Genomic DNA, 56,301 nt, shown 5'->3' with positions numbered 1-56,301 from the left:
TGAACGAGAGCACCGTGTCGAAGGCGGGCTCGGTCGAGAAGTGCCGGCGCAGGACGGTCACGAGCAGCGCGACGACGACGCCGATCGCCGCGCCGCCCACGGACGCCCACGCGAAGTCGAGCACGACGCCGCCGAAGCTGACGCCGCCGGCGGCGACCCCGGAGGCCAGTCCCGCCGCGGCGAGCGCCGTGCGCAGGGAGACGAGGGCGGTCGCGTCGTTGACGAGCGACTCCCCCTCGAGGATCGTGACGAGCCTGCGGGGCAAGCCGATCCGTCGGCCGACCGCGGTCGCGGCGACCGCGTCCGGTGGCGCGACGACGGCGCCGATGGCGAAGGCGAGGGCGAAGTCGATCCCGAGCACCCACCGGAGGAAGAGCGCGACCCCGAGCGCCGTGAAGAGCACGAGCCCGACCGACAGCCCGAGGATGACGCCCCGGTTGTTGCGGAAGTCGACGAGCGAGGTCTGGATCGCGGCGGCATACAGGAGCGGGGGCAGGATGCCGAGCAGCACGACGTCGGGGCTGAGGGCCACCTCCGGCACGAACGGCAGGTACGACCCGAGGATGCCGACGACGATGAGCACGAGCGGGGGCGGCAGGTCGAAGCGGTCGGCGAGCCACGACCCACCGAGGACGGTGGCCGCGATCGCGAGCAGCCCGATGGCGATCTCCACGACGCCATCCTGCCCTACCGGCTCAGCCGAAGAACCCCCGCACCGCGTCGACGACGCGCTGCTGGTCCGCCTCGGTGAGGTCGGTCGCGCACGGGAGCGAGACGCCGCGCGCGAAGAGCCCGTCACCGACCGCCCCGCCGAGCACCGGCGCGGTGAGGAAGGGCGGCTGCGCGTGGAGCGGGCGCCACAGCGCGCGAGCCCCCACGCCGAGGTCGCCGACGTGCGCGAGCAGCTCGTCGCGGCCCCGGCCGTCCGTCTCCGGCACGAGCACCGAGTAGAGCCAGTACGTCGCGTCGAGCCCCTCGACGCGCGGCGGGCGCACGAGGGGCAGGTCGGCGAACGCCTCGTCGTAGCGGGCGGCGATGCGGTGCTTGGCTGCGACGAACTCGTCGAGCCGCTCGAGCTGGGCGAGGCCCAGGCCGGCGGCGAGGTTCGTCAGGCGGTAGTTGTAGCCGACCTCGTCGTGCAGGTAGCCGACGTCGGGCACCTTGGCCTGCGTCGTCAGGTGGCGGGCACGGGCAGCGAGGTCGTCGTCGTCGGTGACGATCATGCCGCCACCGCCGGTGGTCGCGATCTTGTTGCCGTTGAAGGAGAAGCAGCCGATGCGGCCGACGGTGCCGGTGTGCCGGCCAGCGTAGCGACCGCCGGTCCACGACGCGCCCAGCGACTCGGCGGCGTCCTCGAGCACGGGTATGCCGTACCGGTCGCAGGCGTCCACGATCGGTTCCAGGTCGGCGGGCTGCCCCAGCACGTGGACGACCTCGACGGCCTTCGGCTGGGCCTCCCCCGCCGCCGCGCGCCGGTCGAGCTCGGCCGCGAGCAGCGCCGGGTCGAGGTTCCAGGTCGTCGTCTCGGCGTCGACGAGCACGGGCCGGGCGCCGCAGTAGGCGATCGGGTTGACCGAGCCGACGAAAGTGAAGTCGGAGCAGAAGACGTCGTCGTCGCGTCCCACCCCGAGCAGCACCAGCCCGACGTGGATGGCCGCGGTGCCGGTCGAGCAGGCGATCGCGTGCTTCGAGCCCACCCGCTCGGCGAAGCGCTGCTCGAACTCCGAGACGAAGGGTCCGACCGACGAGACGAAGCCGGACTCGACGGCCTCGAGCACGTAGCGCCGCTCCAGCTCCCCGATGTTGGGCACCGCGAGCGGGATCGTGCCCTCCGGCCCGCGAGCGCCCGGCGCGTGCGCCTCCCCGGCCGCGGTCACCGGTGGTACCGCCCGGCGGTCTCGGGGTCGACGCGCGGTCGGAGCCACTCGGCTGTGGCCGCGAGGCCGTCCTCGAGCGACACCGTCGGCGCCCAGCCGAGCACCTCGTTGGCGCGGGACGGGTCGGAGAGCAGAATCTGCACCTCGGAGCCCTCCGGCCGGATGCGGTCGCTCTCGGTGACGATCTCGGCGTCGCTGCCGGTGACCTTGCGGCACAGCTCGACGACGTCGCCGACCGAGACCGTGCGTCCGGTGCCGAGCTGGATCGTCGTGCCCGGGGCGACGTCGGCGAGCGCCGCGCGGACGAACCCGTCGGCCGTGTCGGCGACGAACGTGAAGTCGCGCTTCGGCGAGAGGTCGCCGAGCCTCAGCTGGCTCGCCCCGGCGAGCAGCTGCGAGAGCACCGTCGGGATCACCGCGCGGGTCGACTGACGGGGCCCGAAGGTGTTGAAGGGCCGCAGGGTCGTCACGGGCGTCTCGAAGGAGAGCGCGTACGACTCGCACATCTTGTCGGCCGAGATCTTCGTCGCGGAGTAGGGCGACTGGCCGCGGAGCGGGTGCGCCTCGGTGATGGGCACCTCCTCCGGCGTGCCGTAGACCTCCGACGTCGACGTGTTGACCATCCGCGGCGTGCCGTGGCGGCGCACGGCCTCGAGCACGTTGAGGGTGCCGATGACGTTGGTCTCGACGTAGGAGCGGGGAGCCACGTAGGAGAAGGGGATCGCGATGAGCGCGGCGAGGTGGAGCACGACGTCGACGCCCTCGGTCGAGGCCATGACGTGCTCCGGGTCGCGGATGTCGCCGAGCACCACCTCGGCCTGACCGTCCCGCACGGCCGCGCGGAACGCGTCGGACTCGTCGAGCCACCCCGTCGAGCCGTTCGAGTTGTAGAGGCAGAAGGCCTTGACCCGTGCGCCGTCGGCGAGCAGCCGCTCCACGACGTGCGAGCCGATGAAGCCGTCGGAGCCGGTGACGAGCACGGTCTGCCCGGCGACCGAGCCCTCGACCGGACGTGCGGTCATCTCGACCGACCGGGTGTCGTCGCTGCTGGCGGGAAGTGTTGTCACAGTTGCCTTTTCGTCGTGGAGGTTCGCTCGTATGCCGTCGACCACGCTGGGTGGTCGGGCGTCGTCCCGCTCGTCGCTCATGCCTCTCCCTTCGCCCGGGCGAGGTCCTTCGGGGTACCGACGTCGATCCAGTCGCTCTGGATGGGCCAGGCGGTCACGGGCTCGTCGCGCTCGAGGCAGGTCTCGACGAGACCGGGCATCGTGCTCGCCCGACCAGAGGGCAACCAGGCGAGCGCGCGGGGCTCGACGGCATACACGGCCGCGTTGATGTCGAAGCTCAGCGTCGGCTTCTCCGAGACCCCGGTGACCCGGCCGCCGTCGCTCTCGACGACGCCGAAGGGCACCTCGTGCTGGTAGGTGCGCGTGGCGACCGTGACGGCGGCGCCCGACCGGCGGTGGGCCTCGAGCAGGTCGCTCGCGTCGAACTCGACCATGAGGTCGCCGTTCATGACGAGCACCGGGTCGGTGAGGTCGGGTCGCTCGTCGCGCAGCAGCGTCAGCGAGCCGGCGGTGCCGAGCGGGCGGTCCGGGTCCTCCCGGAGGTAGCGCACGCGGCAGCCCAGGCGCGAGCCGTCGCCGAGGTGCTCCTCGATCTGCTCGGCGAGGTAGTTGACGCTGACGTAGATCTCGCGGATGCCGTCACCGACGAGGCCGAGCACGATCCACTCGAGGATCGAGCGGCCGGCCACGGTCATGAGCGGCTTCGGGGTGTCCTTCGTCAGCTCGCCGAGGCGGGTGCCGCGGCCGCCGGCCATGACGACGGCGACGTTGGGCAGCGGCGCGGCGCCCACGACGTCCGAGAGCGTGTGCAGCCCGACGAGCGTGCGGTCGTCGGCGAGCTCGGGCACGGCCGAGATGCGCAGCGCCTGCATGAGGTCGAGCACGAGCGCCCGCGGCGAGCCGGCGGCGACGAAGTGGGGCGAGCGCGTCGCGTGGTCGAGGGCGAGGTCGTCGAGGCTCGTGCCCTTGAGGAAGGCCCGGCGCAGGTCGCCGTCGGTGAGCAGGCCGGCCAGACGGTCGTCGTCGTCGACGAGGAGGCAGACGAGGTTGCCGCTGCGGTCGACGACCTCCAGGGCGTCGCGGATCGTCGCGGTCGTCGGCGCGCACGCCGCGCGCAGGTCTCGCGCCGTCACCGCTCCTCCTCGCTCGTCAGGTCGACGAAGTGCTTCGCCCGCGGGGCCGACCCCGCCTCCCGAACGATATCGAGGATGCGGCTGCTCGCCTCACCGGCGCCGTAGGGGTTGGCCGCGCCCGCGGACCGCTCCACCCACTGCGGGCTGACGGCGCGCCGGACGGCGGCCTCCACCGCGAACCTCCCCTCGTCCGCGTGCAGCACGTTGGCGCCGCGGAGCCGCCCGCGCTGGCGCTCGCCGACGTCCACGGCCGGCACGTGCAGGGTCGCGGCCTCGATGACGCCCGAGCTGGAGTTGCCGACGACGACGTCGGAGGCCGCGAGCACGCGGGGGTAGTGACGGCCGAGCGCGGCGACGAGGCAGAGCCGCGGCTCGTCGGCGGCGAGCCCGGCGAGCGCCACGAGGATCTCCTCGCGCCCCTCGTCCATGCCCGGGTGGGTGGCGATCACGGTGCCGCACACCGCGAGGGCGGCCTCCGCCGCCTCCCGGGCCCACCGGCCGACGGGGGCCCCGGGCTGGGCCGTGGGCGGGTGGTACGTGAAGAGCGCGAGCGGGTGCTCGACCCGGTCGACGCCGAGCAGCTCGGCGAGGTCGGCGTCGTCGAGCGCGGTGGCGGTCGCCAGCCGGTCGAGGCCGGGGGCGCCGGTGACGTGGATGCGCTCGGCGGGCTCCCCGAGCTGGCGCAGCCGGGCCGCGGCGTCCGGGGACGCCACGCAGTGCTGGTCGGCGAGCTTCGTCACGGCGTGGCGCACGCGCTCGTCGAGGGCGCCCTCGGTGACCTCGCCGCCGTGCAGGTGCACGACGGGCACGCCGAGCAGCACGGCCGGCGGCACGACGTAGAGCAGCTCCCACCGGTCCCCCAGCACGAGGAGCACGTCGACGTCGTCGCGCAGCGCCGTCCCGGCCGCCCGGGCGAGACGGGCGCCCTGCTCGAGCTGGGCGTCGACCGTGACCTCGGCCATCGGCTCGGCGAGCGGCACGACCGCCGCCCGCCACCGCTGCGGCGACACGTGGGCCGGCAGGGCCGCGACGAGGTCGTCGACGGCATACATGACCCCCGTCAGCACGCGGAGGCGCACGTCGGGCGCCTCCTCGAGCGCCTCGAGCACCGGGGTGAGCGGCCCGAGGTCGGCCCGGGTGCCGACGAAGACGGCGACGGTGAAGCGGTCGCTCACGAGCCGCGCCTCAGCCCGCGAGGTCGGCGTCGGTGACGGGGGCACCCGCCGGCACGTCGCGGGCCAGCGTGCGTCCGCGGATGTCGACGGCCGGGCTGATGCCACCCTCGGGGCGCAGCAGCGAGAGGTCGCCGCCCTCCAGCACCGTCCCGGCGCCGAGCGCGCGGGCCGCGTGCCACGAGCGGCGCACGAGTACGGCGTTCTCCTCCTCCGAGGGCATGCGGACCTTGACGCCGTCGCCGAGGGCGACCGCCAGCTGCTTCGTCGCGGACACGTAGTCGGTCAGCGCGCCGGGCTCGAGGCTCGCCAGGTGGTCGGGACCGGGCAGCGTGCGGTCGCTCGTGAAGTGCTTCTCGAGGATCGGCGCCCCGAGCGCGACCGCGCCGAGCGCCGTCGTCAGCCCGGGCGTGTGGTCCGACCAGCCGACCGGGATGCCGTGCAGCTCGGTGAGGCGCGGGATGACGCGCAGGTTGCACTCCTCGACGGGCGCCGGGTAGGCCGACACGCAGTGGAAGAGCACGAGTCCGGGGGCGTCGGCGCAGGCCTCGACCGCGGCCTCGACCTCGTCCTCGGTGCCCATCCCCGTCGAGACGAGCAGCACGACGCCGAGGTGCGACATCTCGCGCAGGTAGGGCAGGTTCGTCAGCTCCCCCGAGCTCACCTTGAGGGCGGGCAGGCCGAGGCCGACGAGCATCTCGGCGCTGTCGAGGTCGAAGGGCGTCGAGAGGAACGTCGTGCCCGCCTCGGTGGCGTGGTCGCGCAGCTCGACCCAGGCCTCCTGCGGCAGCGTCAGCGCCTCGAGCAGGCTGCGCTGGTCGGTCGACCCCCCGCGGTCGCGCTGGTAGGGCGTCGTCGCGGCCGCCGACGAGACCAGCTTCTCGGGCGAGAACGTCTGGAACTTCACGGCATCCGCGCCTGAGGCAGCGGCGATGTCGACGAGCCGGTGGGCGAGGTCGACGTCGCCGTTGTGGTTCACCCCGGCCTCGGCGATGACGAAGACGTCGCCGGGCGACGGGACGAGGGCGTCACCGATCGCGACGGGCGTGACGGCGTTGAGCGGGTCGATCACAGGGGGCCTCCGGCTCCACGGGTGACGGCGGGGACGCCGACGACGGTACGGCCCTCGGGCACGTGGCCGGTGACGACGGCGCCGGCACCGATCGTCGCGCCGGCGCCGACGCCGACGAGCGGCAGGATGCGGGCGCCGCTGCCGACGAGCGTGCCGGACCCGACGGACGCCCCTCCGAGGAGCGTGGCCCCCGGTGCGACGTGGGCCCCGGCGCCGACGCGGCAGTCGTGCTCGACGACGGCGGCGGTGTTGACGACGACGGCGTCGCCGAGGCGACTCGCCGGCCCGACGTGCGCGTGCTCGAGCACGACGGTGCCGGCACCGAGCACGGCCCGCGGCGACACCGTCGCGGTCGCGGCGACGACGGGCGGCACGGAGAGGCCGGCGGTGAGCAGGTCGTGCACGAGCCCCGACCGTGCGGCGTTCGCGCCGATGGCGACGACGGCGTGCAGGCCACGCGCGCGGACGAGCTCGAAGGCCTCCCGGTCGTCGGCGAGCACCTCGACGTGCCAAGGGGTCTCGCCCTCGGCGACGGCGCCGGTGACGGCCACGACCTCACGCCCGAGACGCTCGAGCACGTCGACGACGGAGCGCGCGTGACCGCCGGCGCCGAGGACCACCCACCCCGCGCCGTCGGCCACGTCGGCCACGTCGGCCACGTCGGCCCGGCCGTCAGCCACGTCCGGCCGTCCCGAGCGACGCGGCGGCCTCGGCGAAGGCGCCACCGACCTTGCGGATGTTGTCCGGCTCGAGCACGGCGGGCACGCGGGGCGGGTCGAGCACGAGCCCCTCCCACGAGTTGCGCACGTAGTCGTTGACGAACCAGGCGTCGATGGCCTCCCGGTCGGCGCGCAGCGACTCCCAGCGGCGCTCGGCGACGAACGCGGTGAGGTCGTCGGGGCTGCCGAGGCGGGCCACGTTGCCGAGCGCGCTCCACGGCATCTCGGCCCCGGTGACGACGGGCAGCCCGAGCAGGCCGGCCTCGAGCCCGACGGTGCCGGTGGCCGTGACCGTGAAGACGGCGTCGCGCATGAGCTCGCGCGAGTCGGCGAAGGGGTCGATCGTCGCGATGTTCGGGTGCACGTCGAACTGCGGCCAGTAGTCGGGGTCGCGCCGCCACATGAAGTGCGCGTGCTCCTTGACCGCGACGCCGATGTCGAGCGGTGCGAGGGCCTCGGCGAGCACGCGGGCCGTGTAGGCCTGGTCGCGCCACTCCTGCCCCATGACGTCGACGCTCGACTCGGGCTGCACCTGGAGCGGCAGGAAGACGAACTTCTCGGGCACCGGGTCCCAGCGGCGGTCGCGGTACTCCCGGAGGTTGAGCCGGGCCTTGACGGGGTTGAGCCACGGCAGGCGCGCGTAGTCCGACGGCCGGGGCAGCTGCAGGTTCGCGCCGCGGTCGACGGCGAACTCCTTGACCCGGTCGCTCGCGAGGCGCCAGATCTCCTGGCCCGACTCGACCTGCAGGTTGCGCGCGAAGCCCATCGGGCGGCCCTGCTCGGCCCGCCACGTGTCGACGAACGCCTGGCCCGCCGCCAGCGCCGACGCGTCCTCGACCTCCCGCTCCCACAAGGTGATCCCCTTGGGCGCCCCGATGAGGCCGAAGCGGTCGGAGGGCAGCCGGATGCCGCGCGGCCACGTCGCCAGCCCGCCGTGGTGGGTGACGAGCCCGGCGGTCAGCAGCTCGGACGTCACGGTGAACTCGACGAGCGCGAGCACGGGCCCGCGGCCCTCGATGGCCGACTCGAGCTCCTCGGCCGCGAGGTTGAGGAAGTTCATCGCGGTGTCGACGCGGTTGCGGCGCAGGGCACGCTCCGACACGAGCAGGTCGAGCGGGTCGAGCCCGACCCCGGCGCAGGCCCGCTTGAGGGCGGCGTGCGGCGCGAGACCGCTGACGACGTTGGCCTTGCGGGCGGCGGCGTACGGCAGCCGGACGACGGTGGCGCGCGGCGCGTGGCGGCGGGCCCACGCGAGGTTGGCGTCGGTGCGCACGACGAGGACGAGGTCCTTCGTGTCGAACCCGGCGTGCACGAGGGCCGGCACCAGGAGGTCGTCGTAGCCCAACCCCATGTGGACGAGCGGTGTCACCACGAAAGCGTGTCTCCTGCGTGTCGGTGCGTGCCGGCACGAGGCGGGCCGGGCGAGCGCCCCATCCTATCGGCGCAGCGCACGCAGGACCCGGGGCGCCGCGACCAGCGCGACCGCCGCGACGAGGACGGCGAGCACGAGCCGCGCCCAGACGAGCGGACCCTCGACGGGCAGGGCCGCCCCGGCCAGCGCGAGCGCCACGCCCCCGAGCGCGACGACGACGGCGGGGCGCGGCCAGTGCAGCGGTCCGTCGGTGCGGGCGTACCACGTCGTCACGCCCATGAGCACGACGTAGGCGACGGCCTTGGCCGCGGCAACGCCCGCGATGCCGGCGTCGAGGTTCGTGAGGGCGACCGAGACCGACAGCAGGAACGAGAGGCCGAAGAAGGCCGCCGAGGCGAGGCGCCCGGTGCGCTCGGCGTCGAGCACCGCGAGCGACGACCCCTGGTAGAGCATGTAGGAGACCGACACCGTGCAGACGAGGCCGAGGGCGCGCACCATCGCGGGGTGGTCGAAGCCGGGGTCGGCCATGACCGCCACGAGCCACGGACCGAGCAGGGCGACGCCCGCGGCGCCTGCCGCGACGACCCCGACGAGCGCCGTGCCGGTGCGGGCCGTCCACGCCCAGCGCTCGCCGAGCGGGTGGGAGAGCACGAGCGGGCCCCACGCGTTGAAGAGCGCGACGGCGAGCACGAACGGCATGTTCCCGAGCTGGAGCGCCACCTGGTAGCTGCCGGCACCCGACTCGCCGACGAGCACCCGCGCGAGCAGCACGTCGCCCGAGAGCAGCCCGAGCATCGCCACGGCCTGGGGCAGCAGGGGCGCTGCGAGGCGGATCCCCGCGCGCACCCGCTCGCGCTCGGCCGTGGGCGGCAGCGGTCGCCCCAGCACCACCGCGAGGGCGGCCGCGACGACGACGACGAGGGCGTATGCCGTGAGGTACCTCCCCGAGGTCGCCTCCCCGCGCGCCGCGAGCAGACCCGCCAGCTGCGCGCCGACGGTCGCGAGCACGGCGAGGGCGAGGAACCCCCACGGCTGCAGGCGGGCCCGCATCAGCGTCTGCCCGGCGACGACCGTCGTCAGCGCGACGGCGGCGACGACGAGGGGCAGCCACTGGCCGAGGTCGGCGTGCCCGGTCGCCGACAGCACGAGGGCGAGGGCCACGCCGACGACGCCGAGGGCGAGCGCGAGCAGCATCATCGTGCCGGCCAGGGCCCGCGCCACGCGCGGGCCCTCGGCGCCGCGGTGGTGCTCGCGCAGGAGCACCTGAGGAAGGCCGGCGGCCGCGACCGTGCCGACCATCTGGACGACGACGAGGCCGGTGGCCACCCGGCCGAACTCGACGGCGCCGAGCACGCGGGTCGCGAAGGGCAGCACGAGCAGCACCCCGAGGCCCTGCAGCGCCGTGCCGACGAGGTAGACGACGGCGTGCCCGCCGAGCGAGGCTCCCGGGCGGCCGGCGGGGGCGGCGGGGCTACCGGCTGGGCTCGTCACAGACCCGAAGGTACCGGTGCCCGGCCGCGACCCCCGTCCTCTAGCCTGCAGGGGTGTCCAGCCAGCCCTCCTCCCCGCCGCGCGTCGTCGTGCGCGGCTCCGGCTCGATCGGGCAGCGGCACGCCCGCGTCTTCCGGCAGGAGGGCGCCGACGTCTGGCTGTGGCCGGTGCGCGACCGCGACCTCACCGGCGTCGGCGGCGTCGACGAGGCCACCGGCGCCCACCTGCTCGACGACGCGAGCGGACCGGCGGCCCTGCGCGACGCCTTCGTCGTCGTGGCCACCGACACGTCCCGGCACGTGGCCGACGCCCTCGAGGCGCTCGACGCCGGCGCCGAGAAGGTGCTCGTCGAGAAGCCCGTGGCCCCGAGCGCCGACGCCGTCGCCGCGCTCGACGCCCACCCCCGCCGCTCCGCGGTCTGGGTGGCCGCGCCGCTGCGCGCCCACGAGGGGTTCCGCCACCTACGCCGCCTCGTCGGACGCCTCCACCGGGGCGGCTCGGCGCACGTGTGGTGCCAGTCGTGGCTGCCCGACTGGCGCCCCGAGCGTGACTACCGCGAGTCCTACTCGGCCCGCGCCGACGAGGGCGGGGTGCTGCGCGACCTCGTCCACGAGATCGACCACGCCACCGTGCTCTTCGGGCGCCCGCTGCTGCTCGGGGCCGTCGTCGACAGCGACGGACCGCTCGACGTCGAGTCGGACCAGGCTGCCACCCTGCTGTGGCGCACCCCCGGCGACTTCGCCGTGACGGTGCGCCTCGACTACACGAGTCGTCCCGCGTCCCGCGGCGTCGTCGTGCGGTCGCCCGACGGCACCCTCGAGTGGGACGTCACGCGGGCGACGGTGCGCCACACGTCGGCCGACGGAGAGGTGACGGAGCAGGTCTTCGACCACGACCTCGACCGCGACCTCGTCATGGGAGCCCAGGCCCGGGCCGCGATGAACCTGCGGCCGTCCACCTCGGTCGACGAACGGGTGGCCCGCGGGGCGCCGGCCACGCTGACCGAGGGCATCGACGCCGTCCGCCTGTGCGACGAGGCCCGGGCCGCCGGCGCGCACGTCATCGCCGACCTCGCACACCGGGAGGGCGGGTCATGACCCGTCCGACCGGCCCCACCACCCCACGAGTGCTCGCCGTCATCCCGGCGCGCGGCGGCTCGAAAGGCCTGCCCGGCAAGAACATCCGCCCGCTGCGGGGTCTCCCCCTCATCGCCCACAGCCTGCGCGCGGCGGCCCTGACGCCCGAGGTGACGCGCTGCGTCGTGACGACCGACTCGGCCGAGATCGCCGACGTCGTGCGCGCGCACGGTGGCGACGCACCCTTCCTGCGACCCGCCGACCTCGCGGCCGACGACACCCCGATGGCGCCGGTCGTGCGCCACGCGCTCGCGTGGGTCGAGGCCGAGGAGGGCGAGGCCTACGACGCCGTGCTCCTGCTCGACCCGACGAGCCCGGCGCGCGTTCCGGCCCAGCTCGCCGAGGCCGTGCGGCGGCTCGCGGCCGACGACCGCCTCGACGGCGTCATCAGCGTCTCGGAGCCGACCTTCAACCCGGTCTGGGTGGGCGTGCGCCCCGATCCGGAGGCCGGCGCCCTCGCGCGCTACTTCACCTCCGGCACCGGGGTCACCCGGCGCCAGGACGTCGAGCGCTTCCTGCGGATCAACGGCAACTTCTACCTCTGGCGCGCCGACCTCGTGCGGCGCCTCGAGTCGTCGTGGTTCGACGAGGGCACGCACGCCGGCCTCGAGATCCCCGAGGCGCAGGCCTTCTCCATCGACGACGACTACGAGTTCCGTCTCATCGACGCCCTCGTCGGCGCCGGCCTGCTCACCCTGCCCTGGCTCGACGCCCGGCCCGACCCCGAGGAGACCCCGTGACGAGCAGCCCTGCCGGTCCTCCCGGGCCCACCCACCCCTCCGGGCTCGCCGGCCGCACCGCCGTCGTCACCGGCGGCGCCGGTCCGCTCGGTCGGGTGCTCGCCGACGCGCTCGCCACCGCCGGCGCGCGCGTCGTCGTCGTCGACCTCGACGAGGGCGCGTGCGCCGCGGCGGCCGACGGCCTGCCCGGGGCCGGCCACGTCGCCCTGGGCGCGAACCTCTTCGAACCGCAAGGACTCTCGGACGTCGTCGAGGCGGTCACCGGGCTCGGCGCATGCGACGTGCTCGTCAACAACGCGGCCTTCACCGGAACCTCCGGGGTGCCGGGGTATGCCGTCCCGTTCGACGAGCAGACCGACGAGGCGTTCACGATGGCGCTGGCCCTCAACCTCACGGCGCCGTTCTCGCTGACGCGCCGCCTCGCGCCGCTGCTGCGGGCCGGTGGCCACGGCAGCGTCGTCAACGTGTCGAGCATCTACGGCCTCGTCGGGCCCAACATGGGCCTCTACGCCGGCACCCGCATGGGCAACCCCGCGGCCTACGCGGCGAGCAAGGGCGGGCTCGCCCAGCTGACGCGCTACCTCTCGACGGTCCTCGCGCCCGAGGTCCGGGTCAACGCCTTCGCGCCGGGCGGCATCGCGCGCGGCCAGGACGACGCGTTCGTCGAGCGCTACGAGGCCCTGACCCCGCTGCGCCGGATGGGCACCGAGGACGACTTCCGCGGCGTGGTCACGTGGCTCGCCTCGGACGCCTCGGCCTACGTCACCGGCCAGGTCGTCGCCGTCGACGGGGGCTGGACGGCCTGGTGACCGTCTCTCCCGGTCCGCATCGATGTGTTCCACGGTCAGGGGTGACCGTGAAACACATCGAACCGCGGGTGGGTCGGTGGCCCGTCAGTTCTTGAGCTCGGGCGCGACCGTCTGCTCGAAGAGCTCGATGCCGGAGCGGTCGTAGGCGGCCTCGGCGAAGTACGTGATGGCATACGCCATGCCGCGAGCCTCCATGTCCTTGAACATCGAGACGATCTTGTCGGGCGTGCCGACCGCGGGCTGCTTGCGCAGGTCCTCGACGGCCCCGGCGGCCTTGTCGTCGGCGACGCCGCCCTTGCGCAGGAGCTCGCCGTAGAACTGGAGGCGGTCCTCGACGTCGGCGTCGGTCTCGCCGATGACGACGTTGTAGTTGGCCGAGCGGACGATCTCGCCGAAGTCGCGCCCGAGGGCCTCGCAGTGGCCCTTGAGGATCTCGCTCTTGTGGTCGAAGCCCTCGGCGCTGCCGTCGAAGTTCGTGTAGTCGGCGTACTGCGCCGCGATCTTCAGCGTCACCTTCTCGCCGCCGCCGGCGATCCACATCGGGATGCCGTTGAGGGCGCTGCCCGGGTGGCTCGTGCCCTGGAGCGGGCGCGGGGCGCAGATGGCGCCGTCGACCTGGTAGTACGTCCCGTCGAGGGTGGCCTCGCCCTTCGTCCACATGTCGCGGAAGACCTGCACGCCCTCGCGGAGCGCGCCGAGGCGGTCACCGGCCTTGGGGAAGCCGTAGCCGTAGGCCCGCCACTCGTGCTCGTACCAGCCCGCGCCGATGCCCATCTCGGTGCGGCCGCCGGAGATGACGTCGACGGTCGCGGCCACCTTGGCCAGGTAGGCAGGGTTGCGGTAGGCCATGCACGTGCACATCTGGCCGAGCCGCACGCGGCTCGTGGCGGCGCCGAAGCCGGCCATCAGCGACCACGCCTCGTGGGTCGCCTCGCCCGAGGGCTGCGGCACCGTGTGGAAGTGGTCGTAGACCCAGATCGACTCGAAGACGTCTCCGTCGTCGGCGTGCCGGGCGAGGTTGACCATGGACTCCCACTGCTGGGCGGGCTCGATGCCGACGAGATCCATCCGCCAGCCCTGGGGAACGAACATTCCGAATCGCATCCCGCCATCCAACCACGGCCACCTGCACGTCGGCAGTGCCCGGAGCGGTCGTGTGAGGATGGGCGGCATGACCCCGCACCAGAACAGCCCCGACGTCGTCCGGGACCTGCTCCACACCCCGGCCACGTGGGCCGTCGTCGGCCTCGGCGACAACCCCGACCGCACGGCGTACTCCGTCTCGTCGTGGCTGCACCACGAGCTCGGCATGAAGCTCGTGCCCGTGCACCCGAGCGGCGCGACGGTGCACGGCGCCCAGGGCTACCCGAGCCTCGCCGACATCCCGGACGGCACGGTCGTGCAGGTCGTCGACTGCTTCGTCAACAGCGACCGCGTGGGCGCGGTCGTCGACGAGGCGATCGCGCAGCGCGAGCGGCTCGGCATCGAGGCCCTCTGGCTCCAGCTCGGCGTCGTCGACGAGGACGCCGCCGCGCGGGCCCAGGCCGCTGGCCTGTCGGTCGTCATGGACACCTGCCCGAAGATCGAGTACCCGCGGGTGCAGCCCGGCGACGGTGCCGGGGCGGTCACGGGCTGAGTCCCGTGACCGCCGTCAGCCTGCACGCCCGGGCCTGGGGTGAGCCCGGCGCCCTGTCCCCCGTGCTGCTCGTGCACGCGACCGGCGAGACGTCGGCCGACTGGGACCGGGTCGCCACGCTGCTCGCCCGCGACCGGCTCGTCGTCGCCGTCGACCTGCGCGGTCACGGCGCGAGCCCGTGGCCGGGCAGCTATCCCCTGACCGAGCTGGCCGACGACGTCGAGGCGGTCGCGGCGGCGCTGGCCGCCCGGAACGGCCGCCCGCTCGACCTCGTCGGCCACTCGCTCGGCGGGCTCGTCGCCTGCCTGCTCGCGAGCCGGCGCCCCGACCTCGTGCGCCGCCTCGTGCTCGAGGACGTCCCGGTGCCCCACCCGCGCGAGCCGCGACCGCCCGAGCGCCCCGAGGGCGAGCTGGCCTTCGACTGGGAGGCCGTGCTGCAGGTGCGCGCGCAGGTCGACGACCCGGACCCCGGCTGGCCCGACGTCGTCGCGACCGTGCGCGCCCCGACCCTCGTCGTGTGGGGTGGCCCGAGCAGCCCGATGCCGGCCGAGCACGTCGCGGAGATGGCCGAGACGGTCGCCGACGGGCGCCTCGTGCGCATCGACGCCGGCCACCTCGTGCACGCCGGGCAGCCGGTCGCCTTCTCCGTCGCGGTGCAGGGCTTCCTCGCGTCGTCCGACTGACCCCGGCGACGCCGCGGCGGTGTGCCGAGCGCCGTGTGCCGTCAGGCGGCCGTATGCCGTCAGGCCGGGTCGGTGACGCCCCGGGCCACCTGCTCGCGCAGCGCCGCCCCCTTGGCGTGGGCCTGGTCGCGCAGGTCGGACTGGAAGGCCGCCATCCGCTCGCGCACGTCGACCGACAGCGCGTCGCCGCCGGTGCCGACGATGCGCGCCGCGAGCAGCCCGGCGTTTCGGGCGCCGCCGATCGACACGGTCGCGACCGGCACGCCGGCCGGCATCTGCACGATCGACAGGAGCGAGTCCATGCCGTCGAGGTACTTCAGGGGCACCGGCACGCCGACGACGGGCAGCGGCGTCACGGCGGCGAGCATGCCGGGCAGGTGGGCCGCGCCGCCGGCACCGGCCACGACCACCCGCAGGCCCCGCCCCGCGGCCTGCTGGCCGTAGGCGATCATCTCGTCGGGCATCCGGTGCGCCGACACGACGTCGGCCTCGTAGGGGATGCCGAACTCCTCGAGGGCGCGGGCGGCCTCACGCATGACGGGCCAGTCGCTGTCGCTGCCCATGACGATGCCGACGACGGGAGCGCCTGCGGCAGCTGACGACTCGCTCATTCGGTGATCACTCCTCGGAGGTAGTCGGCGGCGTGCCCGGCGCGCTCGCGCGCGTCGTCGAGGTCTGCGCCGCTGACGTTGACGTGCCCGATCTTGCGGCCGGGACGCACGCCCTTGCCGTAGACGTGCACCTTGGCGCCGGGGTCGCGGGCCATGATGTGCCGGTAGGCCGGGTAGAGGTGCTCGTAGTCGCCGCCGAGCACGTTCGCCATGACGGTCCACGGCGCGCGGGGGCGCGGGTCACCGAGCGGGAGGTCGAGCACGGCGCGCAGGTGCTGCTCGAACTGCCCGGTGACGGCGCCGTCCATCGACCAGTGCCCGCTGTTGTGCGGGCGCATGGCGAGCTCGTTGACCACGTACGCCGGCTCGCCCCCGCCGCCCGACGCGCGGACCTCGAAGAGCTCGACCGCGAGGACTCCCGTGACGCCGAGCTCGCCGGCGATCCGCAGCGCCGCCTCGGTGACGACCGAGGCGAGGTCGGGGTCGAGGCCCGGCGCCGGCGCGAGCACCTCGGTGCAGACGCCGTCGGTCTGGACCGTCTCGACGACGGGCCAGACGGCCGCCTGTCCGGAGGGGCTGCGCGCGAGCAGCACCGCGAGCTCGCGGACGAAGTCGACCTTCTCCTCGAGCAGCAGGCCGTGCTCGAGCGGGCCGGGCTCGCCGATGCGGCCGATCCAGTCGGAGAGCTCGTCGACCGACGACGCGACGGCGACGCCCTTGCCGTCGTAGCCGCCGCGCGGGGTCTTGGCGACGATCGGCCAGCCGACCTCGTCGCCGAAGGCCTGCACGGCCTCGGCGGTCTCGGCGCGCGTCCAGCGGGGGCAGGCCACGCCGAGGGCCGTCAGCCGCTCGCGCATGGCGAGCTTGTCCTGGGCGAAGTTCAGGGCGGCGCGGCTCGGGTGCACGGCGACCCCGTCCGCCTCGAGCGCCTCGAGCAGGTGCGGCGGCACGTGCTCGTGGTCGAACGTCACGACGTCGCAGTGCTCGGCGAAGGCCCGCAGCGCCTCGAGGTCGGTGTGCTCACCGACGGGGGCGCTCGGCACGACGAGGGCGGCGGCGGCCGTGTCGCTCTCGGCCAGGACGGAGAGCTGCACGCCGAGCTCGACGGCGGGGCCCTGCATCATCCGGGCGAGCTGGCCGCCTCCGACGACGCCGACGACGGGGAATCCTCCGGGGGCGCGCTTCGGCTTGCTCACGACGGCCAAGCGTAGTCGGCCTCAGGTCGCGCGGCGCGGCCGGTCCGGCACCGGGGCGTTCGCGGCCTCCTCCTCGGCGAGGGCGGCCTGGGCGTGGCTGGGGTCGGCGAGGTCGGGGTGGTGGCTGCGCACGGCGGCGAAGGTCCACAGCTTGTTGAGCACGAACGAGATCGGCGTGACCACGGCGATGACGATGAGCTGGGCCCAGTAGAGGCGGGTGCGGAAGCCGGTGGAGTCGTCGAGCACCGACGTCGGCAGGTGCACCGGGGAGTCGAGGTGCATGAGCAGCGTCAGCAGGACCAGGCCGACCACCTGGCCGAGCAGGCCGACGACGAGGAAGGGCCAGTACTCGCCCCACCAGCGCGCGTGCCGGGTGGTGCGGAACGTCCACGTGCGGTTGAGCTGGAAGTTCCAGAGGTTGGCGACGAGGAAGGCCACGGTCGAGTAGACGTGGTACCAGCGGACGTTGAACTCGGTGCCCGGGAGCCCGACGAGCGCCGCGTCGAAGCTCGGCCCGAGCTTCTTGACGGCGACGAGCGTCAGCAGGTTGACGAGCACGCCCGACGCGCCCACCACCGCGAACCGGAAGAGGAGCACCCAGTTGTGGCGGTGGCGCACGAACAGGAACTCACGCAGGCGCCTCACGCGGGAACCCTACCGCCGCGAGCAGGATGCTCCCTGCGACGTCAATCGGTCTCGCCCTCGGAGAGGAAGAGCGCGAAGCGCGCGGGCTGGGCCTGCACGAGGTCGAGACGGCCGCCGTTCGACTCGGCGAGGTCGCGGGCCAGGGCGAGGCCGAGGCCCGTGCTGCCTCCTGCGCCGCTGCTCACCGAGCGCTCGAAGATGTGCGGTGCCATGGCGGCCGGCACGCCGTCGCCCTCGTCGCTCACCTCGACGATGACCGAGGGGCCCGAGCGGCGGGCGTGGACGTCGACGGTGCCGCGGCCGTGCACGAGGGAGTTCTCGAGGAGGGTCGAGAGCACCTGCGAGAGCGCCACGGGCGTCGAGCGGACGAAGAGGCCGCGCTCGCCCCGCACGCGCACCGACCGGCGGGCCTGCTCGAAGGCGGGCTGCCACTCGCGCTGCAGGGCGGCGATGACCGAGTCGAGGGAGACGGCCGGCGAGGGCCCGCCCGCCCCCCGGGTGCGCCCGAGGAGGTCGTCGACGACGCGGGTGAGCCGCTCGACCTGGGCGATGGCGATGTTCGCCTCCTCCTTGACCACCTCGGCGTCGTCGGTCTCGGAGATCTCCTCGAGCCGCATGAGCAGGGCGGTCAGTGGAGTGCGCAGCTGGTGCGAGGCGTCGGCGGCGAAGTCGCGCTCGGCCGCGAGCGACTTCGTCATGTCGTGCGCGCGGCGGGTCATGACGCCCGAGACGTGGTCGAGCTCGTCGATGTCGGAACGGAGCGGGGTGAGCCGGGCCTCCCCCGCGGCGAAGCGGGTCGCGAGCTGGACGAGCTCCTTCGAGGACCGCTCGACGTGCTGGCGGGTCTGGAGGGTGGCGAAGTAGGCGACGAGGCCGCTCAGCACCCCGACGCCGAGCATGACCGCGCCGAACCGCGCCACTCCGAGCGACGGGTCGGCGAGCAGCCAGTCGCGCACGGCCTCGGGCCGCTGGAGCACGACCCAAGCCACGACCGCGGTCGAGAGCAGCACGAACAGGCCGGCACAGACCGCCGCGACGACGGAGGTCATCCGGTCGAGCAGCCGCCGCACGGTCAGTCGCCCTGGGGTCGTTCGAAGCGGAAGCCGACGCCGCGCACGGTCGCGATGTACTGCGGCGAGGTGGCGTCGTCACCGAGCTTCCGGCGCAGCACCGAGATGTGCATGTCGAGCGTCTTCGTCGAGCCGAACCACGCGGTGTCCCAGATCTCGCGCATCAGCTGCTCGCGGGAGACGACCTTGCCCTGCTCGCGGACGAGCACGCGCAGCAGGTCGAACTCCTTGGCGGTCAGCTGCAGCTCCTCGCCCTTGAACCAGGCGCGCCGGCCGTCGGAGTCGATGCGCACCAGCTCGCCGGAGGCGACGACCTCGGTGGGCGTGCGCCGCAGCAGGGCCCGCACGCGTGCGAGCAGCTCGGCGAGGCGGAACGGCTTCGTGACGTAGTCGTCGGCGCCCGCGTCGAGCCCGACCACGGTGTCGACCTCGTCGGCGCGGGCCGTGAGGATGAGCACGGGGATGGTGCGGCCCTCGGCCCGGATGCGCCGGCACACCTCGAGGCCGTCGATCTTCGGCAGCCCGAGGTCGAGCAGCACGAGGTCCGGGTTCTCCTTCGCGCCGTCGATGGCGGCCTCGCCGTCCTCGCGCACGTCGACGTCGTAGCCCTCGCGCCGCAGCGCGCGCGCCAGCGGCTCGGAGATGGCGGGGTCGTCCTCCGCCAGGAGCACTCGCGTCATGTCACCGTCCTCGTCCAGAGTCGGCGGGAGGCACCGACCGTCGAGAGCCTATCGACATCGGACCGATCCGCACCCCGACCCCCGCACGACACGACGCAACACGCGCCGCCGCAGGGCTCAGCGTCCGGGCCAGACCGGCGTGCGCTTCTCGGCGAAGGCCGCGACCCCCTCGCGCCGGTCGCCCGAGAAGGCCGTGGCCCGCCAGCACGCGTCCTCGATCTCGAGGCCCGCCGCGAGGTCGACGTCGGCGCCGAGGCGCATGGCGCGCTTGGCGCTGCGCAGCCCGACGGGCGAGTGCGCGGCGATCGTCCGGGCCAGCTCGAGCGCCCGGTCGCGGGCCGTGCCGGCCGGCACGACCTCGTCGACGGCGCCGAGCTCGAGGGCCTCGGCCGCGGTGAACCGGGCGGCCGTGAACACGGCGCGGGCTGCGCGCGACCAGCCGACCCGGCGCACGAGCAGCTGGGTGCCCCCGCCGCCGGGGATGACGCCGACGCCCACCTCCGGCAGCCCGACGAGGGCCCCCTCCCCCGCGACGATGAGGTCGCACGAGAGCGCGAGCTCGAAGCCGCCGCCGAGGGCGAAGCCGTCGACGGCCGCCACGACCGGCACCGGGAGCCCCAGCACCCCGCCGTATGCCGCCCGCGCGACCGGGCGCTGCTCCATGAGGTCGGCGTCCGAGAAGGCGTTGCGCTCCTTGAGGTCGGCGCCCACGCAGAAGGCCCGGTCGTGGCTCGAGCTGAGCACGACGCAGGACACCGTCGGGTCGGCGGCGACGGCCGCCGTCGCGGCCGCGATGTCGCGCGCCATGGCCGTCGAGACGGCGTTCATGGCGGCGGGCCGGTCGAGCACGATCTCCGCGACGTGCGCGAGGGCCGGGTGCTCGGTGGCGTCGAAGCGCTCGACCCGCACGAGACCCCCGTGCGGGGTGGCGTCGGCGGGGGCGGGTGACGGCACGGACGACGGCGTCGGCGCTGACGGCATGCGGACGGCTCCTTCGGGGCTCACGCGTCGCGGTGGCGAGGCGGCTGGTGGGTCGGGCTCGGGTCGGGGGTGGTGGGTCGGGCCGGCTGCTGGGTGACGGAGCGCCGCGCGGCCGAGGTCGCGCGGCGCAGCAGCGACGGGGTCACGGGGCCGACGCCGCGCAGGATGCGACGGCGCTGCCCGGTCAGCTCGAAGCCGGAGAGGCTCGCGAGCTCGCGCGCCATCGTCGCGTCGACGAGCACGGTGCCGGCCCCCGCGACGGCGGTGAGCCGGGAGGCCCGGTTGACCGTCGTGCCGAAGACGTCGCCGAGGCGGGAGATGATCGGGCCGCGGGCCATGCCGCAGCGCACGTCCGGCAGCACGTCGTCGTGCGTCATCGTCTCGACGAGGTCGAGGGCGATGGCGGCGGCGGGCGCGGCCCCGACGGTCGTGAAGAGCACCTCGTCGCCCACCGTCTTGATGAGGCGGCCGCCGTGCGCCGTGATGACGTCGGCCGACAGCGCCTCGAAGCGCGACACGAGCCGAGCCAGGTCGCGCTCCGACAACCGCCGCACGAGGGCGGTGAAGTTGACGAGGTCGGCGAAGCCCACCGAACGCATCTTCGTCAGGCCGTACGACTCCGGGTCGGCGTCGGCGAGCATGCGCGCCACCGTCGCCGACAGGTGCCGGCGCCAGGCGTAGACGAGGAGGGGCTCGAGCCGGTCGGTGAGCACCGCGAGCCGGCGGGCGGTCTCGGCCGCGGTCTCGATGCCGGGCACCGAGCGCGACTCGTGCGCGTCGTCGTCGCCCTCGTCGGCGAGCGCGGCGCTCATGTGCGTCTCGACGGCCTCGGCGATGAGCTGCGACTGCCACCCTGCTAGGCGGTCGGCCGAGCGGGCGAACGCCCGGGTCATGGCCAGGGCGGTCGTCTCGTCGAGCAGGCCGTCGCGCACGATGCCGGCGACGGCCGCGAGCGCCTTCTGGTCGGCCTCGGTGAAGAGCTCGTCGTCGGTGTCGACGACGGGGAAGCCGAGGGCGTGCCAGAACTTGCGCGCCGACAGGAGCGAGACCTCGGCCGCACGGCTGACGTCGCGGCGGCGCAGCTCGAGCGGGCGCCCGAGCAGCTGCTCGGTGAAGTCCTCGCTCGGTCGCGCGCCGCCGGGCTCGGCGCCCGTGCTGCCCGTGCTGCCCGGCTCGGTCATGCGCCGATCATGCCAGCCCGGCTCCGGGCGGCCGCACGTGGACGACGTCGCCCGCCGCGAAGGTGCGGCTGCCGCCCGGCGTGCGCACGACGAGCGAGCCGTGGTCGTCGACGGTTACCGCGGTGCCCGACACGAGCCCGCCCTGGGGCAGGTGGACCTGCACCTGCGCCCCGATCGTCGCGCAGGCCGCGCGGTACGCGTCGCGCGCGGGCGCGAGGTCGGCGTCGGCCGACAGCGCGGGGGCGAGGAGGGCGGCGAGGTGGTCGAGGTAGGCGACGACGAGCTCCTCGCGGCGCACGTCCGCCCCGGCCAGGGCGAGCGACGTGGCAGTCGGCACGGGCAGCTCCGCGCGCGTCTGGTCGACGTTGACGCCGGTGCCGACGACGACTACCTGCGCGGGGCGGGAGGTGCCGGCGCCGGTCGTCACGAGCTCGCAGAGGATGCCGCTCAGCTTGCGGTCGCCGTCGTCGGCGAGGAGCACGTCGTTGGGCCACTTGAGCCGCGCCGTGAGCTCGTGGCCCGCGGCGCGCGTCACCTCGCGCACCGCGCGGGTGAGGGCGAGACCGGCGAGCAGCGGCATCCAGCCGACGTGGGCCGCGTCCGTGACGGGCACGGCGGCGCTGACGGCGAGCGAGGCGCGGTCGGGCACCGTCCAGGCCCGGCCGAGGCGCCCACGACCGCCGGTCTGGTGGTCGGTGAGGACGACCCACCAGAGGCCGGGCGCACCACCTGCGGCACCACCTGCGGCACCACCGGCGGGACCGTCGGCGGCCCGCTCGGCCGCGCCGACGGCATACGGCCCCGTCGGCGTCGCGGCCCCGGTGAGGAGGTCACGCAGCCGCGTGTTGGTCGAGCCGAGGGCAGGGTGGAACTCGACCCCGCGCCACGGCCGGTCGGACGTGACCAAGGCCGCACCGACAGTCTCCGAGTCGAGCGAATCGCGCACGTCCACAAGGCTAGAGTGCCGAGCATGGCAACCGAGAACGCCGTGGCGCAGCAGTCGTCCAGCCCGCCGGCCGAGAGCGCCGGACCCGACCTCACGACGACCGCGGGCAAGCTCGCGGACCTCAAGCGGCGGGTCGCGGAGGTGGCCAACGCGGGGTCCGAGCGGGCCGTCGAGAAGCAGCACGCGCGCGGCAAGAAGACCGCCCGCGAGCGCATCGAGATGCTGCTCGACGAGGGCACGTTCATCGAGATGGACAAGTACGCCCGGCACCGCAGCAACAACTTCGGGCAGGAGAGGAACCGCCCGTACGGCGACGGCGTCGTCACCGGCTACGGCATGGTCGACGGCCGCCAGGTCGCCGTCTTCGCCCAGGACTTCACCGTCTTCGGCGGCTCCCTCGGCGAGGTCTTCGGCGAGAAGATCGTCAAGGTCATGGACTTCGCCATGAAGATCGGCTGCCCCGTCATCGGGCTCAACGACTCGGGTGGCGCCCGCATCCAGGAGGGCGTCGTCTCGCTCGGGCTCTACGGCGAGATCTTCTTCCGCAACGTGCGCGCCTCGGGCGTCGTGCCGCAGATCTCCCTCGTCATGGGGCCGTGCGCGGGCGGCGCCGTCTACTCCCCCGCCATCACCGACTTCACCGTCATGGTCGACCAGACCTCGCACATGTTCATCACGGGTCCCGACGTCATCAAGACCGTGACGGGCGAGGACGTCGGCTTCGAGGAGCTGGGTGGCGCGCAGACCCACAACAGCAAGTCGGGCGTCGCGCACTACATGGGCACCGACGAGCAGGACGCCATCGACTACGTCAAGGCGCTGCTCTCCTACCTGCCGAGCAACAACCTCGAGACGCCGCCGGCCTACGGCGACCAGGACGGCGACCTCACCGTCACCGACGACGACCTGTGGCTCGACACGTGCATCCCGGACTCGCCGAACGTGCCCTACGACATGAAGCACGTCATCGAGCACGTCGTCGACGACGGCGAGTTCCTCGAGGTGCAGCCCCTCTTCGCGCCGAACATCATCACCGGCTTCGCGCGCGTCGACGGCATGTCGGTCGGCGTCGTCGCCAACCAGCCGACCCAGCTGGCCGGCTGCCTCGACATCGACGCGTCCGAGAAGGCCGCCCGGTTCGTGCGCACCTGCGACTGCTTCAACGTGCCGGTGCTGACCCTCGTCGACGTGCCGGGCTTCCTGCCCGGCACCGGGCAGGAGTGGGACGGCATCATCCGCCGCGGCGCGAAGCTCATCTACGCGTACGCCGAGGCGACCGTCCCGAAGATCACCGTCATCACCCGCAAGGCCTACGGCGGCGCGTACGACGTCATGGGCAGCAAGCACCTCGGGGCCGACATCAACCTGTCGTGGCCGACCGGGCAGATCGCCGTGATGGGCGCGCAGGGCGCCGTCAACATCCTCTACCGCAAGGAGCTCGCGCAGGTCGCCGACTCCGGCGGCGACGTCGACGCGCGCCGCGCCGAGCTCGTCGCGCACTACGAGGAGACGCTCGCCAACCCCTACATCGCGGCCGAGCGCGGCTACGTCGACACGGTGATCAGCCCCTCGAACACGCGGATGAACGTCACGCGGGCGCTGCGCGCGCTGCGCAACAAGCGCGAGACGCTGCCGCCCAAGAAGCACGGGAACATCCCGCTGTGAGCGCGCAGCCGACCCCGGAGGACGCCCCGCCCTCGATCCGCGTGACCGGTGCCGCCACCGCCGAGGAGGTGGCGGCGCTCGTCGCCGTGCTCTCCGCCCTCGGGGGCGAGCCGGAGGGTGCGCCCGAGCACCGCACCTCGGCGTGGTCCGACCCGTCGTGGCGCCTGCTCGGACCGGGCCGCTCGGGCGGGTGGCGCGCCAGCGGCCTGCCGCGCTGACCGGGGGGTTCCGGACGCCCGACGCGTGCTGCGCATTGGCCGTATGCCGCCGACTCCCCTAACGTCGTACGCCGTGTCCGTCCCCCCGAGCCCCGTCGTGCGACTCGCGCAGCGCTACCTGCTGCGCGAGCGGATCGCCGTCGGCGGCATGGGTGAGGTGCACCTCGCCACCGACGAGCGGCTCGCCCGACCGGTGGCCGTCAAGGTGCTGGGCCCGCGGTTCGCCGACGACCCCGAGGCCGTCGAGCGCTTCCGCCGGGAGGCGCTGACCGCCGCGCGACTCGACCACCCGGCCGTCGCGCAGGTCTACGACTACGGCGTCGAGAGCTGTGACGACGGCCACGACGACGACGGGCCGGGCACCCACTTCCTCGTCATGGAGCACGTGCCCGGGCCCGACCTCGCCCGGGTGCTGCGCGACAAGGGCCGCCTCGGCGTGGCCGAGGCGGTCGACGTCACCGCGCAGGTCTGCGCGGCGCTCGCCGCCGCGCACGACGCGGGCGTCGTGCACCGCGACGTCAAGCCCGGCAACGTCATGCTCACGGCCGAGGGCCGCGTCAAGGTCACCGACTTCGGCATCGCCCGGGTGCGTGGCCTCGCGACCCTGACCGATGCGGGCGCCGTGCTCGGCACGGCCGCCTACCTCTCCCGGAGCAGGTGCGCGGCGAGGCCGTGACGCCGGCCTCCGACCTCTACGCGCTGGGCATCCTGCTCCACCAGATGCTGACCGGTGTCGTGCCGTTCGAGGGCGACACCCCCGTGGTGGTGGCCCTGCGCCACCTCGAGGAGTCGGTGCCGCCCCCGAGCGAGCGGCTGCCCGGCCTGTCGCCGGCCCTCGACGAGGTCGTGCTGCGCGCCACCGCGAAGGACCCGGCCGACCGCTTCCGCGACGCCCGGGAGATGGCGCGCGCGGTGCGCCGTGCGGGTGCGGCAGCGGTGGCGGTCGGCATCGAGCACCCGGCAGCCACGCGCCCCGACGTCTCGCGCCCCGACGTCTCGCGCCCCGACGTCACCGCGGTCACGCTCCCCGTCGCCGGGCGTCACCGCGCCCCACGCCGCACGCTCGGCTCGGGCGCGCTGCGTCGGCCGCGGCCGGCCGTGCTCGCCACCGCCGGCGCGGTGGTCGCCCTCGTCGTCGCGCTCGTCGTCGCCCTCGTCGTGCTCCCCGGCGCCACCCGGCCGGTGGCCTCGGCCCTCCCGGGCACGGGCGCGCCGCCGGCACCCGTCCCGACGCCTGCCCCGACCGGCCGGCCCACCGGCGAACCGACCGGCGAACCGACCGAGGCACCCACGCAGCACGCGGAGCCGCTCGACCCGGGCCCGAGCGCGTCGCCCGCCGACCCGGGCGCCGCGGTGCCGGTGCCGCGCGAGCTCGTCGGCTCCTCCGCCGACGCCGTCGGTCAGGTGCTGCGCGACCTCGGCCTGCGGGAACGACGCGTCGGGGTCCGCTCGAGCGCGCCCCGCGGCCGGGTGCTCTCGCTCTACCCGCGATCGGGCAGCACCGTGCCGCCGGGCTCGACCGTGGTCACCGTCACGAGTCGCGGGACCGGCGACGGCCGGGACGGCGGAGGCGGCTGGCGCGTGCCGGCCTGGGTGGTCGGAGCACCCGGCGCGGTGCTGGCGCGCGGCCTCGAGGGTCGAGGCATCACCGCCATCACCTCGCTCGTGGCGTCCGGGAGCCCCCGGGGCACCGTGCTGGCCACCTATCCCGGGCCCGGGGCCGCCGTGCGCGCGGGGCAGATGGTGCTGCTCACCTCGTCAGGCCAGCGGAGCGCGGACCCATCCCCCGGTCCGTGACGACCCCGGAAATCGACTGGCCACCGCGGGCGGGCCGTGGGATACGTTCGGCGGGTGACTGACACCACCGCGCCCACCACGCGCCCCCAGACCGATGTCGACCGCATCGCGGAGTCCCACTTCGAGGCCGCCGTCGCCCTCAGCCCGATCAACGCGACCTTCCTCGGCGTGCCCGGCGGTGAGGAGGACCTCGACGACCTCTCGCCCGCCGGCAACGCCGCCGCGTCGGAGCTGCGGCGTCGCACGCTCGCGGCCCTCGCTGGCGCGACCCCGAGCGACGACGTCGACCGCGTCACCGTCGACGCGATGACCGAGCGCCTCCAGCTGTCCGAGGACCGCTACGCCGCGGGCCTCGACGAGATGTCGCTCAACGTCCTCGCGTCGCCGCTGCAGGCGGTGCGCGACGTCTTCGACCTCATGCCGCAGCAGACCGAGGAGCAGTGGCGCACGTTCGCCACCCGCATGGGCAAGATCCCGGCGGCGCTCGAGGGCTACCGGGAGTCGCTCCTGCTGGCCCGCGACCGCGGCCAGGTGTCGCCCCGCCGCCAGGTCGAGGCGTGCGCCGAGCAGTCCCGCGAGCTCGTCGCCGACGACGGCTACTTCGCCAACCTCGTCGCGAACGCGACCGTGGGCGACGCCCCGCTCTCCGGTGAGGTCGGGGAGGCGCTGGCTGCGGCCGCGCGGACGGCGGCCACGGCATACGGCGAGATGGCCGACTGGCTCGAGCGCGAGCTGCTGCCGCACGCCCCGGAGGCGGACGCCTGCGGCATCGAGCGCTACCGCCTCGAGTCGCGCTACTTCCTCGGCGCGGCCGTCGACCTCGAGGAGACCTACCGCTGGGGGCAGCAGGAGGTCGCCGACCTGCACGCCCAGATGTCGCAGATCGCCGAGGGCCTGGAGGCCGGCGCGAGCGTGCAGCGGGGCGTCGAGATCCTCGACGCCGACGAGCGCTACCAGCTGCACGGCACCGACGCCCTCAAGGCCTGGATGCAGGAGCGCGCCGACGAGGTCATCGCCGACCTCAAGGACGTGCACTTCGACATCCCCGGGCCGGTGCAGCGCATCGAGTGCATGATCGCCCCGACGCAGACGGGCGGCATCTACTACACGGGCCCGTCCGACGACTTCAGCCGTCCGGGCCGGATGTGGTGGTCGGTGCCGAAGGGCAACACCGAGTTCCGCACCTGGAACGAGCTGTCGACCGTCTACCACGAGGGCGTCCCGGGCCACCACCTCCAGGTCGCCCAGACGGTCTACCGCTCCGAGCTGCTCAACCGCTGGCGCCGGCTCGAGGCCTGGACCTCCGGCCACGGCGAGGGCTGGGCGCTCTACGCCGAGCGGCTCATGGCCGAGCTCGGCTACATGGACGACCCGGGCAACCGCATGGGTTGGCTTGCGGGACAGTCGCTCCGCGCCGCCCGCGTCGTCATCGACATCGGCGTGCACTGCGGCTTCGACGCCCCGGAGGAGGTCGGCGGCGGCGCGTGGGACTACGAGAAGGCCTGGACCTACCTGACCCGCTACGGGTTCATGGACGAGAAGGTGCTGCGCTTCGAGCTCAACCGCTACCTCGGCTGGCCGGGCCAGGCCCCGAGCTACAAGATCGGCGAGCGGCTGTGGCTGCAGCTGCGCGACGAGGTGAAGCGTCGCGAGGGCGACGGCTTCGACCTCAAGGCGTTCCACCGCCGCGCGCTCGACATCGGCGGCGTCGGCCTCGACACGCTGCGCGCCGCCATCCTCGAGGAGATCTAGACCGACGGGTGCAAATCCGGCATAGCGCCCACCGGTGGCGTCCGGGGCACTAGCGTTGGCCCCGGACGCCACCGACCACCGGCTGGCGCCGGACCCTTCGGGAGAAATCGTGCTCAGCCACCGCCCTGCGGTCGGCCGGGCTCAGGGGACGAGGTCGCGCCGAGGAGCGCGCCGTGCCCTGAGCCTGCTCGCCACCGCCGCCGTCACCCTCGGCCTGCTCCCGCTCACGGCCCCGGCCGCGAGCGCGGCCACCTACACGATCACCGGCCGCATCACCGGACTGGCGGCGGACAGGACGGTCGTCGGCGTCGACGCCGCCGTGTCGTTCTACGACGACAACTACGACGACGTCGGCACCGTGACGGTGAACCCCGACGGCACGTACTCTGGCACGTTCTCCTCCCCCGGGCCCTACCGCATCCAGGCCGGCTGCTACGACTTCATGGACTGCGGCGACGAGTGGGGCGTCGAGTGGTACGCGGACAAGGGCTCCTTCGACGACGCCGTCCCCGTGACGGCGGGCACGACGGCCGCCGTCGCCAACATCCGTCTCGACCGGCGCTCGACCATCTCGGGCACGGTGACCGACACCGCAGGGAAGCCGGTCACGGCCGCCGAGGTGAGCGTCACCCCCTCCAGCGGTGGCCAGTCCGTCACGGTCGTCCCGAACGCCGCGGGCGCCTTCACCCTGACCGGCGTCGAGGCGGGACCGAGCAACCTCGGCGCACGGGACACCTCGGGCCAGCAGCTCTACGAGGACGAGTGGTGGAACGGCACGGCCAGCACCCCTGACTACGTCGACTGGTCGGTGCCCGCCGGCACCGCCGTCACCGGCGTCAAGTTCGTGCTCGACCCCTGGACCGGCGTCGTCGTCAAGGTCACCGACTCCGCGGGCAAGCCGCTGCAGAACATCAACTGGAACCTCTACGAGTACCGGCCCGTGGAGAAGGACTGGCTCGGACGGCAGTACGGCCCGCTCCTCACCGGCCCCGACGGCACGTTCTCCGAGCACACCGAGCTCGGCAAGAGGTACCGGGTCTGCGTCTTCGACACCTGGTACCAGGACTGGACGCCCGCAACCCGCTACCAGGACCAGTGCTGGAACGGCGCGGCCACCCTCGAGACCGCGACCGACCTCACCTTCTCGACCCCCAGCAAGCGGTCGCTGACGATGGTGCTGCCGGTCGCCGGCAAGGGCCTCACCGTTCGTGACCCGTTCGTCAGCGGCAACTCGGCGGTCGGCAGCACCCTCACCGTCGACCCCGGCACGTGGGGCCCGAGCGGCGTGGCGCTGTCGTACGAGTGGCTCAAGCCCAACGCCGCCGGCACCGACCTCGTGGCGATCCCGGGAGCCACGGGACGCACCTTCACCCTGACGAGCGACCTCGTCGGGAAGTACGTGACGGCACGGGTGACGGGCTCGCTCTCCGGCTACCGCACCGCCAAGGCCTACTCCAACGCGGTCTTCGTCCAGACGAACGGTGCCACCCTGTCCAGCCCGCTCAAGGTCTCGGGCACCGGCGTCGTCGGCAGCACCCTCAGCGCCTCCCACGGCGCGATCACCCCGAGCGGTGACTGGTCGCCCAGCTACACGTGGGTCGTCGGCGGCGTCGAGCGCGACACGGACTGGGGCGCCATCGCGCCGCTCACCCTGACGAGCGCCATGCTCGGCAAGACGACGAGCCTGCGGATGACGGCATACCTGAACAACGCCACGCTCCAGGTCGCGGCAGCCGGTCCGGTCGTGGTCGCCGGCACGGTCTCAGGGCCCGTCCCCACGGTCACGGGCACCGCCCGCGTGGGGTCCACCCTCACCGCCGCCGCCGGCACGTGGAGCCCCGCGCCGGTCACGCTGGCCTACCAGTGGTACCGCTCGGGCGTCGCCGTCTCCGGCGCCACCCGCTCGACGTACGTCCTGGCGGCAGCCGACCTCGGCAAGACGATGACGGTCCGGGTCACCGGCTCGCGGTCGACCTACGCGAGCACGTCGAAGACGTCGGCCGCCACCGCGGCCGTCGCCGCCGGCGTCCTCACCGCCCCGACGCCCACGATCAGCGGCACCAAGGCCGTCGGCTACACCCTGACCGCCGTCCCCGGCACGTGGGGCCCGACTCCGGTCACGCTGGCCTACCAGTGGTACCGCTCGGGCGCCGCGATCGCCGGCGCTACCGCGAGCACCTACAAGCTCACGACGAGCGACCAGACCAAGACCATCACGGTCAGGGTCACCGGCACGAAGTCGGGCTACACGTCCGCCGCGAAGACGTCGGCGGCGACGACCGCCGTCCTCGGCTCCTTCACGGCGCCGACCCCGACGATCTCGGGCACCAAGCTCGTCGGATCCACGCTCACCGCCCTGCCCGGCACGTGGAGCCCGGCGCCCTCGACGGTGACCTACCAGTGGTACCGCTCGGGCGCGGCCATCTCGGGCGCGACCGCCAAGTCGTACAAGCTGACGACCTACGACAAGGGCAAGCTCATCAAGGTGCGCGTCACCGGCGCGCGCAGCGGCTACCTCACCAGGTCGGTCTACTCCGCGCAGACGACCGCCATCGGCTGAACCCGCGCCCTGGTCCGCACGACGGCGCCGCTCCCACCCGGGGCGGCGCCGTTCCGCGTCCCCGGGCCCCGCCTACGATGGCCGTATGCCGCCGAGCACCGTCCCCGACGCGCCCTCCGTCCCGCTCGTCCTCGCCTCCGCCTCGCCCGCCCGCCTCGCGACCCTGCGGTCGGCGGGCATCGAGCCCGTCGTCGTCGTGAGCGGCGTCGACGAGGACCTCGCCGTGGCCGAGGCCACCGAGCGCTACGGTGTTCTCCAGCCGGCCGACGTCGCGCTGCTGCTGGCCCGGGCCAAGGCCGAGGACGTCGCCGCCCACGTCGACCAGGGCGGCGTGGTGCTCGGCTGCGACTCGGTGCTCGAGCTCGACGGCGAGGTGCACGGCAAACCGGCCGACGCGGCCGAGGCGACCCGACGCTGGCGCCGGATGCGCGGCCGCTCGGGCGTGCTGCACACCGGTCACTGGCTCGTCGACGATCGTGGCGACGGCGGCGCGACGCTCGGCGCGACGGCGTCGACGACCGTCCACTTCGCCGACCTGTCGGACGAGGAGGTCGACGCCTACGTCGCGACGGGTGAGCCCCTCGCCGTGGCCGGCGCCTTCACCATCGACGGCCTCGGTGGTGCGTTCGTCACGGCGGTCGAGGGCGACCACCACAACGTCGTCGGCCTCTCGCTGCCGCTGCTGCGTGAGCTGCTCGCCGACGCCGGCATCGGCTGGTTCGACGTCGTCGGCGGGGTCGGTCAGGGGTAGAGGTCGTCGGTGAGGTTCTCGATGACGAGGTAGTGCTCGGTCCACCACCACATCAGCGCGGCGCCGACGACGACGATCGCGACCAGCGCCCAGTAGCGGTAGCGCGCCCACCAGCGCAGCTTGAGGAACCACGCGATGACGAGCGTCATCGGGAAGGCGAGCAGCGCGTAGCGCACGCGGCTCGGCGTCGTGCTCGTCACGAGGATGATGTATGCCGGGTACGCCCCCGCCCAGCCCCAGATCTCCGGGCCCCAGCGCCACGAGTGCTTCGAGAGCATGAACCACGCGAAGGCGGCGACGCCGAGCACCCCGGCGACCTGGGCGAGCACGCCGCCGTAGTCGTTGAGCAGGTTCCACCAGAGGTAGAGCTTGATCTTCGTCTCGATGTTCCAGGCGAGCATCGTGTCGTTGTAGGCGTTGGGCGTGTCGGTCGCGATCGAGACGATCGTCGGCCAGAGCCAGGTCAACGCCCCCGCGTAGGCCGCGAGCGCCGCCATCCCGATCCGGAACCGGGTCGGGTGCGTGCCCTCGTCGCCCTGGCGCCAACGCACGACCGCGTGGGCGATGATGACCGGCACCATGGCGATGACGACGTTGCGGCTCAGCGAGAGCACGAGCAGCGCGACGGCCACCCAGACGTAGCGCCGACCGCGCAGCAACCAGAGCACGGTGACGACCCCGAGCAAGGCGGTCGACTCGGTGTAGGACGCGGAGAAGGCCGGCGAGGCGATGAAGAAGCACGTCGCGACGACGGCGACGATGGCCTCCCACCGCCCGACGGCCTGGTCGACGAGCTTGAAGAGCAGGTGCATGGCCGCGAACCCGATGGCGGTCGAGAGCAGCGGCGCGACGAGCGCGAAGGGCAGGCCGGTGACCGTCATGATCAGGCCGACCGACATCGGGAACACCGGGAAGAACGCCCACGGGTTCATGTCGATGCCGCCCCAGCCGACCCGGGGCAGCACCGCCGGGTAGCCCTGCTCGGCGATGACGCGATACCACTGCCCGTCCCAGCCGGTCATGACGGCGAGGTAGCCGGGGTCGGCGGGCGTCGGGTAGAAGATGCGGATGTTCGCCGTGCCGATCGGCAGCGGGATCTGGAAGCGCGACAGGTACGTCGCGGCCACCCAGACGACGAGCCGCGACACGGCGTAGACCGCGAACGGGAACCAGACGGGGAAACGCCGCCAGAAGGGGGTGCGCGCCTCCAGCTCCCGGTCGGGGTGCTCGAGGCGGTGACCGAGACGCGGCTCAGACCGGCGGGACGGAGCGTCGGCGCTCGCTGAAGTGACGGTCACGCCGGGAAGCATAAGCCAGACGGTGCACGAGGTCCGAGCGCAGCTCATCCGCCTCGATGACGGAGTCGAGCACGAGGTCGGCGGCGAGCCGTTCGATGTCGACGTCCTCCTCGTACTCGCGGCGGCGGGCGGCGACGAACTCCGCCTGCTCCTGCGGGTCCGAGATCTCGGCGATCTTGTTCGCGTAGACCGCGTTCACCGCGGCCTCGGGACCCATCACGGCGATCCGGGCGGTCGGCAGCGCGATCGTCGCGTCGGGCCCGAAGCCCGGTCCCCCCATGGCGTAGAGGCCCGCGCCGTAGGCCTTGCGGACGACGACGCAGAACTGCGGCACGGTGGCCGACGACACCGCGCTGACCATCTTGGCGCCGTGCCGGATGATGCCGCCGCGCTCGACCTCCGAGCCGATCATGAAGCCCGGCACGTCGGCGAGGTAGACGAGCGGGATGCCGAAGGCGTCGCACAGCCAGATGAAGCGGGCGGCCTTGTCGGCGCTGTCGGTGAAGAGCACGCCGCCCTTGACCATGGAGTTGTTGGCGACGATGCCGACGCTGTGGCCGTCGAGACGGCCGAAGCCGATGACGAGCTCACCGGCCCAGAGCGGCTTGAGCTCGAAGAAGGAGTCCTCGTCGACGAGCCCCTCGATGACGTCGTGGATGTCGAAGGGCACCGACTCCCGCTCGGGCACCGTCTCGCGCGTCAGCGGCACGGCCGGTGCCTCCGCCTCGTAGGTCGGGGGCTGGTCGCGCCAGCTGCCGGGCACGTAGGAGAAGTAGAGCTTGGCGAGCTCGATGGCCTCGGCGTCGTCGTGGGCGAGGAGGTCACCGACTCCCGAGACGGTGCAGTGCATGCGGGCACCGCCCATCTCCTCGAGCGACACCTTCTCGCCGACGACCATCTCGGCCATCCGGGGACTGCCGAGGTACATCGAGGCGTTGCCCTCGACCATGATGATGAGGTCGCAGAAGCTGGGGATGTAGGCCCCACCCGCGGCGCTCGGCCCGAACAGGCAGCAGATCTGCGGCACCTTGCCCGAGAGGGCGACCTGGTTGTGGAAGATGCGGCCCGCGCCACGGCGGCCCGGGAACATCTCGACCTGGTCGGTGATCCGGGCCCCCGCCGAGTCGACGAACCAGAAGACCGGCAGCTCCTCGCGCAGCGCCATCTCGGTCGCCCGCACGATCTTCTCCACCGTTCGGGCGCCCCACGAGCCGGCCTTGACCGTCGGGTCGTTGGCGATGACGATCGCGGGACGGCCGTCGACGGTCCCCCGCCCGGTCACGACGCCGTCGGCCGGCAGCCCGGCCGCGAGCGCGTTCGCGTAGCGGCCGTCCTCGACGAAGCTGCCCTCGTCGAAGAGGAGCGCGATGCGGTCGCGGACGTAGATCTTGCCCTGGGCGTCGAGCTTGGCCTGCGCCTTCTCGGGCGCGCTGGCGGACGCGGCGTGCGCGGCCCCGAGGCGGGCACGGACGTCGGCGACGCGCGGGTCGGCGTGCGGGTTCGTCGCGTCGTCCATCCCGGCATTCGTCTCGGCGCTCATGCCGGCAGGCCCAGTCCCCGGGCGATGAGCATGCGCTGCACCTCGGAGGTGCCCTCGCCGATCTCGAGGATCTTCGCGTCCCGGTAGAAGCGGGCCACGGGGTACTCCTCCATGAAGCCGTTGCCACCGAAGACCTGGGTCGCGATGCGCGTCGCGGTGACGGCGGCCTCCGTCGAGTGCAGCTTGGCGATGGCGGCCGCCTGCTTGACCTCCTTGACCGAACGCCGACCGGCGTGCAGCTCGTCCTTGAGCCACGCGGCCTTGTACGTGAGCAGGCGCGCACCCTCGACCATGACGGCGAGGTCCGCGAGCTGGAAGGAGACGCCCTGGTTGACGCCGATGGGGCGCCCGAACGCGATGCGCGTCTTCGCGTAGTCGGTGGCGAGCTCGAGGCAGGCCTGTGCGCAGCCGACGGCGAGCGCCGAGATGGCGATGCGGCCGTCGTCGAGGGTCTTGAGGAACTGCTTGAAGCCCTGGTCCTCCTCGCCGAGGAGGTGGTCGGCCGGCACGCGGCAGCCCTCGAAGGTGAGGCCGTGGGTGTCGGAGACGTGCCAGCCGAGCTTGTGGTACGCCGGCTCGACGACGAAGCCGGGCGTGCCCGAGGGGACCATGACGGCCGAGATCTGCGCCGAACCGTCGGCGTTCGTGCCGGTGCGGGCCGTCACGGTGACGACCGAGGTGATGTCGGTGCCCGAGTTGGTGATGAACGACTTGGCACCGCTGACGACCCACTCGTCGCCGTCGCGCACGGCCCTGGTGCGCGTCGCGCCGGCGTCCGAGCCCGCCTCGGGCTCGGTGAGGCCGAAGCCGGCAAGGGCGCGGCCGGCCACGAGGTCGGGCAGGAAGCGCTGCTTCTGCTCCTCCGTGCCGTACGTGAGGATCGGGTTGATGCCGAGACCGACCCCCGCCGACAGCGTGATCCCGATCGACTGGTCGACGCGGCCGAGCTCCTCGATGGCCACGCAGAGGCTCGTGAAGTCGCCGGCGTCACCGGCGCCTCCGTACTCCTCCGGCACGACGAGGCCGAAGAGGCCGAGGTCGCCCATCTTGGGCACGAGGTCGGTGGGGAAGTACGAGGCGGCGTCCCACTTGGCGATGTGCGGTGCGACCTCCTTCTCGGCGAAGTCGCGGACGACCATGCGGAAGTCCTCGTGGTCCTGGCTGAGCTCGAACATCGCTGTTCTCCTGGAGAAGGTCGGACGCCATCACGCGCTCGTGACGCGTGCTTGACGTTGACGTCAACGTAAAGCACTATCGGGTCCATGACAAGTGCGCCGACGACGTGGACCATCGCGCAGGTGGCCGAGGAGTTCGGCGTCACCCACCGCACGGTCCGCCACTACGAGGACCTCGGCCTCATCTCCCCCGAGCGACTGGGCACCCAGCGCGTCTACCACCGCCGCGACCGCACCCGCCTCGGGCTCATCCTGCGCGGCAAGCGACTCGGCTTCCCGCTCGAGCAGATCCGCACGATCATCGACCTCTTCGACGCGCCGCGTGGACGCCGCACGCAGCTCGAGTACGTGCTCGGCCAGATCGACGAGCGCCGTGAGGACCTCGAGCAGCGCCTGCGCGACATCCAGGACGCCATCGCCGAGCTCGGCGAGTTCGAGCGGCGCTGCCGCGAGGACCTCGACAAGCTGGCCTGACGACGCGCGTGACACGATGGGGCGCATGAGCGCTGAAGAGAAGATCGCGGCCTACGCCCACCCCGAGCGCCTCGTCACGACCGAGTGGCTCGCCGAGCAGATCGCCGCCGGGGCCGTCGGCGGACCCGACGGCATCGTCGTGCTCGAGTCCGACGAGGACGTGCTCCTCTACGCCACCGGCCACGTCCCTGGGGCCCTCAAGATCGACTGGCACGTCGACCTCAACGACCCGGTGACCCGTGACTACGTCGACGGCGCCCGTTTCGCCGAGGTGATGGGCTCGCGCGGCATCGGCCGCGACACGACCGTCGTCATCTACGGCGACAAGAGCAACTGGTGGGCGGCCTACGCCCTGTGGGTCTTCAGCCTCTTCGGGCACGAGGACGTGCGCCTGCTCGACGGCGGGCGCGCGAAGTGGGTGTCCGAGGGCCGCGAGCTGACCCGCGACGTCCCCACGCCGACCCCTGTCGACTACCCCGTCGCCGAGCGCGACGACGCCCCGATCCGCGCCTTCAAGGACGACGTGCTCGCCCACCTCGGCAAGCCCCTCGTCGACGTGCGCTCCCCCGGTGAGTTCTCGGGCGAGCTGCTGCACATGCCCGACTACCCCCAGGAGGGCGCGATGCGCGGCGGGCACATCCCCGGCGCGAAGTCGGTGCCCTGGGCCCGGGCCGCCGCCGACGACGGCACCTTCCGCTCGCGCGAGGAGCTCGAGGCCATCTACCTCACGGAGCAGGGCCTCGCCCCGACCGACGACGTCGTCGCCTACTGCCGCATCGGCGAGCGGTCGTCGCACACGTGGTTCGTGCTGACCCACCTGCTCGGCTTCGAGGCCGTGCGCAACTACGACGGCTCGTGGACCGAGTGGGGCAACTCCGTGCGCGTCCCGATCGAGAAGTGAGTCGGCGGTCCCCGTGAGCGACACGCCCCTTCCCCCGTCCCTGGCCGAGATCGCCGAGGACTTCCGGTCCGCGAGCAACGACCTCAAGCTCCAGCTGCTGCTCGAGTTCAGCGACGAGCTGCCCGGACTCCCGGAGCGCTACGTCGGTCACCTCGACCAGCTCGAGCGCGTCGACGAGTGCCAGTCACCGCTCTTCCTCACCGTCGAGGTCGACGACGGCGACGCCCTCGACGCGCGCGCCGTCCACCTCTTCTTCGACGCACCCGCCGAGGCGCCCACGACCCGCGGCTTCGCCGGCATCCTGCACGAGGGTCTCGACGGACTCACGGCGGCCGAGGTGCTCGCCGTCCCCGACGACGCGCCCATGCGCTTCGGCCTCGCCGAGGCCGTCTCGCCGCTGCGCATGCGCGGCATGGTCGCCATGCTCGCCCGCATCAAGCGCCAGGTCCGCGCCAGGACCGCCACCGCCTGACGTTGTCCCCCGCTCGCTACGTCACTGACCCGGAAAACGGGTCACTGACGTAGCCGCTGACCCCCCTCCGCGGAGGACCGATACGTCACTGACCCGGGTTGCGGGTCAGTGACGTATCGGCCGGAGGCCACTGCTGTCCACAGGCGGCGACCCTACCGGCCGTCGGGTGTCGGAGGTCGCTGCCATCGTCAGCCCATGGACGCCGAGGACGCGCAGCTCGACTGGTCGGACCACTCGCTGGCCGGGAGGTTCGTGGTCCGCGTGCGACGCCTGGCCGACCTCAGCCAGCGCGACCTCGGTCGCCGGGTCGGGTCCTCCCAGTCGGCCATCGGCCGGCTCGAGCAGGGGGTCACGCGGGTCGACCTCGAGTCCTTCGCCTCCGTGCTGGCCCTCGCGGGGCTCCGGCTCGTGGTCGTCGACGGGAACGGCCGGTCGGTGCGGCCGGTGCCGGCCGACGCGGTCCGCGACAACCAGGGCCGGCGGTTCCCGGCGCACCTCGACGTGGCGCCGCCGGACGAGGTGCCCCGCGAGCGCTGGGCCTTCCCGCGCTACGACCGCGAGCCGGCGCGGGGGTGGTACCGCCACCGGGCGCGACGGGACGCGCCCTCCCGCACCGCTCGCGCGGGGGCCGCAGACTCCTCGTCGGTCGCTGGGCGGGAACGGCCGGTCGACCACCCGACCGAGGCGCAGCTCGCGCTGCGCCGCCGGTCGATGCGCGGTCCGCAGCCACGTGTGTCGGCGGCGCCGGGCCCCGACATCGAGTGCTGGTGCCCGGACGCGTGCTTCGAGGAGCTCTGCCTGCCCGAGTGCGAGTGCCAGTGCGAGCCGCGCCGGGGACTGCACGCCATGCGGCGACCGTCAGTTGACGGGGCCGCCGCCGCCGAGGTCGTCGGTGTCGCGGAAGTAGGTCTTCTTGGCGCGGAGACCACGGTTGGCCAGCCAGGTGAGCGCCCAGAGCACGACGCCGAGGGCGAGCAGCCCGCCACCGATCCGGTAGTGCTCCGCGGGTCGGCCCGACAGCGGCAGGACGAGGAAGAAGCAGGCGACGGCGCCGACGACGGGCAGCGCGGAGGGCGTGACGAAGTGGTCGCCCTTCTGCGGGTCGCGTCGGAGCACGAGCACGACGACGTTGACGATCGTGAAGACGCCGAGCAGCAGCAGCGACGTGGTGCCACCGAGGGCCGAGACGGCGTCCTCGCTGGCGCCGGAGACGTAGGCGATGAGCCCGAAGGCGAGCAGCGTCGTGAAGACGATGGCGGCCCAGGGGGTGCGGCGTCGCGGGTGCACCCGCCCGAGGAACTGCGGCAGCACCTCCTGACGACTCATCCCGTAGAGGAGGCGTGAGGCCATCAGCATGTTGATGAGCGCCGAGTTCGCGACGGCGAACATCGAGATGAACGGCAGCAGGTCCTTGATGGGCACCCCCGGCGCGGCCCGCTCGACGACCGTCACGAGCGGGGTGTCGCTCGCCGCGAGGTCCCCGACGGGCACGATCGCGACCGCGCACAGCGACACGAGCACGTAGATGACGCCGGTGATCCCGATGCCGGTGATCATCATCCGCGGGAAGGTGCGCACCGGGTCCTTCGTCTCCTCGGCCATGTTGACCGAGTCCTCGAAGCCGACCATGGCGAAGAACGCGAGCGACGTGGCGGCGGTGACGGCGAAGAAGGTCGACTTGTCGCTCGGCGACTCGAAGATCATCGTCCGCGAGAAGTCACCCTTGCCGGCGAAGATCGCGAAGAAGCCGACGAAGATGACGAGCAGCAGTCCGGAGAGCTCGACGAGCGTCAGCACGATGTTGGCCTTGACGCTCTCGCCCACCCCGCGGAGGTTGACGAGCGCCACGAGTGCCATGAACGCGAGGGCGATGCCCATGATCAGGGTCGCGTTGCCGTCGTCGAGCCCGAAGCCCTTGGCGAGGTTCGACGCGAACGCCCGCGACGCGGTCGAGGCCGACGTGATGCCGGAGCACATGACGGTGAAGGCGACGATGAACGTCAGGAAGTGGATGCCGAACGCCTTGTGCGTGTAGAGCGCCGCACCCGCGGCCTGCGGGTACTTCGTGACGAGCTCGAGGTAGCTGAAGGCCGTCACCATCGCGATGGCGAAGGCCACGATGAACGGCGCCCACGCCGCTCCGCCCACCTCGGCGGCGACGTCACCCGTCAGGGCGTAGACGCCGGTCCCGAGGATGTCGCCGACGATGAAGAGCAGGAGCAGCCCCGGCCCCATGACCCTCTTCAGCTCGCCGCTCTCGGCCGTCCCCTGTGCCTCTGCAACCTGTGACATGGCCCCACCCTGTCCCACAACGGATCCCGCGGCAACGGGTGGCAGGGGTTGCGACGGCGGCCCCCCGCGCCGGCATCAGCCTCCGACGCGGGTGCGCACCTCGTACAGCTCCGGGAAGAACGTGAGGTCGAGCGCGCGCCGCAGGAAGTCCACGCCGGTCGAGCCACCGGTACCCGTCTTCTGCCCGATGGTGCGCTGCACGACCTGCAGGTGGCGGAAGCGCCACTGCTGGAAGTTGTCCTCGAGGTCGACGAGCTCCTCGCACGTCTCGTAGACGCCCCAGTGCTCGGCCGGCTCGGCGTAGACACCGGCGAAGACGTCGACGAGACCGTCGTGGAGGCGGTAGGGCTGGCTCCAGTCACGGTCGAGCAACTCGGCCGGGACGGCATACCCCCGCCGGGCGAGGTAGGCGAGGAACTCGTCGTAGAGACTCGGTTCGCGCAGCAGCCCGTCGAGCGCGGACCGGGCGCCGTCGTCGTGCGAGAAGACGGCCACCATGTCGGCGTTCTTGTTGCCGAGGAGGAACTCGACCTCGCGGTACTGGGCGGACTGGAAGCCCGAGCTCGCGGCGAGGAAGGGCCGGATCTGGGCGTACTCGCTCGGGGTGAGCGTCGCGAGGACCGACCACTGGTCGGTGAGGGTGTGCTGGATGTGCTTGACGCGGGCCAGGCGCTTGAGGGCAGGAGCCAGCTCGTCGTCCTTGAGCAGGCTTCGGGCAGAACGCAGCTCGTGGATCAGCAGCTTGAGCCAGAGCTCCGAGGTCTGGTGCTGGATGATGAAGAGCAGCTCGTCGTGCTGAGCCGGTTCGCTGAGCGGCCGTTGCGCGCTCAGCAGCGTGTCGAGCTGGAGGTAGTCGCCGTAGGACATCTTGCGCGTGAAGTCGCGCTGGATGCCCTCCTCGAGGTCGCGCCTGCTGCGCCGGTCGTCCGTGGCCATGGCTGCGATCCTAGGGTCACGGCCACGGCCACGGACGGTGAGCCGGCGGTCAGGGGTTGGGCACGCAGCCGCTCTCGGCCGTGTTGCCCGGCAGGACGCAGAACTCCATGCTCGGCAGGTCGGGCAGCGTCGCGGGCGCCACGAACCGGAGCCGGTCGTCCTCGAGGACTGCCTGCAGGCGGCTCGTGCCGACGGACCACCCCGTCGTGATGTCGGCCGGCACGTGGTCGGTCAGCCGCGACTCCGAGGCGCGCAGCACCCGGTCCTGCGTCTCGACGGTCACCGAGTGCGTCACGCGCCGGTCGGACGCCGTGTCGAGCCAGGTGAAGTCCGCATAGGTCTCTCTGGCCACCGAGCCGTCGGCGAGGGTCCACTGGCGACACGTCCTGAGCGTGGCAGGCGCGGACGTGCAGGCGGGGTCGAGCGCGCGCCGCTGGGCCTCGGTGACGTCGGTCGCCTTGAGCTCGGAGGTCAGGGAGAGCGTGCGCGCTCCGTCGTCGAAGCCCCACGAACCGGTCCACGAGGTGGCCTCGTCGGCCCGGCCGAGCGGCACCCTCGTGACCCCGTCCTGCGCGTGCTGGTCGAAGGTCCACGTCGCTGCCTCGACGGCGCGCTCGGTGAGCCCGGGGCCCGCGACGGAGCGTGCGACGGAGCGCAGCAGGTCGGGCATCCCCGACCCGCGGACCGGTCCGGCCGACGGCGCGGAGGACGTCGCCGTCGGCACCGGGGACGGGCTGATCGACGGCGGCGCGGTGAGCGTGCCCTGCGCCGGACCTCCGCCCGCCGGGGTGACCCCAGTCGGGGCGGCTGCGCCACCGCGGTTGATCGCGAGCACCACCCCACCGGCGGCGAGCAGCGCGCACGCCGCGGCCGCCACGAGCGGGACCGAGGCCCGCCACCGGCTCCGCCTCGGCAGCACGGTGACGCCGCCCGGGGCGTCGCGCAGGCCGGTGCCCGCCTCGCGTCGAACGTCCTCGACCGTGAGCCGCAGCGGAGGCTCGTCTCCGGCGTAGCCGCGCATCAGCTCTCGCACCGTCGTGTCGTCGGTCATGTCAGGCTCCTCAGCTCGGTGGCCGGCGAGAGCAGGGCCGACAGCGCGCTCATCCCCCGGTGGGTGTGGCTCTTCACGGTGCCCTCGGCGATGCCGAGCACCTCGGCGACCTCGGCCACGGGCCGGTCGTCCAGGTAGCGCAGCACGATGACCGCGCGCGCCTGTCGGGGCAGGGTCGCGAGCGCCCTGCCGATGTCGATGCTGGTGCTTCGGTCCTCGTCGGCCCGGCCCCGCTCGGGCAGGACGTCGGTCGGCACCTCGGCGGCGAACTTGCGCTCGTCGATGTAGAGGTTGACGAGCACGCGCCGCGCGTAGGCCTCGACGTTGACGTCCTGGATGCGGTCCCAGTGCCGGTAGAGGCGCACGAACGCCGCCTGCGTCAGGTCCTCGGCCCGGTCCCAGTCGCCGACGAGCCCGTATGCCGTCCGGCGCAGCGGCCGCGCCGAGCTGGCGAAGAACTCCTCGAAGTCGCGCACGCGGTCACCCCTGTCTGCCCTGTTGTGTGGTCATGCCCGTAACGACAGGGAACCGGGCCGGGAGGTTTACCCGGCGCCGAGACGGGTTCAGGACCGCGCGCTGGGGCGCAGCTGCACGAGGTGCGACACGACGCCGGGGATCCAGCCGGTCTCGCCCCGCATCCAGCGCGCGCCGACGAGGTTGTGCGGCACGACCACGGTGTCGGCGCGGGCCGCGACGAGTCCGAGGTCGGTGCCGAAGACGTCGGTGACGATCGCCCAGTCGCGGGCGCTGTGGCGCGCGAGGTGCTCGCCTATCGCGACGGCATACGTCTCGACGATGACGTCCGGGCCCTCAGCGGACCCGCCCTCGCCCGACCAGCGGCGGTACGCCGCGTCGAAGTGCGCGCCGATGGAGGCGAGGTCGTCGACGTCGACCCCCTCGGCGGATGCGTGCTGCAGGGCGGCCTCGATGCGGGCGCGCTCGGCCTCACCGAGCGGGGCGGCCACGGGGCGTCCGGTGTGGCCCGCCTCGTCGCCGTCGGAGGCGTCGACGTCGGAGCCGTCGACGACGCCCTCGGTCACGTCGGTCGGCGCGGCGGAGTCGTCCTTGCCCTTGCGCGAGAACAGTCCCATGCCAGCCAATCTAGTGGCTCCGCGCCGACCGGCGTCAGGTCAGCCGAAGGTGTCGGGATCGGGCCCGGTGCGGGTGCCCCGGTCGAGGCCCTCGAGGGCCTCGAGGTCGTCGGCGCCGAGCGAGAAGCCGAAGATCTCGTAGTTCTCGGCGATGCGTGCCGGGGTGACCGAGCGGGTGAGCACGACGTTGCCGAGCTCGACGTGCCAGCGCAGCACGAGCTGGGCGGGCGAGACGCCGTGCTTCGCGGCGAGCTCGACGACGACGGGGTCCTCGAGCAGCCCGGCGCGCACGGCGAGCGGGCTCCAGGCCTCGGTGACGATGCCGTGCTCGGCGTGGAACGCACGCAGCTCGCGCTGCTGCAGGTAGGGGCTCAGCTCGATCTGGTTGATCGAGGGCAGCACGCCCGTCTCGTCGAGCAGGCGCTGCAGGTGCGGCACCTGGAAGTTGCAGACGCCGACCGAGCGGACCCGGCCCTCGCGCTGCAGGTCGAGCATGGCCTTCCACGCCTCGACGTAGGCGTCCTGCTCCGGCGCCGGCCAGTGGATGAGGTAGAGGTCGAGCACGTCGATGCCGAGCCGGCCCATCGAGGCGTCGAAGGCGGCGGGCACGTTCGTGTGGTCGTCGTTCCAGACCTTCGTCGTGACGAAGACGTCGTCGCGGTCGACGGGACCGGAGGCGAGGACGCGGCCGACGCCTTCCTCGTTGCCGTAGATGCGGGCCGTGTCGATGTGGCGGTAGCCGATCTCGAGGGCACGGCCGAAGGCCGCGTCGACGTCGGCGTCCGGGACCTCCCAGACGCCGAAGCCGAGCTGGGGGACGGCGAGACCGGGGGTGGTGGCGTGGCCGAGGGCGAGCGTGGGGACTGACTGGTGTGTCGTCATGCTCCTCACGCTAGGTCGGCGGCCGCCCCGGCGATGTGCGCGACCTCACTCTGAGACGCCCGGGAATACGCGCGAGGAGCCCGATTCGACGCCACGTCAGCCCGATAGAGTCCGCTCCATGGCATCCATTCGCAAGGTCCTGATCGCAAATCGTGGTGAGATCGCCGTCCGCATCGCGCGGGCCTGCACCGACAGCGGCATCGCGTCCGTGGCGGTCTACGCCGACCCCGACCGGGATGCCCTCCACGTCAAGGTCGCCGACGAGGCGTACGCCCTCGGCGGCGCCACCCCGGGCGAGAGCTACCTCGTGCAGGAGAAGCTGCTCGAGGTCGCCCGCCGGGCCGGCGCCGACGCGGTCCACCCGGGCTACGGGTTCCTCGCCGAGAACGCCTCCTTCGCCCAGGCCGTCATCGACGCCGGGCTCGTCTGGATCGGCCCCGGGCCCGACGCCATCGACTCCCTCGGCGACAAGGTCAAGGCCCGCCACATCGCCACCAAGGCCGGCGCGCCGCTCGTGCCCGGCACGAAGGACCCGGTCTCGGGGGCCGACGAGGTCGTCGAGTTCGCGAAGGAGCACGGGCTCCCGGTCGCCATCAAGGCGGCCTACGGCGGCGGCGGCCGAGGCCTCAAGGTCGCGCGCACCGTCGAGGAGATCCCCGACCTCTACGACTCGGCCGTCCGCGAGGCCGTGACGGCCTTCGGCCGCGGCGAGTGCTTCGTCGAGCGCTTCCTCGACCACCCCCGTCACGTCGAGACCCAGTGCCTCGCCGACCAGCACGGCAACGTCGTCGTCGTCTCGACGCGCGACTGCTCGCTCCAGCGCCGCAACCAGAAGCTCGTCGAGGAGGCCCCGGCTCCGTTCCTCACCGAGGCGCAGCACACCGAGATCCTCCGCGCGAGCAAGGCGATCCTCAAGGAGGCCGGCTACGTCGGCGCGGGCACGTGCGAGTTCCTCGTCGGGCCTGCCGGGGACATCAGCTTCCTCGAGGTCAACACGCGCCTGCAGGTCGAGCACCCCGTGACCGAGGAGGTCACCGGCATCGACCTCGTGCGCGAGCAGTTCCGCATCGCGAACGGCGAGTCGCTCGACTACGGCGACCCGGAGCCGCACGCCCACTCCATCGAGTTCCGCATCAACGGCGAGGACGCGGGCCGCGGCTTCCTCCCCGCTCCCGGCACCGTGACCCGGATGGTCGTGCCGCACGGCCCCGGCGTGCGCTGGGACGCCGGCATCGTCGAGGGCGACACCGTCGCCGGCGCCTTCGACTCGATGATCGCCAAGCTCGTCGTCACCGGCCGCACCCGGCAGCAGGCGGTCGAGCGGGCCCGCCGCGCGCTCGCCGAGCTGACGATCGAGGGCATGCCCACCGTCGTGCCCTTCCACCGCGCGGTCGTCTCCGACCCGGCCTTCGCACCCGCCGACGACAGCCCCTTCACGATCCACACCCGTTGGATCGAGACCGAGTGGGACAACACCGTCGAGCCGTATGCCGGCGGGTCGGCCGATGCGGCCGAGGCCGTGGAGCGCCAGACGGTCGTCGTCGAGGTCGGCGGCAAGCGCCTCGAGGTCTCGCTCCCGGGTGGTCTCTCGCTCGGGGGCGGCGGCACCAACGGCAGCGCGAAGAAGAAGGCCCCCAAGCGCTCGGGCGGCGGCAGGTCCGGGGGCGCGGCCTCCGGTGACTCCCTCACCGCACCCATGCAGGGCACCATCGTCAAGATCGCCGTCGAGGAGGGTGCCACCGTCGGGGCCGGTGACCTCGTGCTCGTCCTCGAGGCGATGAAGATGGAGCAGCCGATCACCGCGCACAAGGCCGGCGTCGTCTCGGGCCTGACGGCGACCGTCGGCGAGACCGTCGCCTCGGGCGCGGTGCTCGCCGAGATCACCGACGCCGAGGGCTGAGACCCGCAGCACGCACGAGGGCCGGCCCGCCGCACGGCGGGTCGGCCCTCGTCGTCCCGGGGCGCCGTGGCGAGGTGCCGGGCCCGGGTCGGTCGTGCCCGGGTCAGTCCTGCCCGGGTCAGCCCTGCCGGGCCGGCGGGTCGCCGAGCGTGATGTCGCCGCCCGCTCCGGGCAGGTTCGGGTTCGGCGTGCCGGGCAGGTCCGGCTCGCTCGCCGGCTCGGTGGCGGGCGGGATCTCCGACGGCCCCGCGGTGTCGTCGGGCGGCAGTCCGAGGGTCTCCTTGAGCTTGTCGGTGCCCTGGTCGATCTTGTCGGCGTACTTGCCGCCGGTGCGCTCGTTGATCAGCTCCTCGGCCTTGTCGATGCCCTGCTGGGCCTGGTCGGGATGACCCGTGACGAAGTCCTTGGCCTTCTGGATCCAGTCGCTCATGCCTTGTGCCTCCACGCTGCCTACCGGCCGGGGCGCGGGCCGACCCGGCCCCGCCCCGACGTGGCGGCGACGCCGCCACGGGCCCGACGCTACGCCTCTGGCACACTGCTGGGGTGCTGCCGACCCTGACGAGCCTGCCGACCGCGGACCCCGGCCCGGTCCTCAACCCGACGAACCTGCTCATCCTGCTCGTCGTCGGTGCCGTGCTCTACCCGCTGCAGAAGAAGCTGCGCGAGGCCGTGTCGCGCCGCCGCCGCGAGCGCTGGGCCGAGGAGGACCGGCTCGCCGAGCTCGAGCGACGCGACGCCTCCGGCGAGGGACCCGCTCAGTCCGACTGATGCAGCTGGCGCGCTGCCTCGGCGATCGAGCCGGAGAGCGACGGGTAGACCGTGATGGTGCTCGACACCTGGTCGACGCCGAGCCGGTTCTGCACGGCGAGCGCGACCGGGAAGATCAGCTCCGAGGCCTTGGGCGCCACGACGACGCCACCGAGCACGGTCCCGTGCCCCTTGCGGCAGAAGAGCTTGACGAAGCCCTCGGAGATGCCCTGCATCTTGGCCCGCGGGTTGCGCGCGAGCGGGAGCATGACCGACTCGACGTCGGGTGACTCGTCGGCGGCGTTCTGGCTGATGCCGACGGTCGCGATCTCGGGCTCGGTGAAGATGTTCGCAGCCACGCCGCGCACGTTGAGCGGCGCCACGGCATCGCCCAGGGCGTGCCACATGGCGATGCGGCCCTGCATGGCCGCCACGGAGGCGAGGGGCAGCACGCCGGTGCAGTCACCCGCGGCGTAGATGCCGCCGACCGAGGTGCGCGACACCCGGTCGACCTGGACGTGGCCCGCCGGGCCCAGCTCGACGCCGGCCTCCTCGAGGCCCAGGCCGGACGTGTTCGGCACCGAACCGACGGCGAGCAGGGCGTGCGAGCCCTCGACGGTGCGCCCGTCGACGAGGGTGACGACGACACCGTCGGCGGTGCGCTCGACCGAGGCCGCGCGGGACTTGTTCAGCACCTCCATGCCGCGCTTGCGGAAGACGTCCTCGATGACGGTGGCGGCGTCCGCGTCCTCACCGGGGAGCACCCGGTCGCGTGAGGAGACGAGCACGACCTCGGAGCCGAGGCCGAGGTAGGCCTGCGCGAGCTCGGCGCCCGTGACGCCCGAGCCGATGACGACGATGCGCTCCGGCAGCTCCTCGAGGGAGTAGATCTGCTGCCACGTGAGGATGCGCTCGCCGTCGGGGCGCATGGTGTCCATGACGCGCGGCGCCGCGCCGGTCGCGACGAGCACCACGTCGGCGCGCAGCTCGCGCGTGGTGCCGTCGGGCAGCTCGGCCACGACGAGGTCGCGGGCGACCACCCGGGCCGACCCGCGCAGCACCGTCACGCCGACCTGCTCGAGGCTGCCCTGGATGTCGGAGCTCTGCGCGGCTGCGAGCTCGAGGATGCGGCCGTTGACCGTGTGCGCCTGGGCGACGGCGTCGGACACCTCATCGCCGTCGTCGTCCTGCAGCCGCACCCCGAGCGACGACGCGACCTCGAAGTCGGACATGTAGTCGGCGGTCGCGATGAGGGCCTTGCTCGGCACGCAGTCGGTGAGCACCGCGGCGCCGCCGATGCCGTCGCGCTCGACGATGGTGACCTGCGCCCCGAGCTGGGCCGCCACGAGGGCCGCCTCGTAGCCACCAGGGCCGCCGCCGATGATGACAACGGAAGTCTCGCGCGTGATCACGGGCTCCATCCAACCATCCCGGCACGGCCCGGCCCGAACCCGGCGGCGAGCATGCCCGGCCGCGCGGCACCTCGCTAGAGTCCTGAGCGTGACCAGTACCCAGCGTGATCTCAGCGACCCGTCCACCGACCCCTTCGAGGTCGCGGCCGATGCAGCCGCCGTCATCGCGGAGCGCACGGGCGCCCCGCGCCACGACGTCGCGCTCGTGCTCGGCTCCGGCTGGGGCCAGACCGCCGACCTCATCGGCGAGACGCTCGCGACGGTCGACAACGCCGACGTCCCGGGGTTCCACGCCGCCGCCGTGGCCGGTCACTCGGGCAGCATGCGCTCGGTCGCGATCGGCGACACGGGTCGGCGCGCCCTCGTCTTCGGCACCCGCACCCACTTCTACGAGGGGCGCGGCGTGCGGTCCGTCGTCCACGGCGTCCGCACCGCCAGGGCGGCCGGCGCGACGACCATCGTGCTGACGAACGGGTGCGGCGGCCTCAACCCCGCGTGGGCGCCCGGCACGCCCGTACTGATCCGCGACCACATCAACCTGACGGCGCACTCCCCCGTCGAGGGCGCGAACTTCGTCGACCTCACCGACCTCTACACGCCGCGCCTGCGCGAGCTCGCCCGTGAGGTCGACCCCGGGCTCGACGAGGGCGTCTACGTCCAGTTCCGCGGGCCGCACTACGAGACCCCCGCCGAGGTGCAGATGGCCAAGGTGCTCGGGGGCGACCTCGTCGGCATGTCGACGACCCTCGAGGCGATCGCCGCCCGCCAGGTCGGGCTCGACGTGCTCGGCATCTCGCTCGTGACGAACCTCGCCGCCGGCATCTCGGATGCGCCGCTCAGCCACGCGGAGGTCCTCGAGGCCGGCCAGCTCGCGGCCGAGCGCTGCGGGCGCCTGCTCGCCGACGTCGTGGGTCGCCTCGCATGACGGCCACCGACACGACCGACGTGCTCGTCGCGGCCGCACGGGCCTGGCGCGACGACGACCCCGACCCGACGACCCGGGCCGAGCTCGAGACGCTCCTCACGGCCGCGACGGACGGCGACGAGGCGGCGCGTGCCGAGCTCGCCGACCGGATGTCGGGCCTGCTCGAGTTCGGCACGGCGGGTCTGCGCGGCGCCCTCGGCGCCGGGCCCAACCGGATGAACCGCAGCGTCGTCATCCGTGCGGCGGCCGGCCTGACGGCATACCTCAAGGACGAGGGCGGGGTGGGCGAGAAGCCTTGCGTCGTCATCGGTTTCGACGCCCGTTACAACTCCGACGTGTTCGCGCGCGACACGGCGGCGGTCGTCGTGGCTGCCGGCGGGCGGGCCCTGCTGCTGCCCGCGCCGCTGCCGACCCCGGTGCTCGCCTTCGCGATCCGCCACGTGGGCGCCGACGCGGGCGTCATGGTGACGGCGAGCCACAACCCGCCGCAGGACAACGGCTACAAGGTCTACCTCGGCGACGGCAGCCAGATCGTGCCGCCCGTCGACGCGCAGATCGCCGCCCACATCGACCGCGTCGAGCGGGTGGCCGACGTGCCGCGTGCCCCGGAGGGCTGGGAGACGCTCGGCGACAACCTGCTCGAGGACTACGTCGCCGCCGTCGCGACCGTCGTCGACCCGGCCTCCCCGCGCGACCTGCGCATCGTGCACACGAGCCTGCACGGCGTCGGCCACGGCACGGTGCACGCCGCGTTCGTCCGCGCCGGCTTCGAGGCGCCCGTCGTCGTCGACGAGCAGGCCGTGCCCGACCCCGACTTCCCGACCGTCGCCTTCCCCAACCCCGAGGAGAAGGGCGCCATCGACCTCGCCCTCGCCCGGGCACGCGCGGTGGGCTGCGACCTCGTCATCGCCAACGACCCCGACGCCGACCGGTGTGCGGCCGCCGTGCTCGACCCGGCGCTCGGCGACTGGCGGATGCTGCGCGGCGACGAGGTGGGCGCCCTGCTCGGCGCGCACGTCGTGAGCCGCGGCGTCGGTCGGCGCGACGTCTTCGCCAACTCCATCGTCTCCTCGCGGCTGCTGGCCTCGATCGCGGCGGCAGCCGGGCTCGCCCACGAGGAGACCCTGACCGGCTTCAAGTGGATCTCGCGCGTCGACCACCTGCGCTACGGCTACGAGGAGGCGCTCGGCTACTGCGTCGCCCCGCACCTCGTGCGCGACAAGGACGGTGTGAGCGCGGCCCTGCTCCTCGCCGAGCTGGCCGCCACGCTCAAGGCGCAGGGCAGGACGCTCACCGACCTGCTCGACGACCTCGCCGTCGAGCACGGCGTGCACGCGACCGACTCGTTCTCGGTGCGCGTCTCGGACCTCGCCCAGACCGATGCCCTGATGGGCCGGCTGCGCGCGAACCCGCCGGTGTCCGTCGCCGGCATCGACGTCGAGCGCACCGACGACCTCAGCCGTGGCGACGGCGGCCTGCCGCCCACCGAGGGCCTTCGCCAGCACCTCGTCGACCGCTCGCGCATCATCGTGCGCCCCAGCGGCACCGAGCCCAAGGTGAAGGTCTACCTCGAGGTCATCGAGCCCGTGTCGGGACCGGCCGGCCTGTCGGAGGCTCGCGCCGTCGCCGAGACCCGGCTCGCGGCCGTCCGCGCCGACATGGAGCGGCTCACCGCGCTCTGAGTCGCCGAGCGGGCGCGACGGGCCCGCCCGGCTCGGCGCGCGGCACCGTCGTCCCGCTCAGGCGACGAAGGTGCCGATGACGAAGAAGGCGAGGGCGGCGACGAGCAGCCCGACCGACACCGGGTCCCAGGCCCGCGTGGCGATGCTCGGCGTGCGCCCGTCCTTGCGACGGCGGTCGGCCGCCATGCGTGCCTCGACCTCCGCTGCGACGACCTGGGCCTCGACCTTGGGCTTGGCCGGCGTCTCCGACGTGCCCTTGCCGCGCACCTTGTTGGCCGGCGCCGTGAGCAGGTTGCGGCCGTAGCGGGGACGCCCCGGATCGGCCGGCACGCCCCACGCGGTGTAGCGGCGGCCGTCGGCGACCAGCTCGAGGGCCCAGCGCGAGCGCACCTCGGTGATGGCCGGCCAGGTCAGCTCGACGACACGCATCGGGTTGACGAGCCGGATGCCCTCGGGGTGGATGACGACGGCCGGGCGCACGACGAAGAGCCAGAGCAGCACGAGCGCGAGCACGACGGTCGAGATGAGCGCCCAGCTGCGCGGCGAGGTGAGCAGCGCCGGCACGAGCAGGCCGAGGCCGGCGAGACCACCGACGACCCCGACGAGGACGGCGGAGCCGGGTCGCAGCGTGCGCGAGGCGGCGCCGTCCGGGTCGGCGGGCGACGACGCGGGTGAGGGCGCGGACGGCGGTGTTGACGGCGGCGTGGGAGGCTCGGAGGTCACCGCCCGAGCCTCTCACGCGGCGCGGGCCTCCTCACCGGGCGGCTACACTCCCGTGGTGACTGTTAGCACGACGATGCCCACCGCGCAGGACCTGACCGCGCAGGCGCGCGACGTCCTCGGGGTCTCGCGCCTCACCAACCACGCCCTGACGACGTGGCTGCACGGCCTCCCCGGCGTCGACCAGGTCGGCTGCGAGGCCCGGGCCGCCGGCCTGGCCACCCGCTCGATCAAGACGACGAGCAAGGCGTGGGCGATCGACACCGCCATCGGCATGATCGACCTGACGACCCTCGAGGGCTCCGACACGGTCGGCAAGGTCCGCTCGCTCTGCGCCAAGGCGCTCGTTCCGGACCCGAGCGACCCCACGACGCCGCGGCCCGCCGCGATCTGTGTCTACGGCGACATGGTCGGCACCGCGAAGGCCGCCCTCGGTGACAGCGGCATCCACGTCGCCGCCGTCGCGACCGCGTTCCCCTCGGGCCGCGCGAGCATGCCGGTCAAGCTCGCCGACACCCGTGACGCCGTCGAGGCCGGGGCCGACGAGATCGACATGGTCATCGACCGGGGCGCGTTCCTCTCGGGCGACTACCTCACCGTCTTCAACCAGATCGCCGCCGTGAAGCAGGCGTGCGGCGCCGCCCACCTCAAGGTCATCATGGAGACCGGCGAGCTCGTGACGTACGACAACGTGCGCCGCGCCTCGTTCCTCTCGATGCTCGCCGGCGGCGACTTCATCAAGACCTCGACCGGCAAGGTGCAGCCCGCGGCGACCCTGCCCGTCACGCTCGTCATGCTCGAGGCCGTCCGCGACTGGCGCGACCTCACCGGCGTCCAGGTCGGCGTCAAGCCTGCCGGTGGCATCAAGACGACGAAGGACGCCATCAAGTACCTCGTCATGGTGAGCGAGATCGCCGGCGAGGACTGGCTGACCCCGCAGTGGTTCCGCTTCGGCGCCTCGAGCCTGCTCAACGACCTGCTCCTGCAGCGCCAGAAGCTCTCGACCGGCGTCTACTCCGGCGCCGACTACGTCACGATCGACTGACTGCCCGCGCCCGCCTCCCGGCGACGCACACCCGCGACCTCCACCCGCGCCCACGAAAGACACGCTGATGCCCACCTTCGAGTACGCCCCCGCCCCGGAGTCTCGGGCCGTCGTCACGATCGAGAAGTCCTACGGGCTCTTCGTCGACGGCGCCTTCACCCGCCCCAAGGCGACGTTCCCGACGATCAACCCGGCCGACGAGACGGTGCTCGCGGAGGTCAGCCAGGCGAGCGCGAAGGACGTCGACAAGGCGGTCGCCGCCGCGCGCCGCGCGTTCGACGGCGTCTGGGGCCGGATGAGCGGCACCGAGCGCGGCAAGTACCTCTTTCGGATCGCCCGCATCCTGCAGGAGCGCGCCCGCGAGTTCGCCGTGCTCGAGAGCCTCGACAACGGCAAGCCGATCAAGGAGACCCGCGACTTCGACGTCCCGACGGCCGCCGCGCACTTCTTCTACCACGCGGGCTGGGCCGACAAGCTCGAGTATGCCGGCCTCACCACCCCGGGTGAGGCGCCCGCCCGCCCGCACGGCGTCGTCGGCCAGATCATCCCCTGGAACTTCCCGCTGCTCATGCTCGCGTGGAAGGTCGCGCCCGCGCTCGCCACCGGCAACACCGTGGTGCTCAAGCCCGCCGAGACGACGCCGCTCAGCGCCCTGCTCTTCGCCGAGGTCTGCCAGCAGGCCGACCTGCCGGCCGGCGTCGTCAACATCGTGACGGGCGACGGCCGCACGGGCCAGGCGCTCGTCGAGCACCCCGACGTCGACAAGATCGCCTTCACCGGTTCGACGGACGTCGGCAGGACGATTGCCCGCTCCATCGCCGGCACGACGAAGAAGGCCACGCTCGAGCTCGGCGGCAAGGCCGCGAACATCATCTTCGACGACGCGCCCATCGACCAGGCCGTCGAGGGCATCGTCGGGGGCATCTTCTTCAACCAGGGGCAGGTCTGCTGCGCCGGCTCGCGCCTGCTCGTGCAGGAGAACGTCCACGACCAGGTCGTCGCCCGGCTCAAGCGCCGGCTCCAGACGCTGCGCGTCGGCGACCCCCTCGACAAGAACAGCGACCTCGGCGCCATCAACTCGCGCGAGCAGCTCGACCGCATCACGACGCTCGTCGACGCCGGCGTGGCCGAGGGCGCGGAGCGCTGGAGCCCGGCCTGCGCCCTGCCGGCCAAGGGCTTCTGGTTCCCGCCGACCCTGCTCACCGGCGTCTCGCAGACGCACCGCGTGGCGACGGAGGAGATCTTCGGCCCGGTGCTGACCGTGCTGACCTTCCGCACGCCCCAGGAGGCGGTCGCGAAGGCGAACAACACGGCATACGGCCTCTCCGCGGGCGTGTGGACCGAGAAGGGCTCGCGCATCCTCTGGATGGCCGACCAGCTCAAGGCGGGCGTCGTCTGGGCGAACACCTTCAACCGCTTCGACCCGAGCTCGCCGTTCGGCGGGTACAAGGAGTCCGGCTACGGCCGCGAGGGCGGCCGCCACGGGCTCGAGGCGTACCTGACCACTGCACCTGCGACCCTGACGGGAGCCGCCCGATGAGCCGCCTCGACGTGCGCAAGACCTACAAGCTCTACATCGGCGGGAAGTTCCCCCGCAGCGAGTCGGGCCGGTCCTACGAGGTCGTCTCGGCCTCGGGCCAGTTCCTCGCCAACGCCTCGATGGGCTCGCGCAAGGACGTGCGCGACGCCGTCGTCGCCGCACGCGCCGCGCAGCCCGGGTGGGCGGGCGCGACCGCGTTCAACCGCGGCCAGGTGCTCTATCGCGTGGCCGAGGTGCTCGAGGGCCGACGCGCACAGTTCGTCGAGGAGGTCGGCGCCGCCGAGGGGCTCACGGCCCGCGCCGCGTCGACCGTCGTCGACGCCGCCGTCGACCGCGTCGTCTGGTACGCCGGGTGGACCGACAAGGTCGCCCAGGTGCTCGGCAACCTCAACCCGGTCGCTGGCCCCTACTTCAACGTGTCGGCCCCCGAGCCGACCGGCGTCGTGGGCATCCTTGCGCCGCAGGCCTCCTCGCTGCTCGGCCTCGTGTCGGTCGTCGCCCCCGTCATCGCCACGGGCAACACCGCGGTTGTCGTGACGTCCGCGGACCGTCCGCTCCCTGCCGTGACGTTCGGTGAGGTGCTCGCCACCTCCGACGTCCCCGGTGGGGTCGTCAACCTCGTCACGGCGCGCACGGCGGAGGTCGCCTCGTGGCTCGCGTCGCACCGCGACGTCAACGCCGTCGACCTCGCCGGTGCGGCGGGCGCCGACGGCGTCGACTGGGCGAGCCTCGAGGCCGACGCGGCCGGCAACCTCAAGCGCGTCCTGCGCCCGGCGCTGCAGGACGGCGCCGCGGTCGAGCCGGACTGGACCGCCGACCCCGGCCTCGGCCGGATCCGCGCCTTCGTCGAGACGAAGACCGTCTGGCACCCCAAGGGCCTCTGACCGGTGACCGCTGCGGACGACCCCGGCGTCGGTGCCGCTGACCGGCACCGGGGCCGGGTCATCCTGCTCACCGGCCCGTCCGGCGCGGGCAAGAGCCGGCTCTCGGCCCGGCTCAGCGCCGCCCACGGTTGGCCGGTCGTGCGCCTCGACGACTTCTACCGCGAGGCCGACGACCCGGACCTGCCACGCTCACCGCTCGGCATCCCGGACTGGGACCACGCCGACTCGTGGCACGCAGAGGCCGCCGTCGCCGCGCTGCGCGCCCTCGTCGACGACGGCCGCGTCGACGTGCCGGTCTACGACATCGGGGCCTCCAGCGTGACCGGCCACCACGTCGTCACCGCCGGGCCCACCGACTACGTGCTCGCCGAGGGCCTCTTCGCCGGACGCCTCGTCGACGACCTGCGCGCGGAGGGGCTGCTCGCCGACGCCCTGTGCGTGCGCCAGAACCGCACCCTGACCGCCGTGCGACGCTTCGTGCGCGACCTCTCCGAGCGCCGCAAGCCGCCGCACATCCTGCTCCGACGCGGCCTCGCGCTCTGGCGCGACGAGCCGCACGTCATCGCCGAGGCGCGGGCGCACGGCGCCCGCTGCATCCACCCGCGCGACGCCGAGCGGGAGCTGGAGACGCTCGTGCGCCCTGCTGCTACGCGGGGCTGACGACCCCGCCCGTCACGCCCTCCCCCGGCGTGCCACCGGACAGGGCGGCATACCCGGGCTTGATCACCTCGTCGATGAGCGCGAGCCGCTCGTCGAAGGGGATGAAGGCCGACTTCATGGCGTTGATGGTCACCCACCGCAGGTCGTCGAGCGTCCAGCCCGCCTCGTCGTGCAGCAGCTCGGCCTCGCGGCTCATCATCGTGCCGCTCATCAGCCGGTTGTCGGTGTTGAGGGTGACGCGGAAGCGCAGCCGCCGCAGCAGGGTGATCGGGTGCAGCGCGATGGAGGGCGCGGCCGAGGTCTGCAGGTTGCTGCTCGGGCACATCTCGAGCGGGATGCGCTTGTCGCGCACGTAGGCCGCGAGCCGGCCCAGGCGCACCCGGTCGAGCTCGAGAGCGGTCAGGGCGTCCGCATCGTGCTTGTGGCCCTCGACCCAGTCGGCATACGGCGAGCCGTCGATCGTGATGTCGTCGACGATGCGCACGCCGTGGCCGAGCCGGTCGGCCCCGCACCACTGGATGGCCTCCCAGATCGACGGCAGGCCGAAGGCCTCGCCCGCGTGGATGGTGAAGTGGAAGTTCTCGCGGCGGAGGTACTCGAAGGCGTCGAGGTGACGGGTGGGCGGGTAGCCCGCCTCGGCCCCGGCGATGTCGAAACCGGAGACGCCATCGTCCCGGTAGCGGATCGCCAGCTCGGCGATCTCGGTGGACTTGGCCGCGTGCCGCATGGCCGTCAGCAGGGCGGTGACACGAATCGGGTGGCCGGCGGCGGCCGCACGCGCCTCCCCGTCCCGGAGGCCCGCGTTGACGGCCTCCACGACGCCCTCCAGGGTGAGGCCGCGCGTCAGGTGCTGCTCCGGTGCGTAGCGGCTCTCGGCATAGACGACACCGTCCGCGGCGAGGTCCTGCGCGCACTCGCTGGCAACACGGAAGAGCCCTTCACGGGTCTGCATGACGGCGAGCGTGTGGTCGAAGGTCTCGAGGTAGCGCGGAAGCGATCCGGAGTCGGCGCTCTCACGGAACCACGCGCCCAGGGCAGCGGCGTCGGTGGCTGGCAGCTCGTCGTAACCGACCGCCGCTGCGAGGTCAAGCACCGTCTGCGGGCGCAGTCCTCCGTCGAGGTGGTCGTGGAGCAGGACCTTGGGGGCCCGGCGCAGCTCGTCGGTGCTCATCACGCCTCCTCCTCACGGTGCACGGAGTCGGGCGAGAAGGCCGGGAGGCACACGGCGACGTACTCGGCCCCCTCCGGCCCGCACGAGTAGCGGATGCGCTCTCCCCCACGCGTGATCACGCTCTGGCCGGCCACGACCTCGAGCGAGCCGCCGTCGTGGTCGATGACGACGGAGCCGGCCAGGACGAGCGTGATCTCGTCGAACTCGGGCGTCTGGAACGGCTCCGACCATCCGGCAGGCGCCACCATCCGCGCGACGGAGACGGAGGACTGCAGGCCGGCGTCCGGGGTGTTGACCGCACCGACGTGCTCGTCGATGACCTTGCCACCGGGCACGGGGATACGGGTCGGGGAGGGGATGAGATGAGGCACGAACCCACCCTAGTGGACCCGCGAAAAGCACGGGAAATGCAACGAGCCCCACCAGGTCTCTGGTGGGGCTCGTTGTGAATGGTTGTCCGGCTGCGTCCTACTCTCCCACACCGTCACCAGTGCAGTACCATCGGCGCTGAAGGGCTTAGCTTCCGGGTTCGGAATGGAGCCG

General features: G+C 73.3%; 55 protein-coding genes, 1 rRNA gene and 1 pseudogene (1 of these 57 only partly in view). 24 read left to right on the top strand and 33 right to left on the bottom strand.

Going from position 1 to position 56,301, the window contains the following annotated elements; translation table 11 throughout:
• The 9 genes from ABT295_RS19145 to ABT295_RS19105 form a co-directional block, all read right to left on the bottom strand.
• Positions 1 to 673: the 5' end (the start) of a Na+/H+ antiporter gene (locus ABT295_RS19145; protein ID WP_352396005.1), read on the bottom strand. 1,220 nt of this gene lie to the left of the window's left edge; 673 of the gene's 1,893 nt are visible here — the first part of the coding sequence; its start codon is at positions 671 to 673; the stop codon falls past the left edge of the window.
• Between the two features lie 22 nt (positions 674 to 695).
• Positions 696 to 1,877 carry a DegT/DnrJ/EryC1/StrS family aminotransferase gene (locus tag ABT295_RS19140; RefSeq protein WP_352396004.1) on the bottom strand — a complete coding sequence of 394 codons (1,182 nt, stop codon included), beginning with the start codon at positions 1,875 to 1,877 and terminating at the stop codon, positions 696 to 698.
• Positions 1,874 to 2,944: an SDR family NAD(P)-dependent oxidoreductase gene (locus tag ABT295_RS19135; RefSeq protein WP_352396003.1), complete on the bottom strand. Its 1,071-nt coding sequence runs from the start codon at positions 2,942 to 2,944 to the stop codon at positions 1,874 to 1,876. Before ABT295_RS19135 ends, ABT295_RS19140 begins: the two co-directional genes overlap by 4 nt.
• Before the next feature lie 77 nt (positions 2,945 to 3,021).
• The gene (locus tag ABT295_RS19130; RefSeq protein ID WP_352396002.1) at positions 3,022 to 4,077 is read right to left on the bottom strand and encodes a nucleotidyltransferase family protein; all 1,056 of its coding nucleotides are present in this window, start codon (positions 4,075 to 4,077) and stop codon (positions 3,022 to 3,024) included.
• Complete coding sequence (neuC, locus tag ABT295_RS19125; RefSeq protein WP_352396001.1) at positions 4,074 to 5,252, bottom strand: UDP-N-acetylglucosamine 2-epimerase; 1,179 nt, start codon at positions 5,250 to 5,252, stop codon at positions 4,074 to 4,076. The genes ABT295_RS19130 and neuC overlap by 4 nt, the downstream gene beginning before the upstream one ends.
• 10 nt (positions 5,253 to 5,262) lie before the next feature.
• A complete protein-coding gene (locus ABT295_RS19120; RefSeq protein WP_352396000.1) occupies positions 5,263 to 6,321 on the bottom strand; it encodes an N-acetylneuraminate synthase family protein in 1,059 nt (352 codons plus the stop codon).
• A complete protein-coding gene (locus ABT295_RS19115) occupies positions 6,318 to 7,001 on the bottom strand; it encodes a NeuD/PglB/VioB family sugar acetyltransferase (RefSeq protein WP_352395999.1) in 684 nt (227 codons plus the stop codon). Before ABT295_RS19115 ends, ABT295_RS19120 begins: the two co-directional genes overlap by 4 nt.
• Entirely contained in the window at positions 6,994 to 8,409 is a 1,416-nt protein-coding gene (locus ABT295_RS19110) for a hypothetical protein (RefSeq protein WP_352395998.1), read from the bottom strand. Before ABT295_RS19110 ends, ABT295_RS19115 begins: the two co-directional genes overlap by 8 nt.
• Before the next feature lie 66 nt (positions 8,410 to 8,475).
• Positions 8,476 to 9,903, bottom strand: a complete 1,428-nt coding sequence (locus ABT295_RS19105; protein ID WP_352395997.1) for a lipopolysaccharide biosynthesis protein — start codon at positions 9,901 to 9,903, stop codon at positions 8,476 to 8,478.
• Between the two features lie 53 nt (positions 9,904 to 9,956).
• On the opposite strand from ABT295_RS19105, the gene ABT295_RS19100 reads away from it, so the two are divergent.
• Genes ABT295_RS19100 through ABT295_RS19090 form a run of 3 tightly spaced genes read left to right on the top strand, consistent with a single transcriptional unit; the run spans position 9,957 to position 12,588 of the window.
• Positions 9,957 to 11,000, top strand: a complete 1,044-nt coding sequence (locus ABT295_RS19100; protein WP_352395996.1) for a Gfo/Idh/MocA family protein — start codon at positions 9,957 to 9,959, stop codon at positions 10,998 to 11,000.
• On the top strand, positions 10,997 to 11,779 hold the full coding sequence (locus tag ABT295_RS19095) for an acylneuraminate cytidylyltransferase family protein (protein ID WP_352395995.1): 783 nt from the start codon (positions 10,997 to 10,999) through the stop codon (positions 11,777 to 11,779). The genes ABT295_RS19100 and ABT295_RS19095 overlap by 4 nt, the downstream gene beginning before the upstream one ends.
• The gene (locus ABT295_RS19090) at positions 11,776 to 12,588 is read left to right on the top strand and encodes an SDR family oxidoreductase (RefSeq protein ID WP_352395994.1); all 813 of its coding nucleotides are present in this window, start codon (positions 11,776 to 11,778) and stop codon (positions 12,586 to 12,588) included. Before ABT295_RS19095 ends, ABT295_RS19090 begins: the two co-directional genes overlap by 4 nt.
• A gap of 84 nt (positions 12,589 to 12,672) precedes the next feature.
• On the opposite strand, the gene ABT295_RS19085 is transcribed toward ABT295_RS19090, so the two are convergent.
• Positions 12,673 to 13,692, bottom strand: coding sequence for an LLM class F420-dependent oxidoreductase (locus ABT295_RS19085; protein ID WP_352395993.1), 1,020 nt, complete (start codon positions 13,690 to 13,692; stop codon positions 12,673 to 12,675).
• A 67-nt stretch (positions 13,693 to 13,759) separates the two neighbouring features.
• Between ABT295_RS19085 and ABT295_RS19080 the strand changes: the two genes are divergently transcribed.
• Positions 13,760 to 14,224, top strand: a complete 465-nt coding sequence (locus tag ABT295_RS19080; RefSeq protein WP_352395992.1) for a CoA-binding protein — start codon at positions 13,760 to 13,762, stop codon at positions 14,222 to 14,224.
• A gap of 5 nt (positions 14,225 to 14,229) precedes the next feature.
• The gene (locus ABT295_RS19075; RefSeq protein WP_352395991.1) at positions 14,230 to 14,907 is read left to right on the top strand and encodes an alpha/beta fold hydrolase; all 678 of its coding nucleotides are present in this window, start codon (positions 14,230 to 14,232) and stop codon (positions 14,905 to 14,907) included.
• 59 nt (positions 14,908 to 14,966) lie between these two features.
• On the opposite strand, the gene purE is transcribed toward ABT295_RS19075, so the two are convergent.
• From purE to ABT295_RS19035, 8 genes are all read right to left on the bottom strand, one after another.
• The gene (gene purE / locus ABT295_RS19070) at positions 14,967 to 15,518 is read right to left on the bottom strand and encodes a 5-(carboxyamino)imidazole ribonucleotide mutase (RefSeq protein WP_352395990.1); all 552 of its coding nucleotides are present in this window, start codon (positions 15,516 to 15,518) and stop codon (positions 14,967 to 14,969) included.
• Positions 15,515 to 16,714 carry a 5-(carboxyamino)imidazole ribonucleotide synthase gene (locus ABT295_RS19065; protein ID WP_352395989.1) on the bottom strand — a complete coding sequence of 400 codons (1,200 nt, stop codon included), beginning with the start codon at positions 16,712 to 16,714 and terminating at the stop codon, positions 15,515 to 15,517. The genes purE and ABT295_RS19065 overlap by 4 nt, the downstream gene beginning before the upstream one ends.
• Positions 16,715 to 16,735: 21 nt before the next feature.
• The gene (locus tag ABT295_RS19060) at positions 16,736 to 17,359 is read right to left on the bottom strand and encodes a GtrA family protein (RefSeq protein WP_352395988.1); all 624 of its coding nucleotides are present in this window, start codon (positions 17,357 to 17,359) and stop codon (positions 16,736 to 16,738) included.
• A gap of 41 nt (positions 17,360 to 17,400) precedes the next feature.
• Positions 17,401 to 18,408 (bottom strand): sensor histidine kinase, encoded by a 1,008-nt coding sequence (locus ABT295_RS19055; RefSeq protein ID WP_352395987.1) that lies wholly within the window; start codon positions 18,406 to 18,408, stop codon positions 17,401 to 17,403.
• Between the two features lie 23 nt (positions 18,409 to 18,431).
• Positions 18,432 to 19,109 carry a response regulator transcription factor gene (locus ABT295_RS19050; protein WP_345508673.1) on the bottom strand — a complete coding sequence of 226 codons (678 nt, stop codon included), beginning with the start codon at positions 19,107 to 19,109 and terminating at the stop codon, positions 18,432 to 18,434.
• Positions 19,110 to 19,226: 117 nt separating this feature from the next.
• Positions 19,227 to 20,090, bottom strand: a complete 864-nt coding sequence (locus ABT295_RS19045; protein WP_352395986.1) for an enoyl-CoA hydratase/isomerase family protein — start codon at positions 20,088 to 20,090, stop codon at positions 19,227 to 19,229.
• Between the two features lie 20 nt (positions 20,091 to 20,110).
• The gene (locus tag ABT295_RS19040; protein ID WP_352395985.1) at positions 20,111 to 21,271 is read right to left on the bottom strand and encodes an adenylate/guanylate cyclase domain-containing protein; all 1,161 of its coding nucleotides are present in this window, start codon (positions 21,269 to 21,271) and stop codon (positions 20,111 to 20,113) included.
• 7 nt (positions 21,272 to 21,278) lie between these two features.
• Positions 21,279 to 22,217, bottom strand: a complete 939-nt coding sequence (locus ABT295_RS19035; RefSeq protein ID WP_352395984.1) for a biotin--[acetyl-CoA-carboxylase] ligase — start codon at positions 22,215 to 22,217, stop codon at positions 21,279 to 21,281.
• A gap of 24 nt (positions 22,218 to 22,241) precedes the next feature.
• On the opposite strand from ABT295_RS19035, the gene ABT295_RS19030 reads away from it, so the two are divergent.
• From ABT295_RS19030 to ABT295_RS19000, 7 genes are all read left to right on the top strand, one after another.
• On the top strand, positions 22,242 to 23,882 hold the full coding sequence (locus tag ABT295_RS19030) for an acyl-CoA carboxylase subunit beta (protein ID WP_352395983.1): 1,641 nt from the start codon (positions 22,242 to 22,244) through the stop codon (positions 23,880 to 23,882).
• Complete coding sequence (locus tag ABT295_RS19025) at positions 23,879 to 24,100, top strand: acyl-CoA carboxylase subunit epsilon (RefSeq protein WP_352395982.1); 222 nt, start codon at positions 23,879 to 23,881, stop codon at positions 24,098 to 24,100. Before ABT295_RS19030 ends, ABT295_RS19025 begins: the two co-directional genes overlap by 4 nt.
• Positions 24,101 to 24,173: 73 nt before the next feature.
• Positions 24,174 to 24,776, top strand: coding sequence for a protein kinase domain-containing protein (locus tag ABT295_RS19020; RefSeq protein WP_352395981.1), 603 nt, complete (start codon positions 24,174 to 24,176; stop codon positions 24,774 to 24,776).
• Complete coding sequence (locus ABT295_RS19015) at positions 24,773 to 25,897, top strand: PASTA domain-containing protein (protein WP_352395980.1); 1,125 nt, start codon at positions 24,773 to 24,775, stop codon at positions 25,895 to 25,897. The genes ABT295_RS19020 and ABT295_RS19015 overlap by 4 nt, the downstream gene beginning before the upstream one ends.
• Before the next feature lie 54 nt (positions 25,898 to 25,951).
• Positions 25,952 to 27,649 (top strand): DUF885 domain-containing protein, encoded by a 1,698-nt coding sequence (locus tag ABT295_RS19010; protein ID WP_352395979.1) that lies wholly within the window; start codon positions 25,952 to 25,954, stop codon positions 27,647 to 27,649.
• A gap of 109 nt (positions 27,650 to 27,758) precedes the next feature.
• Entirely contained in the window at positions 27,759 to 30,209 is a 2,451-nt protein-coding gene (locus tag ABT295_RS19005) for a carboxypeptidase regulatory-like domain-containing protein (RefSeq protein ID WP_352395978.1), read from the top strand.
• A gap of 85 nt (positions 30,210 to 30,294) precedes the next feature.
• On the top strand, positions 30,295 to 30,960 hold the full coding sequence (locus ABT295_RS19000; protein WP_352395977.1) for a Maf family protein: 666 nt from the start codon (positions 30,295 to 30,297) through the stop codon (positions 30,958 to 30,960).
• Here ABT295_RS19000 and ABT295_RS18995 read toward each other — a convergent pair.
• Genes ABT295_RS18995 through ABT295_RS18985 form a run of 3 tightly spaced genes read right to left on the bottom strand, consistent with a single transcriptional unit; the run spans position 30,951 to position 34,973 of the window.
• Complete coding sequence (locus ABT295_RS18995; protein WP_352395976.1) at positions 30,951 to 32,258, bottom strand: hypothetical protein; 1,308 nt, start codon at positions 32,256 to 32,258, stop codon at positions 30,951 to 30,953. The two genes, ABT295_RS19000 and ABT295_RS18995, sit on opposite strands and share 10 nt — an antisense overlap.
• A complete protein-coding gene (locus tag ABT295_RS18990; RefSeq protein ID WP_352395975.1) occupies positions 32,212 to 33,798 on the bottom strand; it encodes an acyl-CoA carboxylase subunit beta in 1,587 nt (528 codons plus the stop codon). The genes ABT295_RS18995 and ABT295_RS18990 overlap by 47 nt, the downstream gene beginning before the upstream one ends.
• Complete coding sequence (locus ABT295_RS18985; protein ID WP_352395974.1) at positions 33,795 to 34,973, bottom strand: acyl-CoA dehydrogenase family protein; 1,179 nt, start codon at positions 34,971 to 34,973, stop codon at positions 33,795 to 33,797. Before ABT295_RS18985 ends, ABT295_RS18990 begins: the two co-directional genes overlap by 4 nt.
• Before the next feature lie 87 nt (positions 34,974 to 35,060).
• On the opposite strand from ABT295_RS18985, the gene ABT295_RS18980 reads away from it, so the two are divergent.
• The 4 genes and pseudogenes from ABT295_RS18980 to ABT295_RS18965 all read left to right on the top strand — a co-directional run.
• The gene (locus ABT295_RS18980; protein WP_352395973.1) at positions 35,061 to 35,447 is read left to right on the top strand and encodes a MerR family transcriptional regulator; all 387 of its coding nucleotides are present in this window, start codon (positions 35,061 to 35,063) and stop codon (positions 35,445 to 35,447) included.
• 25 nt (positions 35,448 to 35,472) lie between these two features.
• Complete coding sequence (locus ABT295_RS18975; RefSeq protein WP_352395972.1) at positions 35,473 to 36,348, top strand: sulfurtransferase; 876 nt, start codon at positions 35,473 to 35,475, stop codon at positions 36,346 to 36,348.
• A 13-nt stretch (positions 36,349 to 36,361) separates the two neighbouring features.
• Positions 36,362 to 36,820, top strand: coding sequence for a SufE family protein (locus ABT295_RS18970; protein ID WP_352395971.1), 459 nt, complete (start codon positions 36,362 to 36,364; stop codon positions 36,818 to 36,820).
• Between the two features lie 195 nt (positions 36,821 to 37,015).
• A pseudogene (locus tag ABT295_RS18965) lies at positions 37,016 to 37,183 on the top strand (helix-turn-helix domain-containing protein); the annotation flags it as partial.
• A 495-nt stretch (positions 37,184 to 37,678) separates the two neighbouring features.
• On the opposite strand, the gene ABT295_RS18960 reads toward ABT295_RS18965, so the two are convergent.
• From ABT295_RS18960 to ABT295_RS18935, 6 genes are all read right to left on the bottom strand, one after another.
• Positions 37,679 to 39,112, bottom strand: coding sequence for an APC family permease (locus ABT295_RS18960; protein ID WP_352395970.1), 1,434 nt, complete (start codon positions 39,110 to 39,112; stop codon positions 37,679 to 37,681).
• Between the two features lie 75 nt (positions 39,113 to 39,187).
• On the bottom strand, positions 39,188 to 40,048 hold the full coding sequence (locus ABT295_RS18955; protein ID WP_352395969.1) for a tryptophan 2,3-dioxygenase: 861 nt from the start codon (positions 40,046 to 40,048) through the stop codon (positions 39,188 to 39,190).
• 49 nt (positions 40,049 to 40,097) lie between these two features.
• Positions 40,098 to 41,099, bottom strand: a complete 1,002-nt coding sequence (locus tag ABT295_RS18950) for a hypothetical protein (protein ID WP_352395968.1) — start codon at positions 41,097 to 41,099, stop codon at positions 40,098 to 40,100.
• On the bottom strand, positions 41,096 to 41,575 hold the full coding sequence (locus ABT295_RS18945) for a SigE family RNA polymerase sigma factor (protein WP_352395967.1): 480 nt from the start codon (positions 41,573 to 41,575) through the stop codon (positions 41,096 to 41,098). The genes ABT295_RS18950 and ABT295_RS18945 overlap by 4 nt, the downstream gene beginning before the upstream one ends.
• A gap of 87 nt (positions 41,576 to 41,662) precedes the next feature.
• On the bottom strand, positions 41,663 to 42,190 hold the full coding sequence (locus tag ABT295_RS18940; protein ID WP_352395966.1) for a DUF3806 domain-containing protein: 528 nt from the start codon (positions 42,188 to 42,190) through the stop codon (positions 41,663 to 41,665).
• Positions 42,191 to 42,229: 39 nt separating this feature from the next.
• The gene (locus tag ABT295_RS18935) at positions 42,230 to 43,072 is read right to left on the bottom strand and encodes an aldo/keto reductase (RefSeq protein WP_352395965.1); all 843 of its coding nucleotides are present in this window, start codon (positions 43,070 to 43,072) and stop codon (positions 42,230 to 42,232) included.
• A gap of 118 nt (positions 43,073 to 43,190) precedes the next feature.
• Between ABT295_RS18935 and ABT295_RS18930 the strand changes: the two genes are divergently transcribed.
• Positions 43,191 to 44,972, top strand: coding sequence for an acetyl/propionyl/methylcrotonyl-CoA carboxylase subunit alpha (locus tag ABT295_RS18930; protein WP_352395964.1), 1,782 nt, complete (start codon positions 43,191 to 43,193; stop codon positions 44,970 to 44,972).
• A 118-nt stretch (positions 44,973 to 45,090) separates the two neighbouring features.
• On the opposite strand, the gene ABT295_RS18925 is transcribed toward ABT295_RS18930, so the two are convergent.
• Complete coding sequence (locus tag ABT295_RS18925; RefSeq protein ID WP_352395963.1) at positions 45,091 to 45,402, bottom strand: antitoxin; 312 nt, start codon at positions 45,400 to 45,402, stop codon at positions 45,091 to 45,093.
• A gap of 113 nt (positions 45,403 to 45,515) precedes the next feature.
• On the opposite strand from ABT295_RS18925, the gene ABT295_RS18920 reads away from it, so the two are divergent.
• The gene (locus ABT295_RS18920; protein WP_345505782.1) at positions 45,516 to 45,740 is read left to right on the top strand and encodes a hypothetical protein; all 225 of its coding nucleotides are present in this window, start codon (positions 45,516 to 45,518) and stop codon (positions 45,738 to 45,740) included.
• On the opposite strand, the gene ABT295_RS18915 is transcribed toward ABT295_RS18920, so the two are convergent.
• Positions 45,728 to 47,140, bottom strand: a complete 1,413-nt coding sequence (locus ABT295_RS18915) for an NAD(P)H-quinone dehydrogenase (protein ID WP_352395962.1) — start codon at positions 47,138 to 47,140, stop codon at positions 45,728 to 45,730. The genes ABT295_RS18920 and ABT295_RS18915 overlap by 13 nt on opposite strands.
• A 79-nt stretch (positions 47,141 to 47,219) precedes the next feature.
• Here ABT295_RS18915 and ABT295_RS18910 point away from each other — a divergent pair, with 79 nt between their 5' ends.
• Positions 47,220 to 48,056 (top strand): purine-nucleoside phosphorylase, encoded by an 837-nt coding sequence (locus tag ABT295_RS18910; RefSeq protein WP_352395961.1) that lies wholly within the window; start codon positions 47,220 to 47,222, stop codon positions 48,054 to 48,056.
• Positions 48,053 to 49,738 carry a phospho-sugar mutase gene (locus tag ABT295_RS18905; protein ID WP_352395960.1) on the top strand — a complete coding sequence of 562 codons (1,686 nt, stop codon included), beginning with the start codon at positions 48,053 to 48,055 and terminating at the stop codon, positions 49,736 to 49,738. Before ABT295_RS18910 ends, ABT295_RS18905 begins: the two co-directional genes overlap by 4 nt.
• A gap of 57 nt (positions 49,739 to 49,795) precedes the next feature.
• On the opposite strand, the gene ABT295_RS18900 is transcribed toward ABT295_RS18905, so the two are convergent.
• A complete protein-coding gene (locus tag ABT295_RS18900) occupies positions 49,796 to 50,461 on the bottom strand; it encodes a PH domain-containing protein (RefSeq protein ID WP_352395959.1) in 666 nt (221 codons plus the stop codon).
• Between the two features lie 73 nt (positions 50,462 to 50,534).
• On the opposite strand from ABT295_RS18900, the gene deoC reads away from it, so the two are divergent.
• From deoC to ABT295_RS18880, 4 genes are all read left to right on the top strand, one after another.
• Positions 50,535 to 51,503: a deoxyribose-phosphate aldolase gene (gene deoC, locus ABT295_RS18895; RefSeq protein WP_352396302.1), complete on the top strand. Its 969-nt coding sequence runs from the start codon at positions 50,535 to 50,537 to the stop codon at positions 51,501 to 51,503.
• A 67-nt stretch (positions 51,504 to 51,570) separates the two neighbouring features.
• Positions 51,571 to 53,043, top strand: coding sequence for an aldehyde dehydrogenase family protein (locus ABT295_RS18890; protein ID WP_352395958.1), 1,473 nt, complete (start codon positions 51,571 to 51,573; stop codon positions 53,041 to 53,043).
• Positions 53,040 to 53,927: an aldehyde dehydrogenase family protein gene (locus ABT295_RS18885; protein ID WP_352395957.1), complete on the top strand. Its 888-nt coding sequence runs from the start codon at positions 53,040 to 53,042 to the stop codon at positions 53,925 to 53,927. Before ABT295_RS18890 ends, ABT295_RS18885 begins: the two co-directional genes overlap by 4 nt.
• A gap of 3 nt (positions 53,928 to 53,930) precedes the next feature.
• Positions 53,931 to 54,587, top strand: a complete 657-nt coding sequence (locus tag ABT295_RS18880; protein ID WP_352395956.1) for an AAA family ATPase — start codon at positions 53,931 to 53,933, stop codon at positions 54,585 to 54,587.
• Here the strand turns inward: ABT295_RS18880 and ABT295_RS18875 are convergent.
• The 3 genes from ABT295_RS18875 to rrf form a co-directional block, all read right to left on the bottom strand.
• Complete coding sequence (locus tag ABT295_RS18875; protein ID WP_352395955.1) at positions 54,574 to 55,758, bottom strand: adenosine deaminase; 1,185 nt, start codon at positions 55,756 to 55,758, stop codon at positions 54,574 to 54,576. The two genes, ABT295_RS18880 and ABT295_RS18875, sit on opposite strands and share 14 nt — an antisense overlap.
• Entirely contained in the window at positions 55,758 to 56,129 is a 372-nt protein-coding gene (locus tag ABT295_RS18870) for a cupin domain-containing protein (RefSeq protein ID WP_352395954.1), read from the bottom strand. Before ABT295_RS18870 ends, ABT295_RS18875 begins: the two co-directional genes overlap by 1 nt.
• Before the next feature lie 84 nt (positions 56,130 to 56,213).
• A 5S ribosomal RNA gene (rrf, locus tag ABT295_RS18865) occupies positions 56,214 to 56,301 on the bottom strand; the annotation flags it as partial.

Source organism: Terrabacter sp. NPDC000476 (assembly GCF_040300125.1).
Taxonomy (GTDB): Bacteria; Actinomycetota; Actinomycetes; order Actinomycetales; family Dermatophilaceae; genus Terrabacter.
Note: the sequence above shows the minus strand (reverse complement) of the source record. Positions and strands in the feature narration are given on the sequence as shown.

Coding starts and splice junctions, on each gene's coding strand:
- ABT295_RS19095 (WP_352395995.1), top strand. CDS start 10,997: ATGACCCGTCCGACCGGCCCCACCACCCCACGAGTGCTCGCCGTCATC.
- ABT295_RS19085 (WP_352395993.1), bottom strand. CDS start 13,692: ATGCGATTCGGAATGTTCGTTCCCCAGGGCTGGCGGATGGATCTCGTC.
- ABT295_RS19080 (WP_352395992.1), top strand. CDS start 13,760: ATGACCCCGCACCAGAACAGCCCCGACGTCGTCCGGGACCTGCTCCAC.
- purE (WP_352395990.1), bottom strand. CDS start 15,518: ATGAGCGAGTCGTCAGCTGCCGCAGGCGCTCCCGTCGTCGGCATCGTC.
- ABT295_RS19055 (WP_352395987.1), bottom strand. CDS start 18,408: ATGACCTCCGTCGTCGCGGCGGTCTGTGCCGGCCTGTTCGTGCTGCTC.
- ABT295_RS19050 (WP_345508673.1), bottom strand. CDS start 19,109: ATGACGCGAGTGCTCCTGGCGGAGGACGACCCCGCCATCTCCGAGCCG.
- ABT295_RS19045 (WP_352395986.1), bottom strand. CDS start 20,090: ATGCCGTCAGCGCCGACGCCGTCGTCCGTGCCGTCACCCGCCCCCGCC.
- ABT295_RS19040 (WP_352395985.1), bottom strand. CDS start 21,271: ATGACCGAGCCGGGCAGCACGGGCAGCACGGGCGCCGAGCCCGGCGGC.
- ABT295_RS19030 (WP_352395983.1), top strand. CDS start 22,242: ATGGCAACCGAGAACGCCGTGGCGCAGCAGTCGTCCAGCCCGCCGGCC.
- ABT295_RS19000 (WP_352395977.1), top strand. CDS start 30,295: ATGCCGCCGAGCACCGTCCCCGACGCGCCCTCCGTCCCGCTCGTCCTC.
- ABT295_RS18990 (WP_352395975.1), bottom strand. CDS start 33,798: ATGAGCGCCGAGACGAATGCCGGGATGGACGACGCGACGAACCCGCAC.
- ABT295_RS18985 (WP_352395974.1), bottom strand. CDS start 34,973: ATGTTCGAGCTCAGCCAGGACCACGAGGACTTCCGCATGGTCGTCCGC.
- ABT295_RS18980 (WP_352395973.1), top strand. CDS start 35,061: ATGACAAGTGCGCCGACGACGTGGACCATCGCGCAGGTGGCCGAGGAG.
- ABT295_RS18975 (WP_352395972.1), top strand. CDS start 35,473: ATGAGCGCTGAAGAGAAGATCGCGGCCTACGCCCACCCCGAGCGCCTC.
- ABT295_RS18960 (WP_352395970.1), bottom strand. CDS start 39,112: ATGTCACAGGTTGCAGAGGCACAGGGGACGGCCGAGAGCGGCGAGCTG.
- ABT295_RS18955 (WP_352395969.1), bottom strand. CDS start 40,048: ATGGCCACGGACGACCGGCGCAGCAGGCGCGACCTCGAGGAGGGCATC.
- ABT295_RS18950 (WP_352395968.1), bottom strand. CDS start 41,099: ATGACCGACGACACGACGGTGCGAGAGCTGATGCGCGGCTACGCCGGA.
- ABT295_RS18940 (WP_352395966.1), bottom strand. CDS start 42,190: ATGGGACTGTTCTCGCGCAAGGGCAAGGACGACTCCGCCGCGCCGACC.
- ABT295_RS18935 (WP_352395965.1), bottom strand. CDS start 43,072: ATGACGACACACCAGTCAGTCCCCACGCTCGCCCTCGGCCACGCCACC.
- ABT295_RS18930 (WP_352395964.1), top strand. CDS start 43,191: ATGGCATCCATTCGCAAGGTCCTGATCGCAAATCGTGGTGAGATCGCC.
- ABT295_RS18925 (WP_352395963.1), bottom strand. CDS start 45,402: ATGAGCGACTGGATCCAGAAGGCCAAGGACTTCGTCACGGGTCATCCC.
- ABT295_RS18915 (WP_352395962.1), bottom strand. CDS start 47,140: ATGGAGCCCGTGATCACGCGCGAGACTTCCGTTGTCATCATCGGCGGC.
- ABT295_RS18905 (WP_352395960.1), top strand. CDS start 48,053: ATGACGGCCACCGACACGACCGACGTGCTCGTCGCGGCCGCACGGGCC.
- deoC (WP_352396302.1), top strand. CDS start 50,535: ATGCCCACCGCGCAGGACCTGACCGCGCAGGCGCGCGACGTCCTCGGG.
- ABT295_RS18890 (WP_352395958.1), top strand. CDS start 51,571: ATGCCCACCTTCGAGTACGCCCCCGCCCCGGAGTCTCGGGCCGTCGTC.
- ABT295_RS18885 (WP_352395957.1), top strand. CDS start 53,040: ATGAGCCGCCTCGACGTGCGCAAGACCTACAAGCTCTACATCGGCGGG.
- ABT295_RS18875 (WP_352395955.1), bottom strand. CDS start 55,758: ATGAGCACCGACGAGCTGCGCCGGGCCCCCAAGGTCCTGCTCCACGAC.